The 57671-nt window shown below is 62.7% G+C and carries 52 protein-coding genes (2 of these 52 only partly in view); 33 read left to right on the top strand and 19 right to left on the bottom strand.

The features are described 5' to 3' along the window. On the top strand, positions 1 to 1019 hold the 3' portion of the coding sequence (serA, locus tag QF092_RS11345) for a phosphoglycerate dehydrogenase (RefSeq protein ID WP_281464010.1). 577 nt of this gene lie to the left of the window's left edge; the window shows 1019 of its 1596 coding nt (coding positions 578-1596); its start codon lies beyond the left edge, outside the window; its stop codon occupies positions 1017 to 1019. Between the two features lie 154 nt (positions 1020 to 1173). Continuing rightward, complete coding sequence (locus tag QF092_RS11340; protein ID WP_281464009.1) at positions 1174 to 1908, top strand: metallophosphoesterase; 735 nt, start codon at positions 1174 to 1176, stop codon at positions 1906 to 1908. On the opposite strand, the gene QF092_RS11335 is transcribed toward QF092_RS11340, so the two are convergent. Next, complete coding sequence (locus tag QF092_RS11335; protein WP_281464008.1) at positions 1899 to 2105, bottom strand: hypothetical protein; 207 nt, start codon at positions 2103 to 2105, stop codon at positions 1899 to 1901. The two genes, QF092_RS11340 and QF092_RS11335, sit on opposite strands and share 10 nt — an antisense overlap. Positions 2106 to 2151: 46 nt before the next feature. Then, positions 2152 to 3267 carry an MFS transporter gene (locus QF092_RS11330; RefSeq protein ID WP_281464007.1) on the bottom strand — a complete coding sequence of 372 codons (1116 nt, stop codon included), beginning with the start codon at positions 3265 to 3267 and terminating at the stop codon, positions 2152 to 2154. A 178-nt stretch (positions 3268 to 3445) separates the two neighbouring features. On the opposite strand from QF092_RS11330, the gene bktB reads away from it, so the two are divergent. Next, on the top strand, positions 3446 to 4606 hold the full coding sequence (gene bktB / locus QF092_RS11325) for a beta-ketothiolase BktB (protein WP_281464006.1): 1161 nt from the start codon (positions 3446 to 3448) through the stop codon (positions 4604 to 4606). 238 nt (positions 4607 to 4844) lie between these two features. Next, complete coding sequence (locus tag QF092_RS11320; protein WP_281464005.1) at positions 4845 to 5318, top strand: response regulator; 474 nt, start codon at positions 4845 to 4847, stop codon at positions 5316 to 5318. A 33-nt stretch (positions 5319 to 5351) separates the two neighbouring features. Here the strand turns inward: QF092_RS11320 and QF092_RS11315 are convergent, their stop codons facing one another. From QF092_RS11315 to QF092_RS11305, 3 genes are all read right to left on the bottom strand, one after another. Continuing rightward, on the bottom strand, positions 5352 to 6014 hold the full coding sequence (locus tag QF092_RS11315; protein WP_281464004.1) for a response regulator: 663 nt from the start codon (positions 6012 to 6014) through the stop codon (positions 5352 to 5354). Between the two features lie 238 nt (positions 6015 to 6252). After that, positions 6253 to 8295 carry a penicillin-binding protein 1C gene (pbpC, locus tag QF092_RS11310; RefSeq protein ID WP_281464003.1) on the bottom strand — a complete coding sequence of 681 codons (2043 nt, stop codon included), beginning with the start codon at positions 8293 to 8295 and terminating at the stop codon, positions 6253 to 6255. Continuing rightward, the gene (locus QF092_RS11305) at positions 8292 to 13697 is read right to left on the bottom strand and encodes an alpha-2-macroglobulin family protein (protein WP_281464002.1); all 5406 of its coding nucleotides are present in this window, start codon (positions 13695 to 13697) and stop codon (positions 8292 to 8294) included. The genes pbpC and QF092_RS11305 overlap by 4 nt, the downstream gene beginning before the upstream one ends. Positions 13698 to 13931: 234 nt before the next feature. Here QF092_RS11305 and QF092_RS11300 point away from each other — a divergent pair, with 234 nt between their 5' ends. Continuing rightward, a complete protein-coding gene (locus QF092_RS11300; RefSeq protein ID WP_474198320.1) occupies positions 13932 to 16397 on the top strand; it encodes a hybrid sensor histidine kinase/response regulator in 2466 nt (821 codons plus the stop codon). On the opposite strand, the gene yaaA is transcribed toward QF092_RS11300, so the two are convergent. From yaaA to QF092_RS11285, 3 genes are all read right to left on the bottom strand, one after another. Beyond that, positions 16394 to 17182, bottom strand: a complete 789-nt coding sequence (gene yaaA / locus QF092_RS11295; protein ID WP_281464000.1) for a peroxide stress protein YaaA — start codon at positions 17180 to 17182, stop codon at positions 16394 to 16396. The two genes, QF092_RS11300 and yaaA, sit on opposite strands and share 4 nt — an antisense overlap. Positions 17183 to 17214: 32 nt before the next feature. Next, complete coding sequence (recQ, locus tag QF092_RS11290) at positions 17215 to 19257, bottom strand: DNA helicase RecQ (RefSeq protein WP_281463999.1); 2043 nt, start codon at positions 19255 to 19257, stop codon at positions 17215 to 17217. A 71-nt stretch (positions 19258 to 19328) separates the two neighbouring features. Next, entirely contained in the window at positions 19329 to 19616 is a 288-nt protein-coding gene (locus QF092_RS11285; RefSeq protein ID WP_281463998.1) for a YggT family protein, read from the bottom strand. 171 nt (positions 19617 to 19787) lie between these two features. Here QF092_RS11285 and QF092_RS11280 point away from each other — a divergent pair, with 171 nt between their 5' ends. The 7 genes from QF092_RS11280 (at position 19788) to QF092_RS11250 (ending at position 25836) form a co-directional block, all read left to right on the top strand. Next, a complete protein-coding gene (locus QF092_RS11280; RefSeq protein ID WP_281463997.1) occupies positions 19788 to 20318 on the top strand; it encodes an acyl-CoA thioesterase in 531 nt (176 codons plus the stop codon). Between the two features lie 72 nt (positions 20319 to 20390). Then, positions 20391 to 21761 (top strand): MFS transporter, encoded by a 1371-nt coding sequence (locus tag QF092_RS11275; RefSeq protein ID WP_281463996.1) that lies wholly within the window; start codon positions 20391 to 20393, stop codon positions 21759 to 21761. After that, a complete protein-coding gene (mepA, locus tag QF092_RS11270) occupies positions 21761 to 22648 on the top strand; it encodes a penicillin-insensitive murein endopeptidase (protein WP_281463995.1) in 888 nt (295 codons plus the stop codon). Before QF092_RS11275 ends, mepA begins: the two co-directional genes overlap by 1 nt. Beyond that, a complete protein-coding gene (locus QF092_RS11265; RefSeq protein ID WP_281463994.1) occupies positions 22621 to 23529 on the top strand; it encodes an esterase-like activity of phytase family protein in 909 nt (302 codons plus the stop codon). Before mepA ends, QF092_RS11265 begins: the two co-directional genes overlap by 28 nt. A gap of 90 nt (positions 23530 to 23619) precedes the next feature. Continuing rightward, positions 23620 to 24243: a queuosine precursor transporter gene (locus tag QF092_RS11260; protein WP_281463993.1), complete on the top strand. Its 624-nt coding sequence runs from the start codon at positions 23620 to 23622 to the stop codon at positions 24241 to 24243. Between the two features lie 245 nt (positions 24244 to 24488). Next, a complete protein-coding gene (arfB, locus tag QF092_RS11255; RefSeq protein ID WP_281463992.1) occupies positions 24489 to 24914 on the top strand; it encodes an alternative ribosome rescue aminoacyl-tRNA hydrolase ArfB in 426 nt (141 codons plus the stop codon). Next, positions 24907 to 25836, top strand: coding sequence for a phosphotransferase enzyme family protein (locus QF092_RS11250; RefSeq protein WP_281463991.1), 930 nt, complete (start codon positions 24907 to 24909; stop codon positions 25834 to 25836). The genes arfB and QF092_RS11250 overlap by 8 nt, the downstream gene beginning before the upstream one ends. On the opposite strand, the gene pncB is transcribed toward QF092_RS11250, so the two are convergent. Beyond that, on the bottom strand, positions 25833 to 27122 hold the full coding sequence (gene pncB, locus QF092_RS11245; RefSeq protein WP_281463990.1) for a nicotinate phosphoribosyltransferase: 1290 nt from the start codon (positions 27120 to 27122) through the stop codon (positions 25833 to 25835). The two genes, QF092_RS11250 and pncB, sit on opposite strands and share 4 nt — an antisense overlap. Position 27123: 1 nt before the next feature. Beyond that, complete coding sequence (pncA, locus tag QF092_RS11240) at positions 27124 to 27732, bottom strand: bifunctional nicotinamidase/pyrazinamidase (RefSeq protein ID WP_281463989.1); 609 nt, start codon at positions 27730 to 27732, stop codon at positions 27124 to 27126. Positions 27733 to 27836: 104 nt separating this feature from the next. Here pncA and trhO point away from each other — a divergent pair, with 104 nt between their 5' ends. Continuing rightward, positions 27837 to 28739: an oxygen-dependent tRNA uridine(34) hydroxylase TrhO gene (gene trhO, locus QF092_RS11235; RefSeq protein WP_281463988.1), complete on the top strand. Its 903-nt coding sequence runs from the start codon at positions 27837 to 27839 to the stop codon at positions 28737 to 28739. A gap of 3 nt (positions 28740 to 28742) precedes the next feature. Here the strand turns inward: trhO and QF092_RS11230 are convergent, their stop codons facing one another. Further along, positions 28743 to 29798: an ABC transporter ATP-binding protein gene (locus tag QF092_RS11230; RefSeq protein ID WP_281463987.1), complete on the bottom strand. Its 1056-nt coding sequence runs from the start codon at positions 29796 to 29798 to the stop codon at positions 28743 to 28745. A 14-nt stretch (positions 29799 to 29812) separates the two neighbouring features. Continuing rightward, positions 29813 to 30595, bottom strand: a complete 783-nt coding sequence (locus QF092_RS11225) for an IclR family transcriptional regulator (RefSeq protein WP_281463986.1) — start codon at positions 30593 to 30595, stop codon at positions 29813 to 29815. A 102-nt stretch (positions 30596 to 30697) separates the two neighbouring features. Between QF092_RS11225 and QF092_RS11220 the strand changes: the two genes are divergently transcribed. The 8 genes from QF092_RS11220 (at position 30698) to QF092_RS11185 (ending at position 40145) form a co-directional block, all read left to right on the top strand. Beyond that, complete coding sequence (locus tag QF092_RS11220) at positions 30698 to 31942, top strand: ABC transporter substrate-binding protein (protein WP_281463985.1); 1245 nt, start codon at positions 30698 to 30700, stop codon at positions 31940 to 31942. 96 nt (positions 31943 to 32038) lie between these two features. Beyond that, on the top strand, positions 32039 to 32941 hold the full coding sequence (locus QF092_RS11215; protein ID WP_281463984.1) for a carbohydrate ABC transporter permease: 903 nt from the start codon (positions 32039 to 32041) through the stop codon (positions 32939 to 32941). A gap of 1 nt (position 32942) precedes the next feature. Continuing rightward, on the top strand, positions 32943 to 33788 hold the full coding sequence (locus QF092_RS11210; RefSeq protein WP_281463983.1) for a carbohydrate ABC transporter permease: 846 nt from the start codon (positions 32943 to 32945) through the stop codon (positions 33786 to 33788). Then, entirely contained in the window at positions 33785 to 35863 is a 2079-nt protein-coding gene (locus tag QF092_RS11205; protein WP_281463982.1) for an alpha-galactosidase, read from the top strand. The genes QF092_RS11210 and QF092_RS11205 overlap by 4 nt, the downstream gene beginning before the upstream one ends. A gap of 28 nt (positions 35864 to 35891) precedes the next feature. Further along, on the top strand, positions 35892 to 36788 hold the full coding sequence (locus tag QF092_RS11200; RefSeq protein ID WP_281463981.1) for a 2-dehydro-3-deoxygalactonokinase: 897 nt from the start codon (positions 35892 to 35894) through the stop codon (positions 36786 to 36788). Continuing rightward, positions 36785 to 37393 (top strand): 2-dehydro-3-deoxy-6-phosphogalactonate aldolase, encoded by a 609-nt coding sequence (locus QF092_RS11195; RefSeq protein ID WP_281463980.1) that lies wholly within the window; start codon positions 36785 to 36787, stop codon positions 37391 to 37393. Before QF092_RS11200 ends, QF092_RS11195 begins: the two co-directional genes overlap by 4 nt. Next, on the top strand, positions 37390 to 38247 hold the full coding sequence (locus tag QF092_RS11190; RefSeq protein ID WP_281463979.1) for an SMP-30/gluconolactonase/LRE family protein: 858 nt from the start codon (positions 37390 to 37392) through the stop codon (positions 38245 to 38247). Before QF092_RS11195 ends, QF092_RS11190 begins: the two co-directional genes overlap by 4 nt. After that, a complete protein-coding gene (locus QF092_RS11185; RefSeq protein WP_281463978.1) occupies positions 38244 to 40145 on the top strand; it encodes a beta-galactosidase in 1902 nt (633 codons plus the stop codon). Before QF092_RS11190 ends, QF092_RS11185 begins: the two co-directional genes overlap by 4 nt. On the opposite strand, the gene QF092_RS11180 is transcribed toward QF092_RS11185, so the two are convergent. Continuing rightward, positions 40142 to 41749: an alpha-glucosidase gene (locus QF092_RS11180; RefSeq protein ID WP_281463977.1), complete on the bottom strand. Its 1608-nt coding sequence runs from the start codon at positions 41747 to 41749 to the stop codon at positions 40142 to 40144. The two genes, QF092_RS11185 and QF092_RS11180, sit on opposite strands and share 4 nt — an antisense overlap. Positions 41750 to 42182: 433 nt before the next feature. Between QF092_RS11180 and QF092_RS11175 the strand changes: the two genes are divergently transcribed. The 4 genes from QF092_RS11175 to QF092_RS11160 all read left to right on the top strand — a co-directional run bounded on the left by QF092_RS11175 (position 42183) and on the right by QF092_RS11160 (position 45913). Then, a complete protein-coding gene (locus tag QF092_RS11175; RefSeq protein ID WP_281463976.1) occupies positions 42183 to 43424 on the top strand; it encodes an MFS transporter in 1242 nt (413 codons plus the stop codon). A 16-nt stretch (positions 43425 to 43440) separates the two neighbouring features. Further along, positions 43441 to 44613, top strand: coding sequence for an MFS transporter (locus QF092_RS11170; protein ID WP_281463975.1), 1173 nt, complete (start codon positions 43441 to 43443; stop codon positions 44611 to 44613). Positions 44614 to 44712: 99 nt separating this feature from the next. Beyond that, the gene (locus QF092_RS11165; protein WP_281469944.1) at positions 44713 to 45735 is read left to right on the top strand and encodes an aspartate-semialdehyde dehydrogenase; all 1023 of its coding nucleotides are present in this window, start codon (positions 44713 to 44715) and stop codon (positions 45733 to 45735) included. 31 nt (positions 45736 to 45766) lie between these two features. Further along, the gene (locus QF092_RS11160) at positions 45767 to 45913 is read left to right on the top strand and encodes a hypothetical protein (RefSeq protein ID WP_281463974.1); all 147 of its coding nucleotides are present in this window, start codon (positions 45767 to 45769) and stop codon (positions 45911 to 45913) included. A 180-nt stretch (positions 45914 to 46093) separates the two neighbouring features. Here the strand turns inward: QF092_RS11160 and QF092_RS11155 are convergent, their stop codons facing one another. Beyond that, positions 46094 to 46741 (bottom strand): carbonic anhydrase, encoded by a 648-nt coding sequence (locus tag QF092_RS11155; RefSeq protein WP_281463973.1) that lies wholly within the window; start codon positions 46739 to 46741, stop codon positions 46094 to 46096. A 145-nt stretch (positions 46742 to 46886) separates the two neighbouring features. On the opposite strand from QF092_RS11155, the gene QF092_RS11150 reads away from it, so the two are divergent. From QF092_RS11150 to QF092_RS11135, 4 genes are all read left to right on the top strand, one after another. After that, positions 46887 to 47246 carry a hypothetical protein gene (locus QF092_RS11150; protein ID WP_281463972.1) on the top strand — a complete coding sequence of 120 codons (360 nt, stop codon included), beginning with the start codon at positions 46887 to 46889 and terminating at the stop codon, positions 47244 to 47246. 90 nt (positions 47247 to 47336) lie between these two features. Beyond that, positions 47337 to 48719, top strand: coding sequence for a leucyl aminopeptidase family protein (locus QF092_RS11145; RefSeq protein ID WP_281469942.1), 1383 nt, complete (start codon positions 47337 to 47339; stop codon positions 48717 to 48719). Next, a complete protein-coding gene (locus tag QF092_RS11140; protein ID WP_281463971.1) occupies positions 48719 to 49537 on the top strand; it encodes a C40 family peptidase in 819 nt (272 codons plus the stop codon). The genes QF092_RS11145 and QF092_RS11140 overlap by 1 nt, the downstream gene beginning before the upstream one ends. A 50-nt stretch (positions 49538 to 49587) precedes the next feature. Beyond that, positions 49588 to 50202 carry a TetR/AcrR family transcriptional regulator gene (locus QF092_RS11135; RefSeq protein WP_281463970.1) on the top strand — a complete coding sequence of 205 codons (615 nt, stop codon included), beginning with the start codon at positions 49588 to 49590 and terminating at the stop codon, positions 50200 to 50202. 8 nt (positions 50203 to 50210) lie between these two features. Here QF092_RS11135 and QF092_RS11130 read toward each other — a convergent pair whose 3' ends face one another. The 5 genes from QF092_RS11130 to QF092_RS11110 all read right to left on the bottom strand — a co-directional run bounded on the left by QF092_RS11130 (position 50211) and on the right by QF092_RS11110 (position 54773). Continuing rightward, complete coding sequence (locus QF092_RS11130; RefSeq protein ID WP_281463969.1) at positions 50211 to 50879, bottom strand: NYN domain-containing protein; 669 nt, start codon at positions 50877 to 50879, stop codon at positions 50211 to 50213. 117 nt (positions 50880 to 50996) lie between these two features. Further along, positions 50997 to 52232 carry a bifunctional folylpolyglutamate synthase/dihydrofolate synthase gene (locus QF092_RS11125; RefSeq protein WP_420026540.1) on the bottom strand — a complete coding sequence of 412 codons (1236 nt, stop codon included), beginning with the start codon at positions 52230 to 52232 and terminating at the stop codon, positions 50997 to 50999. A 37-nt stretch (positions 52233 to 52269) separates the two neighbouring features. Beyond that, on the bottom strand, positions 52270 to 53163 hold the full coding sequence (gene accD / locus QF092_RS11120; protein WP_281463967.1) for an acetyl-CoA carboxylase, carboxyltransferase subunit beta: 894 nt from the start codon (positions 53161 to 53163) through the stop codon (positions 52270 to 52272). A 235-nt stretch (positions 53164 to 53398) separates the two neighbouring features. Beyond that, positions 53399 to 53848, bottom strand: coding sequence for a GNAT family N-acetyltransferase (locus QF092_RS11115; RefSeq protein ID WP_281463966.1), 450 nt, complete (start codon positions 53846 to 53848; stop codon positions 53399 to 53401). A 4-nt stretch (positions 53849 to 53852) separates the two neighbouring features. Then, entirely contained in the window at positions 53853 to 54773 is a 921-nt protein-coding gene (locus QF092_RS11110; RefSeq protein WP_281463965.1) for a peptidoglycan DD-metalloendopeptidase family protein, read from the bottom strand. A 153-nt stretch (positions 54774 to 54926) separates the two neighbouring features. On the opposite strand from QF092_RS11110, the gene QF092_RS11105 reads away from it, so the two are divergent. From QF092_RS11105 to QF092_RS11090, 4 genes are all read left to right on the top strand, one after another. Further along, on the top strand, positions 54927 to 55508 hold the full coding sequence (locus tag QF092_RS11105) for a cation transport ATPase (protein WP_281463964.1): 582 nt from the start codon (positions 54927 to 54929) through the stop codon (positions 55506 to 55508). A gap of 132 nt (positions 55509 to 55640) precedes the next feature. Continuing rightward, positions 55641 to 56414, top strand: coding sequence for a DUF6478 family protein (locus QF092_RS11100; protein WP_281469939.1), 774 nt, complete (start codon positions 55641 to 55643; stop codon positions 56412 to 56414). A gap of 25 nt (positions 56415 to 56439) precedes the next feature. Further along, positions 56440 to 56811: a hypothetical protein gene (locus tag QF092_RS11095; protein ID WP_281463963.1), complete on the top strand. Its 372-nt coding sequence runs from the start codon at positions 56440 to 56442 to the stop codon at positions 56809 to 56811. Between the two features lie 218 nt (positions 56812 to 57029). Then, positions 57030 to 57671, top strand: partial view of an oxidoreductase gene (locus tag QF092_RS11090; RefSeq protein ID WP_281463962.1) — the 5' portion only. It continues 1362 nt past the right edge of the window; the window shows 642 of its 2004 coding nt (coding positions 1-642); the start codon lies at positions 57030 to 57032; the stop codon falls past the right edge of the window.

The raw sequence follows: 57671 nt of genomic DNA, 5'->3' as shown, positions 1-57671 counted from the left end.
ACCTTCTTGCCCGCGCTGATTTCATCACCCTGCATGTTCCCCTTACCGACAAGACCCGCAACATCCTGTCGCGCGAGAACCTTGCCAAGACGAAGAAGGGCGTCCGCATCATCAACTGCGCCCGTGGTGGCCTGATCGACGAGGCGGCGCTGAAAGACGCGCTGGATGCAGGCCATGTTGCCGCCGCGGCGCTTGATGTGTTCGAGGTGGAACCCGCCACCGAAAACGTCCTTTTCAACCACCCCAACGTCGTGTGTACCCCCCATCTCGGCGCCTCCACGACCGAGGCGCAGGAGAATGTCGCCCTGCAAGTGGCCGAACAGATGTCCGACTACCTGCTGACGGGCGCGGTGCAGAACGCCCTCAACATGCCCAATGTCACGGCGGAAGAGGCCACCGTCATGGGCCCATGGGTAAAGCTTGCCCTGCATCTGGGGGCCTTCATCGGTCAGATGACGGACGAACCGATCAAGGCCATCAACATCCTCTATGATGGTGCCGTTGCCGACATGAACCTTGCCGCGCTGAACCAATCGGTGATCGCGGGGGTGCTCAAGGCCCATAACCCCGATGTGAACCTCGTCTCCGCCCCCGTGGTGGCCAAGGAACGTGGCATCCAAATCTCTACCACCCGGCAGGAAAAGACGGGTGTCTTCGATGCCTATATCAAGGTGACCATGGTCACTGATAAACGCGAACGGTCTGTTGCGGGCACCTGCTTCAGCGATGGCAAGCCGCGTTTCATCCAGATCAAGGGCATCAACATCGACGCCGAAATCGGCCGCCACATGCTTTATACCACGAACGAAGACGTGCCGGGCATCATCGGCCTTCTGGGCATGACCATGGGCAAGAACAACGTCAACATCGCGAACTTTACCTTGGGTCGGTCCGGCGTGGGTCAGGATGCCATTGCCATCCTGTATCTTGATCAGGCGATTGACCCCAAAGTTGTGGAAACGCTTGAATCCACCGGGATGTTCCAGCAGGTCAAGCCACTGGAATTCGAAGTGGCCTGAACCAAAGGACAGAAAATGCAGCGCAACGCCTTGCTTCATTTTCTGTCCGAAAATATCCCACAAGGGACGCCGATGGTCCGCCATCGGCGCTAGAAATTCCGGCTCCGGGGCGTGAAACCCTGGGGCTTTCCTCTTAAACCGACGGGCAGGAACGATGCGCAGCTACGCCATAGGCGATATTCACGGCCATCTTGACCTGCTCCTTCACGCCCATGACCTGATCGCTGAAGACCGCCGCCAGACCGGCGACCATGACGCGCCCGTCATCCATTTGGGCGACTATGTCGATCGCGGCCCGGAATGCCGCGGTGTGGTCGACCACCTTGCCACCGGCACAGCGCGAGGCGAAAACTGGATCACGCTCAAGGGAAACCATGACCGCATGTTCACCCGCTTTCTGCGCGACCCTTTCGAACCTGAGGAAGGCCTGCGCACAGAATTGTCATGGTTGCATCCTCGGATCGGTGGGGCGGCAACCCTTGCCTCTTATGGCGTAAGGAACGCCGCTGATCGCCCGCTGACCCCTGTCCATCAAGAGGCCATCGAGGCGGTGCCCCAATCCCACCGCGCCTTTCTGGACGCTCGTCCCACTTGGCACCAACGCGGCGATTGCGTCTTTGTCCATGCAGGCATCCGTCCCGGCATTCCCATGCAGGCCCAGCATGAAACCGATCTCGTCTGGATCCGCAGCGGTTTTCTTGAAGACATGCGCGATCACGGCTTCCTTGTCGTGCACGGCCATACCGCGCTCGACCGCGCGACGCATTACGGCAACCGCCTGAACATCGACAGCTCGGCTGCCTATGGTGGCCCCCTCACCGCTGTGGTGATCGAAGACCGTGATGTCTGGCTGCTGACTGACCGGGGCCGTGAACCGCTTCAGCCCTGATCGCGCCTCAGCAGCGCGCGCGCCGATAGCACTGCGGTTCCGACGAAGAACGCCGCAGCGATCCCCACCACCTCTACCAGCCCCGGCCCATTCGGCACGCCGCGCACGGCGAATAGCACGCCGATGCAGCCAAGGCCGAAGATCGAAAAGACAAGGCGGAACAGATGTTCGCCGCGCGTGGGTCCGTATTTGCTCATGCCCATCAAGATAGACCGCCGCCCCGCAAAGACGAGTTGGCAACGATTACCCTCGCGCCTCTGCGCTCACCCGTCGCAAGAGCAGCAGCGCGACCAGCGCCGTCAACACGGTCAGCCCGGCGATGATCTGGAAAAACCCGCGATCTCCCATCCCTTCCAGCAGCCAGCCAAGGACAACGGGCGAAGAAATCCCCCCCACAAGCCCCGCCGCGATGATCGTTGGCGTGACGCGCGGATCATCCCCCATCACGCGCGACGCCGTCACGAAAAAGCCCGGAAAGAACAGCCCCGCAAAGGCCCCCATGGTGATGAAAAAGGGCACCGCAGAAAACAGCGCCGCCCCGATAGCGCAGGCCGCTGCCCCCGTCATGGCGCCGGCATAGATGGCAAAGGGTGGCACCAGATGCGCCACAAAGACCAATGCCGTCCGCGCGATGAGGAAGGCCACGAAAAACCCCGAAAGCGCCCGCGCCGCCGCCTCCTCTGTCGCCCCCGTGGCGATTAGGGCCGTGGGGCCAAGCCCGATCAGGCAGGCCTCCACCCCGATGCAGACCACCCCGAAACACAGCAGGCCCGCACGGAACCGATAGGGTTTCGACGCTGACAAAGACGCGCTTTCCTCGGTCCGTCCCGACGTGCCCGCTGCCAGCCAGATCACCGCTGCAATCACCGATACGGCGGCAAAGGCCAGATGCGGGTTTGACCCGATGGCCACAAAAGCCAAAGGGGCGGCAATCGCCCCCACCGCGAACATCGCGTTCAAAAGGCTGACCATCGATGGCCCTTTCGCCCCAAAGGCCCGCAACACGCGCGGATTAAAGACCACCGTCGAAATCCCATATCCCGTGCCGAAGATCACCGATCCAGCCAGAGTGGTCCACCATCCGATCCCACTTGCGATAAGGGCCGATCCGATCACCATTACCGCCAGCGCATGGCGTGGCGTCACATCCCGCCCGCGAAAGAACATCAGCGCGACGCCTGCCGCCGACCCGATCCACAGCGCCGAAATCAGCCATCCGGCCTGCGCGACCGTCAGGTCAAATTCGCGCGCAAAGGCGGGAAGGGCAGGCCCATAAAGCGCCTGCCCGGCCCCCATCAGCGCAAATGTGAAAATTCCTGCAAAAAGCAGCGCAGCATGGGTGCGGATAAGGGAGGTCAAGACAATCTCGCAAGGAAATGACCGCGCAGATGTCCCTTGCCCCAGTGCATCTGTCAATCACGCCTGCGACATGGTCGCCACAACGCGACGTCATCGCTGCATTGGCGCGCAAGGCATGCCATGTTTGGCGTAGCATCGGACCACCACCGTTGCGGAATCCAAAGGGCAGGGGGCGCACATGACCGACATCTACATCCTTTCCGGCGCACGCACTGCCATCGGCACCTTTGGCGGATCGCTGGCAGGCGTGGCCCCCATCGACCTTGCCACCACCGCCGCCAAGGCCGCTATTGCCCGCGCCGGGATCGACCCCGCAACGATCGGCACCACGATCTTTGGTCATGTTATCAATACCGAACCGCGCGACATGTATCTGTCGCGCGTCGCGGCCATGCAGGCAGGTGTGCCCGAAGGCACGCCCGCCATGAACGTCAATCGCCTCTGCGGCTCGGGGCTTCAGGCCATCGTGTCGGGCGCGCAATCGCTCATGCTTGGTGATGCCGATCTTGCCCTCGTCGGCGGGGCTGAATGCATGTCCCGCTCGCCCCATACTCTGCCCGCTGCCCGCTTTGGCACCAAGATGGGCGATACCCGCGCCATCGACATGATGACAGGCGCGCTTACCTGCCCCTTCGGGACCGGGCATATGGGGGTGACGGCGGAAAATGTTGCCGCCCAACATGACATAAGCCGTTCCGATCAGGATGCCTTCGCTCTGGAAAGCCAGACCCGCGCCGCCCGCGCCCTCGCCGAGGGGCATTTCACCGCCGAAATCATCCCCGTCGAAATCGCCTCTCGCAAAGGCCTTGTTACCTTCGACCGCGACGAACATCCCAAGGCCACCTCGGCCGAGGCGCTCGCCGCCCTGAAACCCGTCTTCCAGAAAGATGGCAGCGTCACCGCAGGCAATGCCTCTGGCATCAATGACGGGGCCGCTGCTTTGATCCTGTCGAAAGGCAAACGCGACGGCGCGCGCGCGCGCATCATGGGCTATGCCATCGCCGGCGTTGACCCGCGCGTGATGGGCCTTGGCCCCATCCCTGCCACACAGGCGCTTTGTGCGAAACTCGGCATGCGCCCGCAGGATTTCGACCTTGTCGAAAGCAACGAAGCGTTTGCCGCACAGGCACTTGCCGTATCGCGCGCCCTTAACCTTGACCCCGCCAAGGTGAACCCATCCGGCGGGGCTATCGCGCTGGGCCACCCCGTCGGCGCAACCGGTGCAATCCTAGCCGTCAAGGCATTGCATGCGCTGGAACGCACCGGCAAAGGCACGGCCCTTTTGACCATGTGCATCGGCGGCGGGCAGGGAATCGCTGTGGGAATCGAAAGGGTCTGACGACCATTCGCCGCTTGTTCAAAGCCATCCTTGGCACTTGATCGGCGTTTTTCTAAAGGCTCCCACGCCAAGAGAACAGGAAACATTTCGGCAACTTCCTACGCTTTCGCGTAGGTGGGCAGATACCTTCCGGTGCTGCACCCCGCAAAGTTTTTTCCCTAGGCCATGAAGGCAGATGTGATCGCGCCGTTTTCTTGCCACATTCTCTGAACGTTTAATCAGAACTGGAGTTTGTATTATGGCCCGCACTGCCACGGACCCCCATTGCCAGTATTCTTTGTTGATTGCCGACGATCATTTCCTTGTCGCCGAGGCCTTTTCCCATCTTCTCGAAATGACAGGGGACTATCGCGTCAGCCTCGCCCGTGACGGGCTAGAGGCACGGGCTGCGATCCATGCCGAAGGCGGATTCGATATCGTCCTGCTTGACCTGAACATGCCGGGCATGGATAGCCCGACAGCCATTCAGGACATCGTCCGCGCCAATGCAAACGGTCGTGTTGTCATCCTGACGGGCGGCACTTCCAGCACGCGCCAATCCTCGATCTTCTGTTCCGGCGCAGTTGGCCTGATCCTGAAATCGCAGCCTGCTAAAGATATCCTCGCCGCGTTGAACAGCATCATGGAAGGCGAACTGTACTTCCCCCGCTCCGATGATCGAAGCCTGATCCGTGGAATTTCGGGTGCTGCTGTCCAGCCGCAGACAGTCTAATCTGGCGCGCCGCGACTTGGGCCTGATCCAGCTTTAGATCAGACCGAGGTCGCGGGCCAGGACGGTTGCGTGCAGGCGGTTCTTCGCCCCCAACTTCCGGCACAGTGACGAGACATGCATCTTCACCGTCGGCAGGGCCAGCCGCAGGTCGGCGCAAATTTCCTTGTTCCGCTTGCCCTTTGCAATCTCGCGCAGGATCAGCAATTCCTTGGGCGTCAGGTCATCCCCGGCATTCGCTTCGGGGTCGTTGCGGCGCACCAAAAGGTCGAACGGCAAATAACGTTCGCCCGATGCGATCATGTTCAAGGCATTCACCAAAGACCGCACGCCTGACGATTTCAGGATGATCCCTGCCACCCCGGCTGCCACGGCCTCGTCGACGATCTTTGGGCTGGGTTCCCCGGTGATGATCCCCACGGGGCGACCTTCGGACAATTGGATGGCCCGTTTCAAGCCGACGATCCCATGCATCCCCGGCATGTTCCAATCCAACAAGGTGATGTCGAATGGACCATCCTTTTGCATACGAGCGGCCGCTTCTTCAAAGGTCCGCGCTGTGACAACATCGAAACTGGATGCATTCGCAAGGAACATCGCAAAGACCTCGAGGATCATCTCATGGTCATCAGCAAGCAAAAGGCGCTGCTTGCTGCCCGTGACCTTAGGTGTCACGCTGCCGGTTGCGTCCATTTGCATTACGAATCTCCTTCTTTCGCAGGGCATACCCCGCCGTCGCGACGAAGGAATTCTTCCTTGGTCGCGAATACAGCCCTTCTCTTAATGATTTATCGCACAATGGTTGGGGTCAATTGATCCCAAGTCCACACTCGGTTCTCATTCGTACACCGCATAAAGACCTACGCCGGGAAAAATATCGAAGTGATCTTTTATGACATACCAATCGGAAATTTAACATACTTAAGATTAGTTAACGTTAACGCAGCCTCACGCGCGTGCGTGCCGAACGGCCTTCGGCATCAATCACTGACAAGGTCAGGAACCCTGCCGCGGTCAAAGGCAGAACAATCTCTCTCGCACGTTCTGCAGTCACCATCGGCGCCCCATCGGCCAACCATGTGAAGGGGGCCGTTCCACCCTCCACCCGTACCATGATGCCGTCCGGCAAGGGCTCTACCTCGGCCCCGTCAGGTGGAAAGGCGACACGCGGTACATCCGCCGCGACGGCAAGGGCAGCCGCCCGCGACCGAAACTTTTGCAAGGGCCGCGGCAGTTGTGCATTCGCGACAAGCAACGTTTCCGGTGGGGCCGGGGGCTGCGCATCCAATCGGGGTTTCAACCGGGCAAAGGCTTGAAACAAAACCGGCGCAGCAAGGTCTGCACCAAAGGCCCCCGGGACGGGCGTGCCATCCGCGCGCCCCAGCCAGATGCCAACGACATGCCCCCCATCAAACCCGATGGCCCAAGCATCGCGGTGACCATAGCTTGTCCCGGTCTTATAGGCCAAACGGTTCGCAGGTGCGCCGGGCGGTGGGGCCAATCCCGCCAGAATGTCGCCCACCTGCCACGCTGCCGATCTGGAAACGACCCGCGCGCCTTCCTCCGTTTCCCCATCCACGCGCCAGCGCAAAGGCAGCGCAACGCCCCCCCGCGCCAAGGCCGCGTAAAGCTGCACCATATCCTGCAAACTGACCCCTATCCCGCCAAGGGCAACGGCCAATCCCGGTTGGCCGTCGGGCAGCCGATACTCCATCCCAGCCTTGTCCATCGCCACCAACAGGCGTGCGGGCCCCATCGCCTCGGTCAAGGCTACGACAGGGATGTTCAGCGACATCTGCAAAGCCCCCCGCACCCGCACCGTCCCGCGATAAATTCGGTCGAAATTCTGCGGCGCATAAGTGCCAAACCGCACTGGGCGATCTTCGATCATCGTTTCGGGATGCGCCAAGCCATCGTCGAAGGCCAAGGCATAGACCAGGGGTTTCAACGTCGATCCCGGCGACCGTAGCGCCTGGGTCATATCGACGAAACCTTGCCGCGCATCGGCCCGAAACGCCGCCGACCCGACCGACGCAAGGATTTCCCCCGTGGCATGATCGGCAACCACCATGGCGACCTGCAACCTGTCGCCCTGATGCTGCACCGTCTCAGCTGCCAATTGTTCCAGCGCGACTTGCAGCCCCCGGTCGATGGTCAGCCTATGCACCTGCATCAGTGGCGCATCCCGCCGCGCCCGGTCCGCCAGATGCGGGGCAATGGCTGGCACCGCCCGACGCGCCACGGGCACAACCTCCCGCTCGGCTGCCTCGGCATGCTCTTCCGCAACGATCCCCTTCGCCACCGCCCGCGCCAGAACCCGCGCCCGCGCGTCCGCCGCTGCTGCCGGATGCCGATCCGGCCTTCGGCTCTCCGGGCTTTGCGGGATTGCCACCAGCAGCGCCGCTTCGGCGGGGGTCAACCGCCAAGGCTCTTTCCCGAAATAGGCCAAAGCCGCCGCCCTCACGCCTTCGATGTTCCCGCCATAAGGGGCCAAAAGTAGATAAAGCCCAAGGATTTCACCCTTCGTCAGCCGTCGCTCTAACGCCAGCGCCACCCGCATCTGCCGGATCTTGCCCTCGATCCGTCCAGTCCCGCTTTCCTCCAGCAGTCGCGCGACCTGCATCGTCAGGGTTGATCCGCCCGACACCACCCCGCCATTCCACACCGCCTGCGCCAATGCGCGCAGCAAGGCGATGGGGTCCACGCCGGAATGGTCACGGAACCGCCCATCCTCATAGGCGATCAACATTTCGGTGAACAAAGGATCCACCGCATCGGGTGACACGGCCAGTCGCCAACGCCCATCAGCCACCGTATAGGCGCGTAGAAGGTCGCCTTCGCGATCCTCGATAAGGACCGATGTTTCGGGAACAAGGGGCGGCAAGACCGTTGCCGCCACCCAGTCATCCACACCATCGCGCGCCATAGCGGCCAGCCACAACACGGTGGCAAGCGCAAAGATGGCGCGCGCGCGGATCACTCCGTCACGCTGACCCGGCCCGTTTCACCCACCGCGCGGAAATCCGGGCGATACATATCCTCGACCGATGCCGCCGGATGCCGGAACAAACCCGGTGAAACTGCCCGCACCACATAGGCAAGACGGAAAGGCGCATTGTCCATTCGGTCAACGGCGGCAAGGAAACGGTCCTGCCGATATTCAGCGTGGGTCACGAAATTCGTCAGCCCCAAGCCTTCCAGCGCGGGCACTGCACCCGCCGTCATCAGGTTCGGGTTGTCGATCTCGAACCCAGCGGGCAAAGGATCGGCCACCATCAGCCGCGCCTCGCCACGTGCAAAGGGCGTCACTTCCAGCACGGCGATCATCCGCGTGCCCACGGCCACCTGTGATGCATCCATCGGCGTGCCGTCCATCGTGAAATAGCTGCGCGAAATCGCATAGCCGTTGCCGGATGCCGCCTCGTCCCCCTCGGGCACGCCAAAGGTCGTCACGGTCAGTGTCGTATCCGCCGCGCTATTCGCCACCGCCACAGGCGCGGCCCCCAAGGCCCGCATCTGCACCAGGGGGCCATCCGCAGGCTGCCCGTTGATCGTCACCCCCGAAACTTCGGGTCGTTCGATCAAGGCATTCGCCGCCAAAAGGGCCCATGTGCTTTCCTGCGTGGACAAAACGCCCGAGGTGGCGATCCGGTCCGTCAACGCCTCGCGGTCCACGGCATTCGACCCCGCTTCAACCGCCAGCGTCAAAACCGCCGCCGCATCCCGGTAGGAGGTTCCGAAATCCGCGCGGAACAGTTGTTCGGTCTCCAAGGACGCAGCGTCCAGCGCCGCGCCCGCCCGCGCGAACATCGCATCCGCCCGCGTTTGTTCGCCATAGGCCGCCAGCGCCGCGCCAAGTTGCGCCATCGCTGTCGGCGTTGCAAAGGCATCGCCCTTCACATCGGCATAATAGCGCAGATCGCCAATCGCCGCCGCCCCTTCGCGCGCCAGCACCATCAAGGCATAGGCCAGCGCCTCGCCGCCATAATCGAAATCGGCGGCGAAATTCACCTGATTGCGCAGATTGTCCAGTGCCATGCGGAAGGCCGGGTCCGGCACGTCAAACCCGCGTGCCTTGGCCCGCGACAGGAAGTCGGTCACATAGGCATCCAGCCACAGATCGCCCGACCCCGGCCCCCAAAGGCCAAAGCCGCCTTCTGCCCCTTGATTGGTCAGGATCTCGGCCACTGCCTCTTGCACCCGGCCTTGCACATTCTCGGCCCAGGGCAGCGACATGGCCTGCGCCACCTCGTCGAAATAAAGCAGCGGCATCGCCTTAGACGTCATCTGTTCCGTGCAGCCATAGGGATACCGGTCCAGTGCCGCCAAAAGCCCTGGCGCATTCAGCCGCGCCAAAGGCCCGATGGCCAGCGTTGCCCGCGCGCCCGGCAGATATCCCGCCAGCACCGCATCGTCGAACTGGAAGGTCTGCCCCGAGGCAAGATCGAACCGCGACACCCGTACCACTTCCGGGTCATTCCGTAGGACAGGCAGGGAAAGCAGCTTTTCCAACACCTTCCCATCCGGTGTGGTCAGGATCACTGCCACCTCGTGCACGCCCTCGGATCCTGCCACCAGCGGCACGGCCACCACCTGCTTGCCCTTTTCGGCGAGATCGATGGTCGCAGGCACATCGCCCACCTCCACACCCCGCCCTTCGACCGAAAGGCCCATCGTTCCAAATGGCCCCGTCGCATGCACAATCTCCAGCAGAACCCGGGCCTCATCCCCCGGTGCCATGAAGCGCGGCAAGGAGGCCGTCACCACCACAGGATCGCGCACCAGCACGTCCGCACTCGCCTGCCCGACCCCAGTCTTGGACCAGGCGACCGCCATCACCTTCACCGTGCCGTTAAAGGCGGGCAACGTGAACTCCGCCCGCGCGTAGCCATCCGCGCCAACTTCAACCGGCCCAGTGAAATAGGCCACCAGCTCTTCTGTCGGGGGCGGTGCTTGCAACCGTGCCTGCGCACCCGCATCGCCGCCGGATCGCACCACGCCCTCGGCCCCGTTCAGCCCGTCGATCAGACGGCCATAGATATCGCGGATGCCAACGCCTAGCTTTCTTTGGCCAAAGTAATGCCCCTGTGGATCGGGGGCCTTATAAGCCGTCAGGTTCAAGATACCCTGATCCACCGCCACGATGGTGACATAGGCCGCCTCGCCCGCAGCCAACCCATCGACTTTCACCGCTACGGGCAACACCCCGCGCGGATCGGCCTCGGGCGCAACCTCCACCGTCGCGCGCAGGGCCCGTGCCCCCGGATCGACCCCAGCATGGGCCAGACCCAGCGCCCGCGCAGGGTTTCGTCCCGCCGCCACATCCATGGGCCGCAAAACCTGTGCCGTCACATAGACGCCCGTGCCCCATTCATCCGTCACGGGCAGGTCGATCACATTCTCGCCCTCGGCGACAGTCACAGCCTGCATGGCGACCAGACGGTTTGACAGGACCATCACCACCGCCTTGCCCGCGAAACGTGGCACCAGCCGCAGCTTGGCCACATCACCCGCCGCATAGGCCGCCTTGTCCAAAGACAGCTCCAGAGTATCCGGCGTTGATGCGGCATCCGCCGCCGCGAACCAGCCCGCGTTGAACGGAACAGAGGTCACCGCCGCGCCGCCTTCTTGCGTCACGGTCAGCACATATTCACCCCATGTAACAGGCGCGGCAATCTCGACCGGGTCAGATAGCGCCACCTCGCCCTCGGCGACCCGTTCCCGCCTCGTAACGGGCTGCCACATCCAATTGCCAAAGCTTTGATACCACTGATAGGTCGTCTCGATCCGCACCAACTCCCACCGGGTCGCCATCGGCGTGGCCGCCCCATCCGCGTCCACGCCCGCCAGCGTGAAGCGCGCCTCGGCATTCTCGGCCACAACCCCATCGAACATCGGCTTCACACCGATCATCGGCCCATTCGCCGCCAAGGGCACCGTCGTCACGCGCTCGACAGGACGGCCCGATCCCTCGGCTACCCGCACAGCCACCCGCGCCTCCAGCGGAACGCCCGGATCGCCCACATCGGGAAGGGCAACTGTCACACTGGCCAGTCCCGCCGCATCCGTCCGCGCAGGATCGAACCCCTGCATCACGGCACTAAAGGGCGTGTCATGCGGGCCAAAGCGATAGCCCTCCCATCCCGGCAAGCCCGTTGCCGCACGCAACAGCACCTCACCTTCAACTGCCAAATCTGCCCCCGGCGCTCCGAAAAGATAACGCGCCGTTACGCCCAGTTCTGCCACCTCGCCGGGGCGCAACCCTTCTGGCAGCATCACGTCGAAATCGATCCTCTCCGGCAGGAAATCCTCTACAAGAAAGGTTGTCGCCGTCAGGGGTGGGGCATCCGCCTCGGCAAGTATCTCCATTCGCCAAACGCCGCGCTGGGCAGAGGCAAGGATCGGCTGCGAAATCACGTAGCCGCCGCTCCAGTCATTCACCACCTGTCGCGCATGTTCCACCCCGTCAGGCCGTTTCACCACCACCGTCAGCGGCAGTCCCTCGATCGCTGCCGCCCCACTGTCGCGCGCCAAGGCCGTCGCAAAGACCGTCTCGCCCGCGCGATAGGCCCCCCGATCCGTCGCCAGGAACACATTTACTGGAGGTGCAGCCTCGCGCCCCTCCACGCCGCGATCCGACAGATCGAATTCCGGATCGGTCAGCGACAGGAAAGCCACATCCGCCTCCCCCTCGCGCGCCACCACCATCGCGGGCGCGGCCGCCCCCGTCCCCTTGGTCAGCCCTGCATCGAACCGGGCATAACCCTGCGCATCCGTCTGGGTGCGGCCCAGAACTTCATTCCCATTCGACAAAAGCTCGACAGCGATCCCTGCCTTCGCCTCGGCCGAACCCAAAGACCGAACAAAGACATGTAACCCATCCACGCCCGAAAGCGTTGTCAGCCCAAGGTCAGACACCGTGAACCACTGCCATCCCGCCGGAACCTGCCACGACGGTTTGCCGGGGACCGACGCACGCAGCGCATAGACCCCCGCCCCTTGCCCGGCCAAAGCCTCGGCCATCGGCAGCCGCGTGGTCACGTCACGGTTCACGTCCAAGCTAACTTCGGCGGTGCCGCGCCAGACCTCTGTCCCCGTCTGGGAAGTGAAGTCATATTCCTGCCACTCTGCCATCGGCGCAGACAGGTATCCGTTCTGGAAGGCCCTGATCAGGTTCCGATCCGTAACGCGATAGAGGATCAGTTCCAGCGCCTCCGTATTCACCGTCTCGACAGGCAGCGCAGGCTCGCCCGCTTTGGGCAGAACATAGGCCCGCCCCGGGAAGCGCACGCCGGGGCTACGGTCGCGGATATACTGCGTGATATCCACCGATCCCATCAGCACCTGCCCATCGGCAGCAGGCAGCCCTTCGCGAAAGGTCACGGTCGCGCGCTGGCCATGGACCAGCCCCTCAACGCAGATGTCGCGGAACTGAGCAGAAACCGTCAGGCCCGGTTCATCCAATTGCACGAAGGTTGCGTAATCCACACCCTTCGCCACCAGATCCTCGGAAAAGGTCGCACAGATACGGGGCCGTGCACTGTCACTCTCCACCCGGTTCTCCACGATGCGGAACCCGTATTGCCCCGCTGCCTGCGCCAGATAGGCCGCCGTGTCATCGCGGGTTTGCAGCGATTGCGCCAGACGGAGCGCCTTCACAGTATCCGATCCGCGCCCCAACCGCTCCAGCGCCATGCCCATGGTGACAAGGATGGTATGTCGCTCTGCCGCGCCTTCTGCCCGTAGATAGGCATTCACCGCCGCCTGATAGGACCGCTCGCGCAAAGCCTGCTGATCCGGCCCTTCCGCATCGCCCGCCGCCAGCAGCAATCGTGCATATTCCGCCCAATCCCCCGCCGCGTCCGTGATGTTGACTGCGGCCCCCATGCTCCGCGCAGCACCCGCGTAATCGCCTGCCATTTCGGCATTCTGCGCGGTCGCTATCCATTCCGACGCTGTCCAAGGCCCGGTCACGTGCTCGCGCCCCAGCGCAACCGCCTGCGCGGTCACCGCACCGAATTCCCAATCCTGCACAAAGCCGATTTCGCCCTGCCGTGTCCGCGCTCGCTCGGCACTGCCAGCCGCTGCCGCCCGCACCAGACCCGAAAACGCGCCGCCATAGGCCACACCTTCCCCCGGCCCGGCCTTCAGGAAACAGCTTCCATTCCGGCTATTGAAGGTAAAGGCCTCACAAGCTGCCCCCGCCAGACAGGCGCGTTCACAGGCCTCCAAAGTCGTGTCAAAGGCTGACCCGATATCCCCTCCCGGAAGGTCAATATCCTGCGAAAGGACGGCGCGCTTCTGCGGCACCAACTCCTGCGCTGATGCCGCGATCGGCACGAGCAGCAAGGCAAAGGCAAGGGAAACGGAAAGAAAGCGCATGATCTCACCACACAGTACGGAGGTTCTTGCCCAATGCTGGCACGGCTGCCCGCCTTGGCGCAATGAGTCGTCCAATTTGCATTTCCGGCGCAGGCGTTAACCCATGGTTCACCGAAAGGCGGCAAGGTGAAACCACGCTGCGCTGAGCTTGAGTCGGATTGTCATGACGCCTGCCCCCCCACCGCCGCTTCCCTCTCGCTTGCGGATCGCCTTGCCCGTGAACGGCGTGCGCGGCTGGCTGCGGAACGCACGCTAGAATGGAAGATGCGCGAATTGGCCGCCGCGCAGGAAAAACTCGCCCTTCAGGCGCGTGCTTTGTCCGAACAGATGGTCGAAGAACGCCAATCCGCTCACGCCGCCCGGTCCGAAGCGGCCCGGCTCAAGGGGCAGAACCAGCGTTATCTTGGGGATCTTGACCGCGCTCATACCGCTGCCGTCATGGCCGAACGCCGCCTGCGCACCTCTATCGACACAATCCGAGATGGCTTTGCTGTATTCGATACCGAAAACCGTCTCGTCATGGCCAATCGCGCCTTTCTGTTCCCTTTTGCGCCCTCCACCCTTCTTCCTGGGACGTCCTATCCGGACCTGCTTTCTGCCCTTGCCCCCCTCCTGCGGCTCGACCAGCCAGCCGAAGACTGGGTCACCGCCATGCAGGATCGTATCGCCACCGACCCGATCCCACCGGTAGAAATTGCCTTGCAATCCGGTACGTGGTTGCGCCTTGAAGATAGGCTCGCCCGCGACGGCGATCGGGTGTGCCTTGCCATCGACATCACCGCCGAAATGCGCCTGCGTGCCGCGATTGAGGCGATCCCCGACGGTTTCGTCATCTTTGACCGCGACGATCGCCTTGCTCTTTGCAACCAGACGTACCGTGATCTTTACGCGACCGAGACGCTTACCATCGAACCCGGCATCCGCTTCGAAGATATCCTCCGCACCAGCGTTGCTGCAGGCCGCTTCCCCGATGCTGTCGGGCGGGAAGAGGAATGGACGCAAGAACGCCTCGCCGATTTTCGTGCGGCCTCTGGCCATGTCGAAACGCACCTCGCCGATGGTCGCTGGCTGCGGGCACAGGACCGACCCACGCCAGACGGCGGTCGCGTGGGCCTGCGTCGCGACATCACGGCCGAGAGAGAGGTGGAACAGACCCTCCGCGCCGCCCGTCTTGCGGCGGAATCCGCCAGCGTCGCGAAATCCGCCTTCCTGGCCAATATGAGCCATGAGATACGCACCCCAATGAACGGCGTCGTGGGTATGGCCGAACTTCTCTGCGCAACCGATCTGACCGAAGATCAACGACTTTTTGCCGAAACCATCCGCTCATCGGGCGAGGCGCTTCTTGCCATCATCAACGACATTCTCGACTGGTCCAAGATCGAGGCGGGACGAATAGCCCTGCGCAACGCGCCCTTCGATCTGGAACGCCTCATCCACGAAACCGCAATCCTTTTGCAGCCACAGGCCCGCGCCAAGGGGATAGACCTTCTGGTCGACTATGACATGTTCCTTCCCACCCGCCTTGTCGGCGATGCCGGTCGCCTCAGACAGGTGCTGACGAATCTGATGGGCAACGCGGTGAAGTTCACCGAAACCGGTCATGTCCTTGTCCGCGTGGTGGGCAGCCTCGAAGGTGCAGACAGCGCCCGCCTTCACGTCACGGTCGAAGATACCGGGATCGGCATCGCGGCGGAACATGTCGATCACATCTTCGGCGAATTCAATCAGGTCGAAAGTGCCGAGGACAGGCGCTATCAGGGCACGGGTCTGGGCCTTGCCATCACGCGCCGCTTGATCGAACGGATGCAGGGCAATCTCTGGGTCGAATCCGAACCCGGCGAAGGGTCATGTTTCGGCTTCGCCCTTGCACTTCCGGTGGCCGAAGCGACGGCCCCCCCCTGCCTTCCAACCGCATTGCATCATGTACTTCTTGCGGAAGCGCATCCAGTGAACAGGGCAATCCTTGAACGGCAACTGCACCAACTGGGCATCGCCGTGCGTCACCACCGTCCGGGCTTTGGATCCCCGCCGGACGATGCATCCGATCTTCTTCTGATCGACGCCGATCCTGGGGCAGAGGATGGCCTATCCCTTCTGCGCGACCTGAGGGCACAGGGGCATGCAGCCCCGGCCCTTCTCATGGCCGCGCCCGATGCGATTGCAAGGGCCGAAGCGGCGGTGGAACAGGGCCTTGCACAGGCCGTGCTGGCCAAGCCCGTGCTGCGGGCCGATCTCTTTGCCGGATTGATGCGTATCTCTGGCATGTCCCTGCCGTCGCCCACAGCAGAACCCGCTCCGCCACGCCAGCTGCGCATCCTCGCCGCCGAAGACAACCGGACGAACCAGCTTGTTCTTGCAAAGATGCTGCGCGATCTGAACTTCGACCTGCGCTTTGCAGAAGATGGGCGTCAGGCGGTCGATATGTGGCGTAGCTTCCATCCAGATTTGATCTTCATGGATATCTCTATGCCGATAATGGACGGCTGCGCCGCCGCCCGCAGCATACGTGAGGCGGAGGCAGGTCGCGCCCATGTCCCCATCATCGCCTTGACCGCCCATGCGATGGAAGAAGACAGCCACCGCATCCGCGCTGCTGGCATGGACCACCATTTGACCAAACCGCTCCGCCGCTCGGCGATCCTTGACGTGCTTACCCGGTTTACTGCCTTCACCGAAGCGCGCGCCAGCGCGGCCTAAGCAACGGCCGCCACATCGCGGCGAAACACCAGCCTACCGTCGCCGCTTGCCCTTGAATCAAGGGCATATCCCCCGGTGTCAAAACTGCGCAGATCATCCGGGTTCCTCAACCGATGCTCCGCAATAAACCGCGCCATCGCCCCCCGGGCCTTCTTGGCGAAGAAGGACACAACCTTCGCTCCTTCGCCCGTCCCTTCGAGGAAGACCGGCGTGATGACCTGCAATTTCAAAGACTTAGCATCCACCGCCCCAAAGTATTCCTGCGATGCGCAGTTCACAAGGGTATCCGTCCCGACCTCTTCCGCCGTCTTGTTCAACGCCTTTGCGATCCGCCCGCCCCAAAAGGCGTAAAGGTCTGACCCCTTCGGATTGGTCAACCTGCTGCCCATCTCCAACCGATAGGGCTGGATAAGGTCCAAGGGCCGCAACAGCCCGTAAAGACCCGACAATATCCGCAACCGCCCTTGCGCCCAACGCAGTGCATCCTCGTCCAGCGTCTTTGCTTCCAGCCCCGCATAGGTATCGCCGTCAAAGCAGAATGCGGCGGGTTTCAGAACCTCTGCCGCCGGCTTCGCCTGAAAAGCCCGGAACCGTTCGGCGTTCAGCTTGGCCAAAGGCTCCGAAATTCCCATCAGCGCCCGCAACTCGCCCACCGAAAGTCCCCGCGCAATGCGCGCCAGTTTCGCCGCGTCAGAGGCGAACATGGGCTCTGTCGGCACAAGGTCACCGGGCAGATCTCGCCGCGTCTCATCGAGTCGTTTTGCAGGGGAAATAACGCACAGCATTGCAGTCTCCTTCACACCGGAAATAGGCTCCGTCACGCCTCGCGCAAGACCGTAAGGAAGGCTTCGCCGAACCGTTCCACCTTCTGTTCGCCCATCCCTTGGATCCGCTGCAATTCCGCCAGCGTTGATGGCCGCCGCTCCGCGATCTGCCGCAAGGTGGAATGCGTCACCGACAGATATTTCCCCGTCCCGTCCTCGCCCCGTGACAAAGCCACCTGCACATCGGCCAGCCGATCAAAGACCGGTCCCGCCTCGCGCCCCGCCAGCCGCATTCGTTGCGGATGAAGAACCTGTGCCGCGCCGCAGATCACCTCAAGAAACGCCGCGCCATAGCTTTCAAGCTTTTTCGCCCCCACACCTGTAATCCCCGCCATCGCATCCATCGTAGCGGGCCGCCGCTCGGCCATCTCGATGAGGGTCCGGTCGGCAAATATCACATATGCCGGAACCCCCGCCGCCTCGGCCAAAGCTCGCCGCTTGGCCTTCAGCGCTGACAACAGCGGTGCATCCTCATCCGATACCAGCGCCTTCACCGCCACCATCGGCCGCGCCGCATCGACCGTATCCTTCCGTAGGGTGATCGACGCCTCCCCCCGCAGGATTGGCCGCGCCGCATCCGTCATGCGCAAGGCACCATGCCGTTCCGGGTCGGGCCGCACAAGATCGCGGCCCATCATCTGGCGGAACACCGCCCCCCATGCAGCCCTGGTCAATTCGCGTCCCACGGCAAAGGTGGGCAGCTTGTCATGCCCCCGCTCGCGCACCTTCTCGGTCGCCTGCCCCGTCAGGATATCGATCAGATGCCCCGACCCGAACCATTCCCCCGTCCGCAGGATCGCCGACAGCGCCTTACGAACGGCCTCTGTCGCATCAAACACCACGGCTGGACGGTCGCAGATGTCGCAATTCCCGCATGGCCCCGCCGCCTCGCCAAAATATCCCAGCAAAACCTGCCGACGGCATCCCACCGCCTCGGCCAGCCCCAGCAGCGCATTCAGCCGCGCATGGTCCGCCGCTTTCCGATCTGGTGGCGCCAGTCCTTCGTCAATCTGTGATCGCCGCAACCGGATGTCGTCCGGACCGTAAAGCGTCATCGTTTCTGCCGCTGCTCCATCGCGGCCCGCGCGCCCGATCTCTTGATAATAGCCCTCGATCGACTTTGGCAGGTCGGCATGGGCCACCCAGCGGATATCCGGCTTGTCGATGCCCATCCCGAAGGCAATCGTCGCGACCACGATCAGCCCATCCTCGCGCTGAAACCGCGCTTCGACCTGTCGTCGCGCTTCAGGGTCCATCCCGCCGTGATAAAAACAGGCCAGATGCCCCGCCTCACCCAGGGCCTGCGCCAAAGTTTCGGTCTTTGCCCGCGTCGCGCAATAGACGATGCCCGACTGACCCTTCCGCGCGGCGGCAAAGCGAAGGACCTGCTGACGCGGATTGTCCTTAACCGCAAAGGCCAGATGGATGTTCGGCCGATCAAAGCCCCGCAGGAAGGTCGCAGGGGCCACCCCGTCAAACAGCCGCGTGACGATTTCGCCCCGCGTCTCTTCATCTGCCGTGGCGGTAAAGGCCGCCAGTGGCACCCCCAAGGCCCGTCGCACCTCGCCGATCCGCAAGTAATCTGGGCGGAAATCATGGCCCCATTGGCTAACGCAATGCGCCTCATCGACCGCAATCAGCCGCGTCCCGATCCGTCGCAGCATGGGCAGCGTCGCCGCCGATGCCAACCTTTCCGGCGCAATATACAAAAGCTTCAGCCTACCCTGATCCAGCGCCGTGAATACCTCTTCCGTCTCACCTTCCGTATTGCCAGAGGTAAGTGCCCCGGCCTCCACTCCCGCCGCGCGTAAAGCCCGGACCTGATCCCGCATCAGCGCGATAAGGGGCGAAATGACCACAGTCACGCCTTCCCGGCACAGCGCAGGAAGTTGAAAACAAAGTGATTTTCCGCCTCCCGTTGGCATGATGGCCAACGTGTTGCGCCCCTCTGTGACCGCCTCCACGATCTCGGCCTGTCCGGGTCGAAAGCCGGTAAAGCCGAAGACGGACCGCAAAAGCGTTTCGGGATCGGTCATGGATGGCAAAGGGCCTGAATCAGGGGCGGCGCAGGGCAAGCCTGCCGCAGCTTGGTTTAGGAAGGTTGAACTCAGTAGAAGGCCGCAGCGTTGTTGATCAGGATGATGCGCAAGGCATAGACCCCGATCAGCACAACCAAGGGCGCAAGGTCGATCCCGCCCAGATTGGGCAGCACCGAACGGACGCGGGAATAGATCGGCTCAAGGATGCGGTTCAACCCGTCCCAGATCTGCGCCACCAACTGCTGCCGCAGGTTCAGAACCTGAAAGTTGATCAGCCAGCTCATGATGATATGGGCAAGAATGATCCATTGCGCGATATCAAGGATCAACAGCAGAATTTGCAGGATCGAGGTCATCTTGAGGCCTCCACATACTATGGCTTGTGTCAGACCTAGCCGCAGACCGGGCATTTCGCAACGCCTTCTGCGCGCCAAGCTGCGCGAAATCATGCAAGTCCATGGTCGCAGCGTCACGCCTTGACCTTGCCACGGCTTCGGGGCAACCGGGGTTCCGATAGGAGAGTGCCGATGTATCCCTTCCTCCGCATGGCGAAAGAGTTGTGGAAGTTCCGCAACGCCCCCCCGCTTCCGATCCTTGGTACACATGTCAGTCGGCACATGTGCTGGCCGTGGGATCTTGATCCATGGGTGGAGCTGAACAATGGCCGGACGCTCACGCTCTATGATCTTGGCCGTATCCCGCTTGGTATTCGCACGGGGTTAAAGCGTGTTCTGATCGCCAACGGCTGGGGCCTTACCGTGGCAGGGAACAGCGTCCGCTATCGCCGCCGCGTCCGCGCCTTTGATCGGGTGACAATGCACAGCCGCTGCATCGGCTGGGATCACCGCTTCCTTTATCTTGAACAGTCCATGTGGCGGGGCGACGATTGCACCAGCCATCAGATTATCCGTTCTGCGGTCACCTCAAAGGACGGTATCGTCGCGCCGGAACGGGTTCTGATTGCACTAGGCCAGCCGACCCAAAGCCCGCCCTTGCCAGATTTCGTTCAGGCTTGGATCGCCGCCGAAGATCGCCGCCCTTGGCCGCCCGCCCGGTGAAACGCCGCGCTTGCGCGACGGGTGGATTCGCGATTCAATCACGCGAAAAGGCCTATGGGGCAGGGGGCAGTCATGGCAGACACGGTCAGCGCGAAAAAGCGCATCTGGGGCTGGTGGTTCTTCGATTGGGCCAGCCAGCCCTATAATACCCTGCTTTTGACCTTTATTTTCGGCCCCTATTTCGCGGAAATCGCCCGCGGCTATTACATGGCCGAAGGCCTGGATGCCGATGCTGCCGGGGCCGCCGCGCAGGCCTATTGGGGGGCGGGGCTTGCCATTTCCTCTGTCCTGATCGCCATCCTCGCGCCCTTCCTTGGGGCCATCGCAGATAGCACGGGTCGGCGCCTGATCTGGGTGTGGTTCTTCTCGGCCTTCTACATCATTGGCTCTTTTGCGCTTTGGTATATCGCACCGGGCGGGGATAACCTGTTCTGGGCCGTTGCCTTTTTCGGGCTTGGCTTCATCGGGATGGAATTCGCCACCATCTTCACCAACGCCCTGATGCCAAGCCTGTCCGATCGCGATGATATGGGCGCAATCTCCGGTTCGGGCTTTGCCTTCGGCTATCTTGGTGGCGTCTTGTCTCTGGCCATCATGCTGCTTCTCTTCGCCGAAAACAGCGCGACGGGGAAAACGCTGATTGGCCTTGACCCCCTTTTCGGCCTTGATCCAGAGGCGCGCGAAGGTACCCGCGCCGTCGGCCCCTTCACCGCGATCTGGTATGCGGTCTTCATGATCCCCTTCTTCCTTTGGGTTCGCGAACCCCGAACGGAACGCCGCCCGCTGCATCTGGGCCGCGCCTTCGCCAGCCTGCGTGACCTTCTCGCCTCGCTCCGCTATCGCGGCAGCCTGTCGGCCTACCTCGCTTCCTCGCTTTTCTATCGCGACGCGCTGAATGCCCTTTATGGCTTTGGCGGCGTCTACGCCTCCGGCGTTCTGGGGTGGGAGATCGTGCAAATCGGTGTCTTTGGCGTGGTGGGGGCCCTCACCGCGATGGTCGCTAGCTGGATTGGCGGCAAGGCCGACCGCCGTTTCGGACCAAAGCCCGTGATCGCCTTCTGCATCGTGGTGCTGATCTTTGTCTGCATCATCATTGTCGGCATGACGCGTGAACAGGTCTGGGGCATCCCGCTTGACCCTGCCTCGTCGATTTCGGACGACATCTTCTTTGCCTGCGGTGCGCTGATCGGCGCGGCGGGCGGCGCGCTTCAGGCCGCCTCGCGCACCATGATGGTCCGCCACACCACCCCTGACCGCGCGACCGAAGCCTTCGGCCTTTTCGCGCTTTCGGGCAAGGTCGCCTCCTTCATCTCACCCGCCCTCATCGCGCTGGCCACCACGATCAGCGGATCGCAGCGCATCGGCATCTCTCCGCTGATCGTGATGTTCCTGATCGGCCTTGTTCTGCTATTCTTCGTCCGGGCAAAGGGCGAGCAGGCGTGATGTTCAGACGATTGGCAGTATGTTTCCTCGTGGCGGCCCTTGCGCTTCCCGCACAGGCCGAAACCAAGGCGAACCAGTTGTTCGGTGCCGCCGACCTGCCCACGTCCAACCGCCCCATGCCCTATGGCAGCTATGCCAAGGGCTGCGCGGATGGCCTTGTCCAACTGCCTGAATCCGGCCCCACATGGCAGGCCATGCGCCTCTCGCGCAACCGCAACTGGGGCCACCCGGTGATGATCGATGTCCTCGTCGATCTTAGCCGCGCCGCCACGCAGGTCGGCTGGGCTGGCCTCTATATCGGCGATATCAGCCAACCCCGCGGCGGCCCGATGACCAGCGGCCACGCCTCGCACCAGATTGGTCTGGATGCCGATGTCTGGATGCTGCCCCCGCGCCGCCTTAACCTGTCACGGCAAGAGCGTGAGGATATCTCCTCCATTCCCGTCCGCTCTGCCGACCAGCGCAGCGTCACCGACAACTGGACGCCGTCGCACCACGCGCTTTTGCGCGCCGCCGCCTCGGACAACCGCGTTGATCGCATCTTCGTCGCTGCCGCCGTGAAGATCGAGATGTGCAAGACCGCCACGCGCGCTGATCGTGACTGGTTGCAAAAGATCCGCCCCGTCGCAGGCCATGACACCCATTTCCACCTCCGCTTGAAATGCCCCCGAGGCGCACGCCATTGCGAAACCCAAACGCCCAGCGTCAAGGAATTGTCCAATGGCGGCGACGGTTGCGACGAAACCTTAATGTGGTGGGTGTCTGACGCCTATCTGAACCCCAAACCGGACCCCAACGCGAAGCCCGCGCCCCGCCCGCGCGGCCCGCGCGACTACACCCTTGCCGACCTGCCCAAGCAATGCCGAAACGTCCTGTCTTCGCCCTGACGGCGGGGCTGTTTCTGGTCCTTGGCCTTCAAGGCAGCGCCAGCCAACCCTATCCCGAAGGCTTTGTTTCTGCCATTCCGTGGCGGATTGAGGTTGCCGAATTCGGTGGCTTTTCCGGCATCGAACTGTCTGATGATGGTCAATCCTTCTGGGCTATCACTGACAAGGGCTGGTGGACTCAAGGCACCATCCTCCGCGACGACGAAGGCCGCATCACCGCGATGAACGCGCAACCAATGCGCTTTCTCCGTGGCCGGTTCGAGGCGGCGCTTGCCCGTGGCCGCGGGGATGCCGAAGGTCTGGCACGGGCACCGGATGGCAGCTTCTACATCTCTTTCGAACAAATCCCCCGCGTCCTGCATTACGACACACTCGACGGTCCTGCCCGAAACCTGGTCACCCCGCGTGAATTCGCCCGGATGCAGCGCAACTCGGCACTTGAAGCTTTGGCCATTGGCGCGGATGGCACCATCTATACCTTGCCAGAGCGGTCCGGCGAACTGACCCGCCCCTTCCCGATCTGGCGTTACCGCGACGGCAAATGGGATCAGCCTTTTGCCCTGCGTCGCGACGGCGGATTTCTGGCCGTCGGTGCCGATATTGGCCCGGATGGGCGCTTCTACCTGTTAGAGCGCGAATTTCACGGGGTGACCGGGTTTGCCTCGCGGGTGCGCAGCTTTGCCCTTTCGGACTCCGGCCTGTCCGACGAACGCACCGAAATGCAAAGCAGCGTAGGCCAGCATGACAATCTGGAAAGCATCTCGGTCTGGCGCGCGCCGGATGGTGATTTGCGCCTGACAATGATCTCGGACGACAATTTCTATTTCTTCCAGACGACCGAGATTGTCGAATACCGCATCCCATCCCATTCCGCCGATTGACAGACCTTTCTGCCAGGCGTAACGCAGCCACCGTCCTTCGATGCCCGGGGGGCCAAGTCTCCGCGACCTTGTCAAAACGGAAAACCTGACATGACCCGCATCTCGCTTTTCGGCGTTCTCGCCATGACCGTCGTTGTCGTGGCCTCCAACATCCTCGTGCAATACCCCATTGGCACCTGGCTCACCTGGGGGGCCTTTACCTATCCTTTGGCCTTCCTCGTCTCTGATATCGTCAATCGCCTGGAAGGTGCCGCCGCCGCCCGCCGCGTCGTCTATGCGGGCTTTGCCACGGGCCTTGCCTGTTCGGCGATTGGCACCCAGATCATCGGCGAATTCGGTCCGCTTGTGACCATGCGCGTCGCGCTTGGTTCGGGCATCGCATTCCTGACCGCTCAGCTGATCGATGTGCTCATCTTCGACCGCCTGCGCCATCGCGCATGGTGGCAGGCCCCCTTCATCTCGACCTTTGTGGGGTCTTCCGTCGATACGGCGATCTTCTTCTCCATCGCCTTTTCGACCATGCTTACCGTGCTGGAACCCAGTAACGACGTGTCTTGGGCGGCAGAGCCGATGGCCCTTTTGGGCTTCGGGCCACAGGTGCCGTTCTGGGTATCTTTGGGCTTTGCGGACTGGTTGGTAAAGATCGCCGTAGATCTGATCGCATTGTTGCCGTTTCGCCTTGCGATCTACCGTTTTGCAGCAAGGGTTGCGTAAAATCTGTTGACGAACACAAAATCTGTGTCACCCTCCCCCTATCTGAAACCCATTGAAAGGAGGTGATCCAGTGTCTAGAGCTACATTGGAGAGAGGTGTCGGGACAGTCAGGAGGATCGTTTTCTGAGGGCAGCCCCTCAGTCGACAGTCTACCTGATTGGGCTTGAAACCTAACTGGCCCATCTCCTTGGATCTCGGAAAGGGTCGCCGTTCAGGCGACCCTTTCTCTTATCACCGGGCTGCCCATGTTGCGCATCACCGACACCATCGCCCTCGCGGATTGGGAGTTGACGGAACAGTTCATCCGTTCCTCCGGCCCCGGCGGGCAGAACGTGAACAAGGTCTCAACCGCCGTCGAACTGCGGTTCGAGGCAGAGCGTTCCCCCCATCTCCCCGCCCCGGTGAAGGCACGTCTCAAACGGCTGGCCGGGCGGCGTTGGACGACCGAGGGCGCCATTGTCCTTCAGGTCGACGAAACCCGCAGTCAGGCCCGCAACCGCGAGATTGCGCGTGAAAGGTTGGCCGACCTGATCCGCCAGGCGCTTGTTGCCCCGAAACGCCGTATCGCCACCAAGCCAACGCTGGGAAGCCAGCGCCGCCGCCTTGCCGCCAAAACCCAGCGGGGCGAGGTAAAGTCGTTGCGTGGCAAGGTCGAGGGCGAGGATGATTGATCCTCTCCCCACTGCGGCAGCTGCGCTCTGGCAAGGCAATGTCACCCGCCTGATCGGCGCGCGCGAAAACGCCGTCTACGAAATGGCGCTGCCCGAAGGGGGCCGCGCTGCCCTGCGCCTGCACCGCGCGGGGTATCAGGACGCCGTGGCGATCCGGTCCGAGCTCTGGTGGTGCGACGCGCTCTCGGCCCGCGGACTGCCCGCCCCGGCACCGCTTCCCCTGCCTTCCGGCGATCTTCTGGCCACACTCCCCGATGGCCGTCACGCCTCTGCCATCCGATGGCTTGAAGGGGCACCGATTGGCAAGGCAGGCCAGCCGTTACCTCAGCCCGTAACCGAACAGATCGACCTTCATTTTCAGATCGGTCGCCTGCTCAGGCAACTGCACGATAGCAGCGATCGATTGACCCTGCCGGACGACTTTTCCCGCCCCTCATGGGATCTAGACGGTCTGATGGGCGAGGCTCCGCTGTGGGGGCGTTTCTGGGAACACCCACGCGCATCGTATGCACAAATGTCTGCACAGTTTGCTGCACGAAAAACGGCACAAACGATGATAGCCCGGCACGCCGCTGACAGCGGTGGTTTCGGATTGATCCACGCCGATGTCTTGCGTGAAAATGTGTTTGTTTTTCAAGGGGATGTGGCGCTGATCGATTTCGACGACAGCGGTTTCGGCTTCCGCCTTTATGATCTGGGCACAGTCCTGTCGCAAAACCAATACGAACCCGCCCGCGACGATCTCCGCGATGCCCTGATGGCCGGGTATGGCACAGAAGATGTTGAAATGGTGGAGATTTTCACGATGGCGCGCATCCTTGCCTCGGTCGGCTGGACGATCCCTCGACTGTCCCCCGACGACCCGATCCACCAAAGCCACCTTGCCCGCGCCGACCTCATCATCCGCCGCCTCCTCGGCTAAACCACCACCTCCACCGCCTTCTGTTCCCCCACACCGAAAACGCGCTTGTAGCGCGCGATTTCCGCAGGCGGTCCCATCGCCTTGTTGGGGTTGTCCGACAGTTTCACCGTAGGCCGCCCATTGGCCGAAACCGCCTTGCAAACAAGGCTAAAGGGCGCCAGCCGATCCCCTGCTAAACCCCGGAAATCATTCGTCAGCATGGTGCCCCAACCGAAGGACACCTTCACCCGTCCATGAAATTGCCGATGCAGTTCTTCGATCTTCTCAACATCCAACCCGTCCGAAAAGATCACCAGTTTCTGCGTCGGATCCTCACCCCTTGCCTTCCACCAGCGGATGGCAGTCTCGGCCCCTTGTGCTGGATCGCCGGAATCAATTCGAATACCCGTCCAGGTCGTTAACCAATCCGGCGCATTCCGCAGGAAACCTTCTGTTCCATATGTATCAGGCAGGATGATCCGAAGATTGCCATCGTGCTCTTCATGCCAATCGGCCAGCACCTGATATGGGGCCTGTGCCAGTTCCGCATCGCTTTCCGCCAAGGCCGAATAGACCATCGGCAATTCATGCGCATTGGTGCCGATCGCCTCGATATCCCGCTTCATCGCAATCCGGCAGTTTGATGTGCCGATGAAGGTCTGTCCCAGCCCCTCCTGCATCGCCTGAACGCACCAATCCTGCCACAGGAACGAATGCCGCCGCCGCGTCCCGAAATCCGCGATCTTCAGTGTCTCTAGGCCCTTCAAGCGTTCAATCTTTTCCCATAGCCGGGTCATCGCCCGGGCGTAGAGGACCTGCAACTCAAACTTGCCCATCCCTTTCAGAACTGCGCGCGATCTTAATTCCATTAGCACGGCCAAAGCGGGAATCTCCCACAGCATGACCTCAGGCCACGATCCTTCAAAAGTCAGTTCATATTGGCCATCCCGCTTTTCCAAATGGTAGGGCGGCAGTCTAAGTGCCTCGAACCATTCCATGAAATCGGGGCGGAACATCTGGCGTTTGCCATAGAACATGTTCCCGCGCAGCCATGTGCTTTCCCCACGCGAAAGCGACAAGGATCGCACATGATCCAACTGTTCGCGCAACTCTCCCTCATCAATCAGATCGGCCAGCCGCACCGAAGTGCTGCGATTGATAAGCGAGAAGGTGACGGTCGTCTCCGGTTTATTGCGAAAGACGGATTGGCACATCAGCAATTTGTAAAAATCGGTGTCGATCAGCGATCGGACGATCGGGTCGATCTTCCAATTGTGGTTGTGCACCCGTGTGGCGATATCGACCAAGTCACTCCTCCAGCGCGACGCCGGCTGCGCGCATCTCTTCCGTCATCCTTGCCAGTGATCCGCCAAGGTCGATACCCCGGCAAGCGCCCAGCAGAACACGCGCGCGCAGGCCAAGCCGCGCCGCGTCCAGCGCCGAATAAGCCACGCAGTAATCTGTCGCCAAACCGACAAAGGTGACCGCTCTGATCCCCCGTTCGCTCAGGTAACCATTCAGGCCCGTTGTCGTGCTACGGTCATTCTCGAAAAAGGCGGAATAGCTGTCGATCGCGGTGCGAAATCCTTTCCGGATGATCAAATTGGCTGGATCGGTCCGCAGATCGGGATGGAATTCTGCGCCAGTTGTGCCTTGCACACAATGGTCGGGCCAGAGCGTCTGCGCACCATAAGGCATTGTTAGGGTTTCGAACGGGCCATGACCCGGATGATTGGACGCAAAGGAAGAATGGTCGGCAGGATGCCAGTCCTGCGTCAGGACGACCGTATGATAGTCATCCATCAACCCGTTCACGCGATCGATGATTTTATTGCCTTCCGTCACTGCCAGCGCGCCGCCGGGGCAAAAATCGTTCTGGATGTCGATAACGATCAAGGCTTCGTCGTCGGGGCGCATTTTGGACCTCGCGGCAATGACAATTCCCCTTGCCTAGGAAACGCCCGCCCCTGCGTCAATGGGAACGGCTTGAATCGCAAAAGAAACGGGTGCATCCCCAGATCATGCTAACGGTCGCCGCTCTATATCATTTCACCCGTTTCCCCGATCCGGCCGCGTTGCGTGTGCCGCTTATGGACCTTTGCGTGACCGAGGGCGTGAAAGGATCGCTGCTTCTTGCCGGCGAAGGGATCAACGGCACGATCGCAGGATCACGGGCAGGGATTGACACCGTCCTCGATTATATCCGCACCCTTCCGGGCTGTGCTGAACTTGATTGGAAGGAAAGCCACGCCTCCACAATGCCCTTCGGCAAGATGAAGGTGAAGGTAAAGCGTGAAATCGTCACCATGGGCCTACCCGATATTGATCCGAAGGCGCGTGTCGGCAACTATGTCTCGCCCGCCGAATGGAATGCCTTGATCAAGGCTCCGGATGTCGCCGTCATCGATACCCGAAATGATTACGAGGTCGCCATTGGCACTTTCGATGGTGCCATAGATCCCGGCACACGCAGCTTCAGCCAGTTCCCCGCATGGTGGGAGGCGAACAAAGACCGCTTTCACAACAAGCGAATCGCGATGTTTTGTACGGGTGGAATTCGGTGTGAAAAATCGACGAATTTCCTTTTAAAACAAGGAATTGAAGAAGTTTACCACCTGAAGGGTGGCATTCTGAAATATCTTGAAGATGTGCCGCGCGATCAATCCCTCTGGCAGGGCGAATGCTTCGTTTTCGATCAGCGCGTCTCAGTTGGCCACGGATTGGTTCCCGGCTGCCTTACTTCTTGTGGGGCATGCCGTCGTCCCGTCACGCCCGAAGGCCGTGCCGACCCGAATTATGAGGAAGGTGTTTGCTGCCCCGCGTGCAAGGACGAATACTCGGCCGACGATCGTGCCCGTTTCCGTGAACGCCAACGCCAGATGAAACTGGCCGAGGCGCGTGGCGAACCGCACCTCGGGGCGTGACGGTTAACGCAGGCGCAACCCTGCCTCGCTGAAGAAAAGGGCGTCAGCGGCATCAAACCCAATCCCAACCTGCGTACCAATCTTCGGGATTACATCGCCTTTCGCCTCGATTACCAGTTTTTCCCCCGTTGAGGCGGCCACATGGATATAGCTGACGCCGCCCAAGGCCTCGGTCATCTCGACACGATGTGTGCTGCCATCCTCGACCCGAAGATGCTGTGGCCGAAGCCCGACCTCAACCTTTGCGCCTGCCCCCGGAAGGGCGACCTCTGCCGAAACGGCTGTGCCCAGTCCGGCCGCCGCTACTCGACCTGCTGTCTCAACACTGCCTGCCACAAAGTTCATGGCAGGGCTGCCAATGAAGCCAGCGACAAAGCGATTGTCGGGATTATGATACAGTTCCAATGGTTTGCCGACCTGTTCCACCTTGCCCTTGCGCAGGACGACGATCTTGTCGGCCAGTGTCATCGCTTCCACCTGATCATGGGTAACATAGATCATGGTGGCACCGATCTCGCGGTGAAGCCGGGCAATTTCGACCCGCATCTCGACCCGCAATTCGGCATCTAGGTTCGACAGCGGTTCATCGAAAAGAAAGACCTCCGGCCCCCGAACGATGGCGCGTCCGATCGCGACGCGCTGTCGCTGACCGCCCGAAAGGGCCTTTGGTTTACGGGACAGAAGTTCGTCAAGCTTTAGGATACGGGCAGCCTCCGCCACCTTCCTGTCGATCTCGGCCTTAGGATGGCCGGTCATCTTCAGGCCGAAACCCATGTTTTCGGCAACTGTCATATGGGGATAAAGCGCGTAAGTCTGAAACACCATCGCCACGCCCCGCTCTGACGGGTCAGCCTTGGTCACATCGCGGTTGCCAATCCGAATGGTGCCCTCAGAGGTTTCTTCCAGCCCTGCCACCATGCGCAGAAGCGTGGATTTCCCGCAGCCAGAGGGGCCGACGAAGACACAGAATTCGCCGTCCTCGATGGTTAGATCGACCCCATGGATGACCTGCGCCTCGCCAAATCGTTTTACAACCTTTTGCAGCGTGACCCCAGACATGCGTCCCTCCCTGATTATCCCTGTTCCGGAAAGCGCCAGCTTTCCGCCTCGGCCGCAATCCGGGCCGCCGTGTCCTTGATGCGTCCAGCCCCTGCCTCCAGTTCAGCAAGCGACGTTCGCGCCGTTGTGGAGGTGACGGAAAGGGCCCCGATCACCCTGCCTGTGCGCGTCAGAATTGGGACAGCGCAGCAAATGATTCCCGGTTCATGTTCTTCCCGGTCGAAGGCGTGGCCGCGCAGGCGAATCGCTTCAAGCTCTGCCTTAAGGGCTGCGGGTTGGTCCAGCGTATGCGGGGTAAAGCGATGGAAACTTTGGCGTTGCAGCGCACGCTCCAAAGCTTCATCGGGCAGGAAGGCCAGCATGGCCTTGCCTACCCCTGTGCAATAGGCGGGGCCCACCTTGCCCGCCTGCGCAAACATCTCGACGGGCTTTGCCGCGTTGCGTTTGTCAACGTAAAGCACCTGCCCATTATCCAGTTGTGCAAGGTGAACTGTTTCCCCAGTTTCCGCAGCCAAATCATCAAGATAGGGGCGGGCAATGGGGGCAAGCGATGAGGTTGCCCACGCCGCATGGGCCAGCCTTACAAGCCGCACGCCAAGGGCATAGGTTTGGCGATCCGGATCATAGGACAGCATGCTTTGATGCGTCAGTGTCTGGATCAATCGGTAGAGCGTGGCCTTGGGATAGGCTGAGGTTGCAAGCAGTTCGGTAAAGCGCACGGGGCGACCTGCGGCTGCGACCATGTCGAGCACGTCGAGCGCTTTGCCAACTGTTCCATCGCCCTGCTCTGCCGACATGATCGCCTATCCATCCCTGTTGACAGCATAGAGGATAGGCCGCATAGTTTTCAATATTCAAGACTAAGTTTCACATAATGGAACCACACAGGGAGGAAACCGATGGTCCGTTACGCGAAGGGCGCTGTGGCGCTGACGGCGGCATTGCTGCTGTCTACGGCGGCAGTTGCACAGGACAAGCGCGTCCTGAAATACAACGCCGACTATGACCCGATCCCGCTTGCCGCGATGGAAGCGCTGATCGCGGATTTCGAGGCGGCGAACCCGGATATTGATGTTGAGCTGAACAACTTCGATCACGAAGGGTATAAGACGGCGATCCGCAACTTCCTGACTGCCGATGCGCCGGACTTGGCGAACTGGTATGCCGGGAACCGGATGGCCCCCTTTGTCGCCGCGGGGCAGTTCATGGACGTGACCGACGTCTGGGAGGCCAACAACCTTGGCGAACAGCTGGGTTCTGCCAAAGCGTCGATGACCATCGATGGCAAGCAGTGGGGCATTCCCTACACTTACTATCAGTGGGGCATCTACTATAACCGCGACGCCTACAAGGCTGCGGGTCTTGAAGCGCCCGATGGCGGCGTGACTTGGGAGCAGTTCCTTGCCAACTGCGAAGCGCTGAAAGGGGCTGGGATCGACTGCATCACCACCGGGACAAAGGCGCTTTGGCCCGGAGCGGGTATCTTTGACTATCTGTCGCTGCGGACCAATGGCTATGAATGGCATATGGATCTGACCGCCGGAAAGATCGCATGGACCGATGAGTCGGTGCGCAAGGTCTTTGCCGAATTCGCCAAGATCCAGCCCTACATCACCGCCAACCATGCGGCGATCGATTGGCAGGATGCGGCAGCGCTGCTGGTGCAAGGCAAGGCTGCGAACTACGTGATGGGCAATTTCGCCGTGGGCGTCTTCAAGGAAGGCGGCATGACGAATGACAACCTCGGCTTCATGGTGTTCCCGGAAATCACCCCCGGCATCCCGCGCGCCGAAGAGGCCCCGACGGATACGATCCATATTCCGGCGGGTGCGCAGAACGTAGACGATGCGAAGAAGTTCCTTGCCTTCGTTGCTTCGGCGGATGCGCAGACCAAGCTGAATGCGGCCATCGGCCAGCTGCCCACCAACAAGAATTCGACGGTGGCGGCGGACGATCCCTTCATCTCGGCCGGGTTTGAGTCGCTGTCCTCGGCCTATGCTTTGGCGCAGTTCTTCGACCGTGACGCGCCGGCGGAAATGGCGAAGGCGGGCATGGAAGGGTTCCAGGAGTTCATGGTGAAGCCCGAGAACCTTGACGCGATCCTTGAGCGGCTCGAGTCCGTGCGTCAGCGCGTCTATCAATAAACCTCCCAGCGGGCGCGGAACGTTTCGCGCCCGTTCCAACTTGCCCCAGAGGTTCGCCTCTGGGGCATTTCGCCCCGCACATCGCCAGAGGTCGCCATGTCCGAACGGACCTTTACCCAGCGCAACCTTGCGCCATGGCTGTTCCTTGCCCCCGGCCTGTTCATGTTCCTTGTCTATGTGATCTGGCCGATCGGTGAGAGCCTGCTTCTTTCGCTGTATGATTGGGACGGACTTTATAATCGCGAGGGTGAGTTCACCGGGCGGTTCATCGGGTTTGGGAATTTTCAGGAACTTTGGACCGACCCGGCCTTTATCACTTCGTTAAAGAACAACGTGATCTGGCTTGTCCTTTATCTTTTGGCGGTTCCCGCAGGCCTTTTGGTGGCGATCTTCCTCAACCAGAGTGTTCGCGGAATAAGACTGTATAAGTCTTTGTTTTTCTTTCCTTTTGTAATATCTCAGGTCGTTGTGGGCTTGATTTTTTCGTGGTTCTACGCGCCGAATTTCGGCCTGTTCTATATTATTATCGAAAAGTTAACGGGCACCGGAATCGCGATTCTGGCGGAAGAGGATTTCGTGACCTACGGCATCATTGCCGCCGGTCTGTGGCCGCAGATCGCCTATGTGATGATTCTTTATCTGACAGGCCTGAACAACGTCGCCCCCGATCAGGTAGAGGCCGCGCGTCTGGATGGCGCAAAGGGCTGGCGGATGTTGTGGTATGTGATCCTGCCGCAGTTGCGCCCGGCGACGTTTATCGCGGTGGTGGTGACGGTAATCGGGGCGCTGCGGTCCTTTGACCTTGTGTCGATCATGACAACGGGCGGGCCCTTTGGATCGTCGCGCGTGCTGTCCTTTTACATGTATGAGCAGGCCCTTTCGGAATATGGGTATCGCATGGGGTATGGCGCGGCCATCGCGGTTGTTCTGTTCGCGATCATGATGGTCTTCATTTCGGGCTTCATCTGGAAGATGTGGCGCGACGAGACGGAGCGCTGAGATGTTCCCCAGACCGATCGAACAAACCGCCCCCGCCGTCCAGTGGATGTACAAGATCGCTTTGCCTGCGGCGCTGGTTCTGTGGTTGCTGCCCCTGATCGGGGTGGCGGCGACATCCGTGCGTCCGGCATCCGACCTTGCGCAGGGAAACTATTTCGGCATGCCCTCTTACCTTGCGTTTGAGAATTATGCGGATGTGTTCCGCAACACGCCGATGGGGAAATATATCCTGAACAGCTTTATCGTCACGATCCCGACGGTGATCGGGGCTGTGGCGCTGTCTCTCATGACCGGGTTTGCGCTGGCGGTCTATCGCTTTCGCGGCAACCTGATCCTGTTCTTCATGTTCGTGGCAGGGAACTTCGTGCCGTTCCAGATCTTGATGGTGCCAGTGCGCGATCTGACGCTGAGTTTGGGGATGTATAACAGCTATCACGGGTTGGCCTTGTTCCACATCGCGTTCCAGACGGGGTTCTGCACGCTGTTCATGCGGAACTTTATCAAGGCACTTCCTTACGAACTTATTGAAGCGGCGCGCGTCGAAGGCGTGGCCGAGTGGCGTATCTTCTGGTTCATCGTGCTGCCCCTGATGCGGCCTGCCATCGCGGCGCTTTCGGTTTTGGTCTTCACCTTCATCTGGAATGACTTCTTCTGGGCCACGGTGCTTACCTCTAGCCCTGAGGCGCAACCGATCACGGCGGGTCTTTCTTCGTTGAACGGCCAATGGGTGGCGGCGTGGCATCTGGTATCGGCCGGGTCGATCCTTGCAGCCCTGCCGCCGGTTCTGATGTTCTTCCTGATGCAGAAGCATTTCATCGCGGGCCTGACATTGGGGGCGGTGAAGTGACGGAGTTCAGGCTGGATGCCGGTTCAGGCGATCAGGCCCAGACCATCGCCCTGACGACTTCGGGCGGCATCCCCGAGGTGATCTGGTGGGGCGCGCGCCTGCCAGAGGACGAGGATCTTGTGGCGCTTGCTTCCGCTGCGCGTCACGATCTGACAGGCGGAATGCTGGATGCGTTGCCGGCGCTTTCCCTTTGCCCTGAGGCGGGGCGAGCCTTCCAGGGGCAGCCGGGGCTGGTTCTGGCGGCCGCGGATGGCACGCCGCTTTCGCCGCAGTTCACTTTTGAGCGGGTGGAAGAAGAGTCTGGCCATCTGCGCCTTGTCAGCGTGGCGGAAGGGTTGCGTCTGACGCATGAGTTGCGGGCCTATCCAACGGGTGTGATCGGCCTGAGGACGCTGCTTGATGCCAAACAGCCGGTGCGCCTGCATTGGATGGCGGCCCCTGTCCTGCCTGCGCCGCAGGAGGGGGACATCATTGATGTCCATGGCAAATGGACGCGCGAGTTTCATCTGAACCGCGTGGCATGGACCCCCGGCATCCGCCTGCGCGAGGCGCGGACGGGGCGGTCGGGGCATGAACATCCGCCTTATGCGATTTTTGCCGGGGCTGGGGCGACGAATATGCAGGGAGCGGCTTGGGCCCTGCACTATGGTTGGTCGGGCGGGCATCGGATGGTGGCCGAGGAATTGCCGGATGGTCGGCGGCAGGTGCAGTTCGGCCATGCTTGGGGGGCCGAAACGCAGCCGGGGCAGCATTTCCAGACGGCAGAGCTTTTGGCGCTTTGGTCAGGGGCGGGGTTGAACGGGATTGGCGCGACCTTCCAGCGCGATATCCGCGACCGGGTGGTGACGTGGCCCGATCCGCGGCGCCCGCGCCCGGTGCATTACAACTGCTGGGAAGCGATCTATTTCGGCCACAACCTTGCTGACCTTTCCGCCATCGCCGACCGCGCCGCCGAAATGGGGGCCGAGCGTTTTGTGCTGGATGACGGATGGTTCGGGCTGCGGGATGACGACACCACGTCTCTGGGTGATTGGACGGTGGACCGCCGGAAATGGCCTGATGGTCTGCACCCGCTGATTGCCCATGTGCATCGGCTGGGCATGACTTTCGGCCTGTGGTTCGAGCCGGAGATGGTGAACCCCGACAGCGAACTGATGCGCGCCCATCCTGACTGGATGCTTGGTCCTGCTGATCAGGTGGCGGGGCGGAACCAGATGGTGCTTGACCTGTCAAAGGCCGAGGTGCGGGAATATCTGTTCAACGCGGTGTCGGACATTCTGGCCACATATCCCGTTGATTACATCAAATGGGACCATAACCGCCTGTTGCCCGTCGTGGATGCGGCGCAGACGCGGGGGATTTATGAGCTGCTGTCGGCCCTGCGCAAATCGCATCCCGAGGTGGAGATCGAAAGCTGTGCAAGCGGCGGTGGGCGTATTGATGCGGGCATCCTTGCCCATACGCAGCGTGTCTGGTTGTCGGACAGTATCGACGGGATCGAACGCTTGCGGATGCAGAACGACGCGGCGCTGTTTCTGCCTGCGGCGGTGACGGGCAGCCATGTCGGCGCGCGGCGCAGCCATACGGCGGGTCGGGTGCTGCCGATGTCGTTTCGCGCTTGGATCGCGGCGCAGCGGCATTTCGGGTTCGAAATGGATTTGCGGACACTGACGGCGGAAGAGGCGGCCACCCTGAAATCCGTGACGGCATGGTGGAAGGCCAATCGCGATTGGATGATGGCGGGGACAATCCATCGGCTGGACAGCGACGATCCTGCCGTTATCGCCGAAATGCAGATTGCGGAGGATGGTGGGCGCTTTGTCCTGTTCGCGGGGCAGGAGGGGACGAGTGTCCAGATTTTGCCGCGTCCCCTTCGGCTGACCGGGTTGGATCCGAAGGCGCTGTATCGGGTGCGTCTGGTCAACCCAGAGGATGCGCCGCCGCAATCGCGGGGGCCGAATGCGATAAAGTCCGGGCCCTTGACCCTGTCGGGGCAAGCGTTGATGCAGCGCGGGCTGCTGTTGCCTGTGGCTTGGCCTGCGACGATCTGGGTTGTGGAAGGCGAACGGCTTTGACGAGGTCGGCCTTAGGGAAGGCGGAACGATGACGGTGGAATGGATCGCGGTCGACTGGGGCACCACCAATCTGCGCGCCTTTGCGATGGGGCGCGACGGCATCGTCGCGCAATCCACATCGGATGACGGGATGGGGCGGCTGGATCGGGACGGGTTCGAACCGGCCTTGTTGCACTTGATTGACCCTTGGCTGACGGAAGGGCGTGTGACCGAGGTGATTGCCTGCGGGATGGTGGGCAGCCGTCAAGGTTGGCACGAAGCGCCCTATCGCGCCGTTCCTTGCACGCCGCTGGACCCCGCAACGCTGGTGACGGCACCCACGCGGGATGGGCGCATCCGTGTGCGGCTGGTGCCCGGCCTGAAACAGGTGCAGCCCGCCGATGTGATGCGGGGGGAAGAGACGCAAATCGCAGGGGTGCTGGCCCTTCGCCAGGGGTTCGATGGGGTTGTCTGCCTGCCCGGCACCCATTCCAAATGGGCCCATCTGAGCGCGGGCGAGGTGGTGAGTTTCCAGACCTTTCTGACGGGCGAGATGTTCGCGCTACTGTCGCAGGCATCGGTCCTGCGGCATGGCTTGCAGGGAGATGGCTGGGACGAGGCGGCCTTTGATGCGGCGGTGTCGGATGCGTTGTCGCGGCCGGAACGGATCGGGGCGCGGCTGTTCTCAATTCGTGCCGAGGGACTGATTGCCGGGCTTGCGGCGGCTTCGGCGCGGGCGCGGTTGTCGGGCCTTTTGATCGGGATGGAACTGGCGGCGGCGCGGCCATATTGGTTGGGTCAGGCGGTGGTGATCGTCGGGTCGGAAGCCATTTCAGCTTCTTACGCGCGTGCTTTGAAGGGGTTGGGTGTAGAGGCCCGGGTGGTGAAGGGCGGCGATGCCGTTCTGGCGGGGTTGCTCATGACACGGGCAAAGGTGAACGCATGACGGAACGGAAGATCATCGCCATCCTGCGCGGGATCACCCCGGAAGAGGCCGTGCCCATGGCGGAGGCCTTGGTAAAGGCGGGGATCACCTCGATTGAGGTTCCGCTGAACAGCCCGCATCCCGTCACCTCAATCGCGGCGATGGTAAAGGCGCTGGGCACCCATGCCATCATCGGGGCAGGCACGGTGCTGATGGTTGCTGACGTTGGCGAAGTGGCAGATGCGGGCGGACGGCTGATCGTGTCGCCGAATTGCGATGCTGAAGTCATCCGGGCGACCAAGGCGCGGGGGTTGCAGAGCTGGCCAGGGGTGATGACGCCGACGGAATGTTTTGCCGCGCTGAAGGCTGGGGCGGACGGGTTGAAGATTTTCCCTGCCAGCTTGATCGGGCCGGATGGGGTAAAGGCGATGCGCGCCGTGCTGCCAAAGGGCTGTCAGGTCTATGCCGTGGGTGGGGCGGGGGCCGATAATTTCGCCCAGTGGATCAAGGCCGGGGTGGATGGGTTCGGGATCGGAACCGCGCTTTTTCAGCCGGGGCTTTCGGTCGCCGAGGTGGCCGCGCGTGCCGCGCGGATCGTGGCAGCCTATGACGAGGCCGTGGGATGATCTTTGATGCGCGGGTCTGCGAGCTGGGCGAGGGAGCCTTTTGGCATCCATTGCGGCGGCAGTTCTTCTGGTTCGATATCCTTGGGAAAAAGCTGCATTCCATCGAGGATGGCGCGGCACGGACCTGGTCTTTTGTCGAGATGGTTTCTGCGGCGGGTTGGGTGAGCCGGGATGTGCTTTTGATCGCAGGGGAACGGGACTTGTTCCTGTTTGACCTGGAGACAGAAGAAATCGAGACGGTTGCCGACCTTGAGGCCGACGATCCCGGAACGCGATCGAATGATGGGCGGGCGGATCGGCAAGGCGGGTTCTGGATCGGGACGATGGGCAAGCGGGGTGGAAATGACCCCGGACGCGGATCGATCTGGCGCTGGTATCGCGGCGAGATGCGGCGGATGTTTCCGGGCCTTACAATCCCGAATTCGATCTGTTTCAGCCCCGACGGGAGATTTGCGCATTTCTCGGACACTCTGACCCACCGCATTCAGCGGGTGGCGCTGGATGCCGATGGCTGGCCCGTTGGTAACCCGGAAACCTTTGTCGACCTGAGTGCCGAGGGCATTCTGCCCGATGGTGCGGTGGTGGATGCGGAAGGCAATCTTTGGAACGCGCAATGGGGGGCAGGGCGGGTGGCCAGTTATGCCCCCGACGGGCGGTTCCTGACGGCGGTGTCGATGGGGGCAACGCAGACCTCTTGCCCGGCCTTTGGGGGAGAGGGATTGGCGACATTGTTCTGCACAACGGCCCGTGAGGGGATGGATGCGGCGGCGCTTGCCGCCGATCCAGAGGCCGGAAAGACCTTTGCGGTTCAAGGCATTGGCCGGGGACTGCCCGAACCACAGGTGATCTTGTGAAACGCACGCTTGGCGTCTGCTACTATCCCGAACATTGGCCGGAAGAGAAATGGGCCGAGGATGCCGCCCGAATGGCGGATCTGGGCCTGACCTGGGTCCGGATTGGTGAATTCGCGTGGAGCCGGATGGAACCGGAACCGGGACGGTTTGAGTGGGACTGGCTGGATCGGGCGATCGACACATTGGGCAAGGCGGGGCTGAAGGTGGTGCTGGGCACGCCCACGGCGACGCCGCCGCGCTGGATGCTCGACCGGCATCCCGACATGCTGGCGGTGGATGCAGAGGGGCGACCAAGGGGGTTCGGGTCGCGCCGGCATTACTGCTTTTCCCATCGCGGCTATCGCGCGGAATCGGCGCGGATCGTGACGGAACTGGCGCGGCGCTATGGGCGGAACCCGCATGTGGCGGCGTGGCAGACCGATAATGAATATGGTTGCCATGACACGGTGCTGAGCTATTCCGACGCGGCCAAGCAGGCGTTCCGCGAATGGTTGGCGCAGCGGTATCAGAGTCCGCAGGCGCTTAACCGCGCTTGGGGTAATGTGTTCTGGTCGATGGAATATTCCTCTTTCGACGAGATTGGCCTGCCCAATCTGACAGTTACCGAGGCGAACCCGTCGCATGTGATGGCCTTCCGGCGCTTCGCGAGCGATGAGGTGGCGGCTTTCAATCGGGTGCAGACCGAGATCATCCGCAAACTCTCGGCCGCGCCGATTGCCCATAATTATATGGGTCGCATCACGGAATTCGACCATTTCGCCGTTGGGGCGGATTTGGATATCGCGTCTTGGGATGCCTATCCGCTGGGGTTCCTGTCTGATCGGTTGGAGGTGACGGCAGAGCATAAGCGGCGCTTTGTGCGGCAGGGGGACCCGGATTTTCAGGCCTTCCACCACGACCTGTATCGCGCCGTGGGGCGGGGACGGTGGTGGATCATGGAACAGCAGCCGGGGCCAGTAAACTGGGCCCCGTGGAATGCCGACCCGCTGCCGGGGATGGCGCGGCTTTGGGCATGGGAGGCCTTTGCCCATGGGGCGGAGGCGGTGTGCTACTTCCGCTGGCGGCAGGCTCCTTTCGCGCAAGAGCAGATGCATGCGGGGCTGCTGCGCCCCGATAGCGCGCCTGCGCAGGCCTTTGAAGAGGCGGGGGAAGTGGCGCGGGAACTGGCTGCTATGCCAGAGGTCAGCACGGCGCGGGCGGATGTGGCTGTGGTGTTTGACTATGCCAGCGCATGGGCGTGGCAGACGCAGCCGCAGGGGCGAGATTTCGATTATTTCCGGCTGGTCTTTGCCTTTTACCGGGGCCTGAGGCGGTTGGGGTTGAACGTGGATATCCTGCCGCCAGATGTGGCGGACTTGTCGGGATACAAGCTGGTGCTGGCCCCCGGTGTGGCGACTTTGTCCGACGCCTTCCTTGCCGCGCTGGAGCGGTTCAAGGGCGCTGCACTGATTGGGCCACGCAGCAATGCCAAGACGGCGGAATTCGCCACGCCCGTGCCGCTGCCGCCCAATTTGCCGGGGCTGGAGGCGGTGGTCGCGCGGGTGGAAAGCTTGCCGCCGGATGTGCCCGTGCCACTGGAGGGCGGGGGTAACCTGTTGCATTGGCGTGAGAAAATCGAAGGCAGCGCCGAGGTTGTGGAGCGCGCTGCCGATGGTTGGCCTGCGCTGATCCGGGCGGGTGGCTTGCACTATCTGGGCGGCTGGCCGGAGGATGGCGTGCTGGATCGTATTTTGGCGGGGCTGTGCGCGTCGCAGGGGATTTCGGTCGAGGCTTTGCCCGAAGGGTTGCGGCGGCGCGATAGCGAAAGCCATCGCTTCTGGTTCAACTACAACCCCGTTCCGGTGGAATGGGGGGGCGTGGTGATCCCGCCCGCCGGGGTGCATTGGGAGGCGCTTTAGGGCGCCTCTATCGGATTCGTGACCGTGGCGAAGGCCACGCCATTGGGACCAAGGGTCAGGCTTTCGCCATGGATCGTTGCGGCGCGGGTTGGGCCGATAAGCGCGGCCAAGTCTTTGACCCTGACGGTTACCTCGGTCGGTGACAGGTTGAAGATGCAGGCCAGATCATCGCCGCGCAGGAAGCCCAGCACAGGATCGGGAAGGTCGAGAAAACGGGTGCGACCGGTCTTGAGCGCCGGCGTTTCGCGCCGGAAACGCAGCATGGCCTTGTAGAAATTCAGAACGCTTTCAGCATCTTGCACCTGTGCTGCGACGTTGCGGGCCAGTTGCGGGGGGTTCACGGGCAGCCAAGGCTTGCCCGTGGTGAAGCCGCCATTTGCCGTCCCGTCCCAGACCATGGGGGTGCGGGTGTTGTCGCGCCCCACAGGTTCGGGCCAGAAGGCGATGCCTTGCGGATCGGTCAGTTCGTGGAAGGCAAGGTCGGTATCGGTCTGACCCAATTCCTCGCCCTGCCAGAGGCAGATCGAGCCTTCGAAGGACAGGATCAGCGCGGCGGCCTGCTTGGCCAGCACATCCTGTGAGGCACCATGTCGCGACCAGCGGGTGACATGGCGGGGAACGTCATGGTTCGAGAAGGCCCACATCGGCCAACCATTCGGGGCGCCATCAAAGAAATTACTGATTTTGCTTTGAAAAACGGCGGGGGCGTAATCGGGCCCCATCATTTCAAAGCTGTAGCATTGATGCAGTCGGGATGGCCCCGTGTATTCGCCCATCAGGCGAATGGCGTGGTGGCTGTCGCCCACTTCGCCCACCGAGGCGCGGGCTTCGTAGCTGTTTAGCAGGGTGCGGATGCGTTCCATCCAGCCAGTTGTTTCGGGGCGGTTCTTGTCGAAGAGATGATATTGCATCTCATACGGGTTGCCGTCAGGCCTTGATTTTTCACGGAAATCGGCAGGATTGTCACGCAGTTGCGGGTCGTGGAAGAAATAGTTGGCGGTGTCAAAGCGGAAGCCGTCCACGCCGCGGTCCAGCCAGAAGCGCATATTGGCAAGGTGCCAGTCCTGCACTGCCGGGTTGTGGAAGTTGAAGTCGGGCTGTTCGGAGAGGAAGTTGTGCAGGTAGTATTGCTTGCGCCGCGCGTCCCATGTCCATGCACTGCCGCCGAAGACGGAGAGCCAGTTGGTGGGGGCGGTGCCATCCTTCTTGGGATCGGCCCAGACGAACCAGTCGGCGCGGGGATTGTCCCGGCTGGCGCGGCTTTCGGTGAAGAAGGGATGTTGATCTGAGCAATGGCTAAGAACCTGATCAATAATGATTTTCAGGCCAAGATCATGGGCGCGGGCGATCAGCGTATCGAAGTCCTGAAGGGTGCCGAAGGTGGGGTCGATTTCGGTGTAATCGCTGACATCATAGCCCATGTCGCGCATGGGTGAGGTGAAGATCGGTGAAAGCCAGATGGCATCGACGCCAAGGTCGGCGATATGGGGAAGGCGGGCGGTGATGCCGGGAAGATCGCCTATTCCGTCGCCATTGCTATCCTGAAACGAGCGGGGATAGACCTGATAGGTGACGGCCCCTTTCCACCAATCTTGCCCTGCCATGCGCCCCCCTAGTGGATAAATCCCTGCCCTCAGCGATAGCGGCTTGGGGGGGCTTTGGACAGGGGAAAGGGCGACATCGACTGTGCCCTGTTTTGTGCCGCCTTTTGTGCAGCATTCTGTGGGCACGCAAAGGGCGCAGAAGTGAGGAAGAATTAAGCAATCCTTGAACGGGGCGGGGTGAGAAGGCCCGCACGTCCTGTGCCCTGTTTTGTGCCGTCTTTTGTGCCGCAAACTGTGGCCACGGAGCGCGCGGTGGGGGAAGGGTTTCTTCAGTCCAGCGTGGCGCGGGTGGAAAGGTCTTTTTGAGTATTTGGACCAAGATGAAGGGGCAGGCGTGGTGCTTGGCACGGCTGGATTGTCTGCATCACAAATCTGCATTTGACCTTCTGACCTGTCGGGCCGAGAAGGTGGGGGTCTGACAGAGGTTCCGTCCATGACGCGCAGCGCCCCCCTTATCACGCCCGTCTTGATTGCGGGTTGCGTGATCCTGATGCTGGGTTTCGCCATCCGGGCGAGTTTCGGGGTGTTCCAGATCCCCATCGCGGAAGAGTTCGGCTGGGCGCGGGCGGAGTTTTCGCTGGCGATTGCGGTGCAGAACTTGGCCTGGGGGATTGGGCAGCCGCTGTTTGGCGCAGTGGCGGAGCGGTTTGGGGATCGCAAGGCCATCGTGGCCGGGGCCTTGATGTATGCGGCGGGGCTGGTGCTTTCGGCTTGGGCGATCACGCCGGGGCAGATGCAGCTTTTGGAAATCCTTGTGGGCTTTGGCATCGCAGGGACGGGGTTTGGCGTGGTGCTGGCCATTGTGGGGCGGGCGGCGAGCGCGGAGAACCGGTCCATGGCGCTGGGCATTGCCACGGCGGCGGGGTCGGCGGGGCAAGTGATCGGCGCGCCGGTGGCGGAGTTCCTGCTGCAATCCTATAGCTGGCAGGAGGTGTTCCTGATCTTTGCCGTGGTGATCTTGGCATCGCTCTTTGCGCTGCCCTTCATCCGGTCGCCCAAGGTGGCGAGCAAGGCGGAGTTGGAGGAAAGCATGGGGGTCGTGCTGAAGCGGGCCTTCAAGGACCCGTCCTATACGCTGATCTTCCTTGGCTTTTTCTCCTGCGGCTATCAGCTGGCCTTCATCACGGCGCATTTCCCGGCCTTTGTGACGGAGTTGTGCGGGCCGATTGATCCGGGCGGCATGATCGCGGGGATGGGGATCACGACGACATCGGCGCTGGGCGCGGTGTCGATTGCGACCATCGGGCTGTTCAATATCGCGGGCACCATCCTCGCCGGGTGGTTGGGGAAGAGATATACGAAGAAATACCTGCTGGCAGGCATCTATACGGGGCGAACGATTGCGGCGGCGGTGTTCATCCTGTTGCCGATCACGCCTGAGTCCGTGCTGGTGTTTTCTGCCGTGATGGGGGCCCTTTGGCTGGCCACGGTGCCGCTGACGAGCGGGTTGGTCGCGCATCTTTACGGGTTGCGCTATATGGGCACGCTCTATGGCGTGGTCTTCCTCAGCCATCAGATCGGCGGGTTCCTTGGCGTCTGGCTGGGCGGCATGATGTATGACATCACAGGGGGCTATACGCTGGTCTGGTGGATCGGCGTGGGGGTAGGAGCGTTTTCGGCCATCGTCCATCTGCCGGTGCGCGAGACCCGAGGGCCGGTGACGGCGGCGGCGTGAGCAGGGATTCATCGGAATGATTGCGGGTATCGTCGCACTGGTGGCGGCCTATGTGCTGTCGCAGTTCTACAGGGCGTTTCTGGCGGTGCTTGCACCGGCGCTGGGGGTTGAGATCGGGGCAGGGCCAGAGGATCTGGCGCGGGCGTCGGGGGTTTGGTTTCTGGTCTTTGCGGCGATGCAGATCCCGGTGGGGTCGGCGCTGGACCGGGTGGGGCCGCGGTTGACGGCGGCGGTGCTGCTGGGTGTGGGGGGCGCGGGTGGGGCCGCGGTCTTTGCGATGGCGCAGGGGCCGGGGGCGGTGACGCTGGCCATGGCCTTGATCGGGGTGGGCTGTGCGCCTGTGCTGATGGCGGCCTATTACATCTTTGCCCGGACCTATGCGCCAGCGGTGTTCGGCACGCTGGCAGGCGTGATGATCGGCGTGGGGTCGATGGGGAATATCGCATCGAGCCTGCCCTTGGCGGCGGCGGTAGAGGCTTTTGGCTGGCGGGCCACGCTGTGGGGGCTGGCGGGGGTGACGCTGGCGGTGGCGCTGGCACTGGGCCTGTTGGTGCGCGATCCGCCAAAGGTGGCGGGGCGCGCGCGCGGGTCATTGTTGGACCTGCTGCGGATGCCCGCGCTTTGGCCCGTACTGATCATGATGGCCGCCTGCTATGCGCCTGCGGCGGGGCTGCGGGGGCTGTGGGTGGGGCCATATTTTGCCGATGTTTTTGGGGCGGAGGCGGCGGCGATCGGGGTGGCCACGCTGGTGATGGGCGGGGCGATGGTGGCGGGCAATTTCGCCTATGGGCCCTTGGACAGGGTGCTGGGCACGCGGAAATGGCTGATCTTCGGGGGGAACCTTGGGGTGTTGCTGTGCCTTTTGGGTCTCTGGGCGATGCCTGCGGCGGGGGGCTGGGTGACGCTGGCCTTGCTGGCGGGGGTTGGGTTTTTCGGCGCGTCCTTCCCGATGGTGATGGCGCATGGCCGGGCCTTTGTGCCGCCGCATCTTATGGGGCGGGGGGTGACGCTGCTCAATCTATTCGGGATCGGGGCGGTGGGTATGGCGCAGGGGGTGACGGGGCGGATCCATGCGGGGCTGGAGGGCGGCGCGGCGGTGGCACCCTATCAGGGGATATTCCTGTTCTTTGCGGTGGTGCTGGCGGCGGGGATGGCGGTCTATCTGTTTTCGCAAGATCGCACCGATTGACGGATTGGCGCTGCGCTGCGGAATCCGCTTTTCCGGCTGCGCGGCTTGGGGTATGCGGCCCCGTCCCTGTTGGATTGGGACGGAAAAAGGAGATCGATGATGGGCTACAAGGTCGTAGTCGTCGGTGCCACGGGTAACGTTGGCAAGGAAATGCTGAACATCCTCGCGGAACGCGAGTTTCCCGTCGATGAAATCGCGGCGCTGGCGTCGCGCAAATCGCTGGGTACGGAAGTCAGCTTCGGCGACCGAACTTTGAAGACGCAGGATCTGGACACCTTCGATTTCACCGGCTGGGATATCGCGCTGTTCGCCATCGGGTCGGACGCGACGAAGGTCTATGCGCCAAAGGCGGCGGCATCGGGCTGTGTGGTGATCGATAACTCGTCGCTCTATCGCTATGACCCGGAGATCCCGCTGATCGTGCCGGAAGTGAACGCCGATGACGTGGTCCGCTACAAGAACAAGAACATCATTGCGAACCCGAATTGTTCGACCGCGCAGATGGTGGTGGCGTTGAAGCCGCTGCATGACCGGGCGCGGATCAAGCGGGTGGTGGTGGCCACCTATCAATCCGTGTCGGGCACCGGCAAGGAGGCGATGGACGAGCTTTGGAACCAGACCAAGGGCATTTTCGTGCCTGGTCAGGAAGTGGAGCCGAAGGTCTATCCCAAGCAGATTGCCTTTAACGTGATCCCGCATATCGACGTGTTCCTGGACTCGGGTGAGACCAAGGAAGAGTGGAAGATGGTGGCGGAGACGAAGAAGATCCTTGATCCCAAGATCAAGGTGACGGCGACCTGCGTGCGGGTGCCGGTTTTCGTGGGCCATTCGGAGGCGATCAATATCGAGTTCGAGGATTTCCTCGACTGGGAAGAGGCGACCGACATTCTGCGCGAGGCGCCCGGTGTGCTGGTTGTCGATAAGCGCGAGGCAGGTGGCTATATCACCCCGATCGAATGCGTGGGCGAATATGCGACCTATATCAGCCGCATCCGGCAGGACAGCACGATCGAGAACGGGCTGAACCTGTGGTGCGTGTCTGACAACCTGCGCAAAGGGGCCGCGCTGAATGCGGTGCAGATCGCGGAAGTTCTGGGAAGTCGCTGCCTGAAAAAGGGCTGAGCGGTTCGGATTATGGAGGGAAGGCCCCGCTTTGGCGGGGCCTTTTCTTTTGGCCTGTCTTGCGAAGTGGCTTGAGGCGCGAATCGCGGGGGCGGTGGCGGTCGACGACAGCCAGATCAACCTGTTCGCGGCGGGCTTTGTGGCGAGGTGGCAGGGGATCTTGGGTCAGTCGACATGACCCGCCCTGTCGACGGAGGGCGGGCTGGATCATCGGCTTTTGTATTGGTGTCATCCGCCTTGGCAGGCGGAGCGGCGTGCCGCGGCTTCTTGGGGTGACGGGGCGCTTCGCCCCCTCTGCCCGCGCGGCCATCCACCCGCCGAGAGTATTTGCCGCCAAGATGAAGGGGGCTGTCGGTTTTCAGACAGGCACGAAGCCGCCCCGCGCGGGGTCGAACTGTTCCAGCCCGCCTTCGCCCGTATCCGTCCAGAGGCCGTGGAGGGTAAGGCGGTCATCTTCGACGGCGGCGCGGACGAAGGGGAAGGTCATCAGGTTTTCAAGGCTGACAAGGACGGCTTCTTTTTCCAGCGCGCGGAGCGGGTTTTCGGCGTTCGTGCTGCGCACGCGGTCATAGCCGGGGCGAAGGATATCCATCCAGCGGCCGACGAAGGAGGATTTTTCTTCAAGCGCGGGGGCATGGCCCGAACACATATCATGGCAGCCTTTGACGCCGCCGCAATTGGAATGGCCCAAGACCACGATATGGGCAACGCCGAGCGAGGTGACGGCATATTCCACAGCCGCCGAGGTGCCGTGATATTCGCCATCGGGATTATAGGGCGGCACGAGGTTGGCGATGTTGCGGTGGATGAAAAATTCACCCTCATCCGCGCCGAAAATGGAGGTCACATGGACCCGGCTGTCGCAGCAGGAGATGACCATGGCGCGCGGATGCTGCCCGCTTTCGGCGAGGCGGCGATACCAGGCCTTGTTGTCCTGATAGGTGGTGGCGCGCCAGCCGTGAAAGCGGCTGATAAGATAGGCGGGAAGGGGGCGGGACTGATGCATGGCAGCATTCCTTCTACAGGATATTGGCCCTGTGCCTAGGCCGAGGATGATGAAAATTCGAATGTTTATTGCGCCGCGCAGCAACCTTTCGTTCAGCGGCACGATTCATGCTTTCACCGGGTGTGACAGGTTCCCTGGGGGTGGAATGTCCGAGAGTGTGGTGCAACTGCACCTGCGCGAGCGGGTGGATGAAAACGAGGCGGCGATCCTTGCGATCTTCGACCGGCTTGGGCCGGATCCGGGGGCAAAGCTGGTGACCCGCGCGGTGGGCGAGTTGGCCATCGCGGTCACGGTGATGGCGGCGCAGGTGGATCGGCATGAGCTGGGATCCCTGCCGCGCAGCCTGAAGCGGATGGAGGCGTTGGCCGCGGGGGTGGGCATGGTGAGCCTTGCCCTTGTGGCGTCGGACGCGCGCGAGGTTTTGCTGCGCGGGGATGCGACGGCCTTTTCGGCGGTCTGGGCGCGGCTCATGCGGGTGGCAGAGCAATCCTTGGTCCGGGCCTGAAGGGGGGTTGCGGGGCGCGGGGCGGGGTGTAGGGTCGCGGGGATGCGATCCGAAGGAACCTGCCCCATGGCCGAAGCCGACTATCCCCTGTTGACCCCCGCCTTTGCCGATGCAGGCGCAGAGGCGCTGCCTTTGCACATCGTGTCGCCGGAGGGGCTGGCCGATCTTGGCGGGCGTTTGGGTGCGGGGGCGGCGGCATGGCTGGCGGCGACGGGCTTCAAGGGCGATCTGGGAGAGTTGCGGCTTTTGCCGGGGCCGGAAGGGGCGGTTCTGGGCGCAGTGGCGGGCTTTGGCACCGCCAGCGCGCGGCGGCGGCGGCGGTTCGGCGTGGTGAAGGCGCTGGCGGGTTTGCCTGCGGGAGCGTGGCGGATCGAGGGAGAACTGACGCCAGCGGAACGGACGGAGGTAGCGCTGGGCTGGCTGCTGGCGGGCTATCGGTTCGGGCGCTATCGCAAGGCGAAGGGGCCGGAGGCGCGGCTGGTTTGCCCTGATGGGGTGGATGCGGAGCGTATGATCGCCATGGCGCGGGGTGAGTTTTTGACGCGCGATCTGATCAACACCCCGGCACAGGACATGGGGCCAGGCGAGTTGGAGGCGGAATTTGTCGCGCTGGCCGGACGGCATGGCGCGGCGGTGGCTGTGGTGCGGGGGGATGACTTGCTGGAGCAGGGGTTTCCCATGGTGCATGCGGTCGGGCGGGCCAGCCCCCGCGCCCCACGGATCATGGAGATGCGGTGGGGTTCGGAGGGGCCGGCTTTGACGCTGGTGGGCAAGGGGGTGTGTTTCGACACCGGGGGCCTGAACCTGAAACCGTCAAGCGGCATGAACCTGATGAAGAAGGACATGGGCGGGGCGGCCACCGTGATGGGGCTGGCGCAGATGATCATGGAGTTGGGCCTGCCTGTGCGGCTGCGGGTGATCGTTCCGGCGGTGGAGAATGTGGTTTCCGGAAATGCGTTGAAGCCGAAGGATATTCTGACAAGCCGCAAGGGATTGACGGTAGAGGTGAATGACACCGATGCCGAGGGGCGGTTGATCCTTGGCGATGCGCTGGCTTGGGCGGCGGAGGAGCCGAGTGACCTTTTGGTGTCGATGGCGACGCTGACCGGGGCGGCGCGGGTGGCGGTGGGGCCGGACCTTGCGCCCTATTATTGCGACGATGCCGGGGTGGTGGCGGCGTTGGAGGCGGGGGCGGCAGAGGGCTGCGATCCGGTCTGGCGGCTGCCTTTCCATGACGCCTATGAAAGCGTGATTGAGCCGGGGATTGCGGACCTCGACAATGCGCCCGGCTTTGGCTTTGCCGGGTCGATCACGGCGGCGCTGTTTCTGCGGCGGTTCGCGGATCATCCGCGCTATGTGCATTTCGACATCTATGGCCATACGCCGACCGAGGCGCCTGCACGGCCCAAGGGGGGTGTCGGGCAGGGGGCGCGGGCGATGCTTTGCGGGTTGCCGGGGATGCTGGGGCTGTGATGGATCGGCGGCTGACCCCGTTTTCGGGCCGCGTGGCGCTGGAGGCGCTGCGGGGGCGCGTGGCGGCGGAGGTCTTTGTCGCGGGTGAGGTGGGGACGGTGGCGGTGCCGCTGGCCGATCTTTGCGCCACGCCGGGGGGGGCGCGGGATCGGCAGGTTGTCCTTGGTGAACCGCTGGTCGTGGTGGAGCGGCATGGGGGCCATGCCTTTGTGCAGATGGGGAAGGATGGCTATTGCGGATGGCTGGCCGAGGCGCAGGTCGGGCCTGAGGTGATGGCGACGCATTGGGTGGCGGTGCGCGGGACGCATCTTTACCCCGAGCCGCGGGTTCAGGCGCGGGAGCGCGCGGCGCTGCCCTTTGGGGCGCGGTTGGCGGTGACGGGGGGCGATGCGAAATGGGCCGAGGTGGCGGGGGGCTTTGTTCCGGCCATGCATCTGCGCCGGATCGGGGACCATTTTCACGACCCCGTGGCGGTGGCAGAGCTTTTTCTGGGGGCACCTTACCTTTGGGGCGGCAATAGCGCGGCGGGGATCGATTGTTCGGGGCTGGTGCAGGGGGCGTTTCTTGCCTGTGGGCGGGCCTTTCCGGGGGATAGCGACATGCAGGCTGCCATGGGGGCGGAGGTCGCCCCGGGCGTGGCGCTGCGGCGGGGGGATCTGGTGTTCTGGAAGGGGCATGTGGCGCTGATGGTGGATGAGGCGCGGATCATCCATGCCAACGGGCAGAGCATGGATGTGCGGATCGAAGGGCTGGAGGCGGCCATGGCGCGGATTGCGGCGCAGGGTGGTGGGGATGTGACGGCGCGGCGGCGGGTTTGACGCTGTTTGCGGCGGCGGTCTATGGTCGCGGTCCTTGAAGGGGTGGATGGATGGGCGAGGAAGGCCAGACGATCCGGCGCGGTCGCAAGTTCGATCAGGTGCTGGCCGGGGCGCGGGACATCTTTTTGCGCGACGGGTTCGAAGGCGCATCGGTCGATGACATCGCCCGTGCGGCGGGGGTAAGCAAGGCCACGCTTTACAGCTATTTCCCCGACAAGCGGCTTTTGTTCATGGAGGTGGCCAAGGCCGAATGCCGCCGCGCGGCGGATGAGGCCGAGGCGCTGATCGGGGAGGATATCCCGGTGGCGCAGGCCTTGCGGATGGCGGGCGAGCGGATCGTGGCCTTTGCCCAATCGGATTTCGGGCAGCGAATGTTCCGGATGTGCGTGGCGGAAAGCGACCGTTTCCCGGCGCTGGGCGCGGCGTTCTATGAGAGCGGGCCAGAGCTGGTGCGGGCGCGGCTGATGCGGTTTCTGGAAAAGGCTGTGGCGCGGGGCGAGGTGCGGATCGATGATCTGGACTTGGCGGCGGACCAGTTCGCGCAGCTGTGCAAGGCTGGGCTGCATGACAAGGCGATCTTCGGCATCTCTGAGGCCGCCCCAAGCGATGTGGCGCGGGTGGTAGATGGCGCGGTGGCAATGTTCATGGCGCGGTATGGGGTGTGAGGGGGCCTTCAGGCCTTGAGGCGGACCTTGGCCTGAGGGCCTTTGGGATCGCATATGAAATGCGCGGGCCTTGCGCGTAGCCATGCGCGCCAATTCTTTTCCGGTTCTTTCGAAATGCTGACGCCTTGACGATGAAGCAGTGGATTGAGGGCACCTAGGGTTATGCCATCGGCCCCACCGTGTTCCTTGATCGCGGTTCGGACCATGTCCAGAAGTGGCTTGCTTGCGGGTTTCTTCGGCGCGGTAGAGGCTGCCGTGGTTGGCTTGGGTTCGGCAGGCTGGACTGTAGGCGGCGGAGCTGGGCTTTTGATCTGGCTGGCAGTGAAGCCCATCCGGTGCAGGTGCCGGATCAGTGGTTCGAAATCCCGGTCATTCGAGGCGACCAGAAAAGCGCTGGCCAGACCGCGATAGGCGAGGTCGAGAGCGGCGATGCAAAGCGACATGTCGGCACTGTTCTTGCCGGGGCGGCCCTTGCAATGGGTGACGTCGATCCCGGTTTCCGTGGCCCAGTCTGGCCGTAGCGAGAGATCGCAGAAAAGCTGTAGTGAGACCGGGTCACCGAGTTTGGCGGCTTCGACCGCGATGGTTCCGCGATAGGACGGGGGAATGTGGTCGCCGTCGATGAAAACGGCCACGCGGGCCTTGGTCTGGCTAGCGACGGGAGAAAAGGCTGTCATGCAAATGGAACCGTAACAAGCTGTGCCCTAAGAACATGGCCTTGATTGCGGCACCAGTTGGGCGACTGCGGCGCATAGGGTAAATTATTTCCGGCGAGGGTGGTGCTTTGCTGGCGGTCAGCCATTTTCCCGCAGGATCGCGCCTGCGAGGTAGAGGGAGCCGCAGATGAGGATGCGCGCTTCGGGGTTTTCAGCCGCGATTGTGGCGACGGCTTCGGCCACGCTGGGCGCGGTGGTGGCGTGCATCCCGGTGCTTTGCGCTGCGTCACGTGTTGCTTCGGCAGGGAGGGTGTTCTTTTCGCCGGGGATCGAGACGGCATAGAGGCGCGCGACATGGGGGGCGAGGGGGCGCATGTAGCCCGTCACGTCCTTTGTGTTCAGCATGCCGCATATCAGATGCGTTTCGCGTTCGGGCATGCGGCCGAGCGTTGCGGCGACGGCTTCGCCCCCGGCGGGGTTATGGCCGCCGTCGAGCCAAAGTTCGGCCTTGGGCGCGGCGTCGATCAGGGGGCCGTGGCGCAGGCGCTGCATCCGGGCGGGCCATTCGGCGCGGGTGACGGCGGCCTCGCATGCCGCCTCGTCATGGCCCAAGAAACGGAGCGCGGTGAGGGCGGCACCGGCGTTCTGGATCTGATGCGGGCCAGGGAGGTTGGGAAGCGGCAGGTCGAGAAGGCCGTTCTCATCCTGATAGATCAGGCGTCCGCGTTCCTCCCACACCTGCCAGTGCTGGCCATGGGCGAGGATCGGCGCGCCGAGCCGGGCGGCGGTGGTTTCCATCACCTGGAGACCTTCCTCCGTCTGGGGGCCGAGGATGACGGGGATGCCACGCTTGATGATGCCTGCCTTTTCGCCCGCGATCTTGGCCAGCGTGTCGCCGAGGAAGGATTCATGGTCCATTGAGACGGGGGTGATGATCGATAGGCGGGGCGTGATGACGTTGGTGGCATCCAGCCTGCCGCCAAGGCCAACTTCGAGCAGCGTCCAGTCGGCGGGCGTGCGGGCGAAGGCGAGGAAGGCGGCGCAGGTGGTGATTTCGAAGAAGGTGATCTCATCCGGGCCGTTCTTGGCCACGCATTCATCAAGGAGCGCGGCGAGGGCGGGTTCTTCGATCAGGCGGCCCGCAAGGCGGATGCGTTCATGGAAGCGCGCAAGGTGCGGCGATGTATAGGCGTGGACCCTTTTCCCTGCCTGTTCAAGGCCGGCGCGGATCATGGCCTGCGTGCTGCCCTTGCCATTGGTCCCGGCGATATGGATCGCGGGAGGGATCGCGCGTTCGGGGTTGCCCAAGAGGCCGAGCAGGCGATGGACACGGTCGAGCGTGAGGTCGATGACCTTGGGGTGCAGGGTCATCATCCGGTCGAGGATGGCGTCAGAGCGAAGCGTGGTCACGTCAGGCTTCGGCGGGCTGGACAGTCAGTTCGCCCTTGATCGCCGGGGGCTGGTTCGTGAGCATCCGGAGGATCGTGACCAATTCTTCACGCAGCGCCTTGCGATGGGTGACACGGTCGAGCATGCCGTGATCGAGCAGGTATTCAGCGCGCTGGAAGCCTTCGGGCAGCTTTTCGCGGATCGTCTGTTCGATGACACGGGGGCCTGCAAAGCAGATGAGTGCGTTGGGTTCGGCGATTTGCACATCGCCCAGCATGGCATAGGAGGCCGTCACGCCGCCCGTAGTGGGATGGGTGAGGACGACGATATAGGGAAGGCGGGCCTCTTTCAGCATCTGCACGGCCACGGTGGTGCGGGGCATCTGCATGAGCGAGAGAATCCCCTCTTGCATCCGTGCGCCACCGGCGGCGGAGAAGAGGACGAGGGGGCGTTTGGTTTTCACCGCGCGGTCAGCTGCGGCGAGGATGGCATTGCCGACATACATCCCCATGGAACCCGCCATGAAGGAGAAATCCTGTGCGACGGCGACGATGGAGGTCTTGGCGATTTCGCCTTCGGCGACGAGCATCGCCTCTTTCTCGCCCGTCGTCTTTTGCGCGGTCTTGAGCCGTTCGGGGTATTTCTTCTGATCGCGGAAATGGAGCGGGTCGGTGACGGGTTCGGGGACCTTCACCTCGGTGAAGATGCCGCCGTCGAAGAGGGCGGTGAAGCGGTCGCGCGGGCTAATCGCCATGTGATGGTCGCAGGAGGTGCAGACGTTCAGATTGGCGGCGAGTTCGCGGTGGAAGAGCATGGTCCCGCATTCGGGGCACTTCGTCCAAAGATTTTCCGGCACTTCGCGGCGCGAAAAGAGCGAGTTGATCTTGGGGCGGACGTAGTTGGAGATCCAGTTCATGCGGGCTTGGCCTTTATGCGCGGGTCCGTCGGTTGGGTGGCAGAGATAAGCCGGGGGGGTGGGAATTGCAATCGGCGCTTGGAGTGTCGGGCGGTGATCTGGCGGAGCGGCGTGCCGCCGCACGACTTTCCCTTGGGCTGCGCGCGTGCCGCGCTTCGCCTTTGCGTCAGGGGGCGTTCCGCCCCCTCGGCCTTCGGCCTCACCCCCTGAGAGTATTTGGGGCCAAGATGAAGGGTCAGGTGGTGGGGATGGAATAGAGGATGAAGGGGGTGCGGGGGGCGTAGGTATCATAGAGTTGGCGGGCGGTTGCGTTGTCTTCGGCGGTGAGCCAGCGGACGTTCGGCAGGCCCTTTTCGCGGGCGAAGGCGCGGACATGGTCGATCAGGGCGCGGCCGATGCCCTGGCCCCGGGCGTCGGGCGTGGTGAAGAGGTCGGAGAGGTAGCAGACCATGGAGCCGCCTAAGGAGCGGTGCATCAGCTGATATTGCGCAAGACCAAGCGGGCGGCCATCCGGCCCGAAGGCCAGCGCGCACCAGAAGGGGTTTTCGGGATCGTGAATCCAGTCCCAGACCGTGGCGGCGGTCTGGGGGGTGAGGGGCGTTTTGTAGAAGGCGGCATAGCCTTCGAACAAAGGCAGCCAGAGGGCGTGGTCTTCGGGTGTGGCGAGGCGGATCGTGGCGGGCATGGGGTCAGACCGAGAAGCTATGGGTGGGAAGGCGCAGGAGGAGATTGGCATCGGGGCTGATCTCGGACCAGATGTCCATCAGGCTGGCATGGCCGACGCCGAAGAAATTGCCATTCGTGGCGAGAAGGTCGGTGATGATCTGGACATGGAGATGTGGCGCCCAGCCGCCGTTTTCGGGCCAATTGCCCAGATGGGCGATGATCTGGCCGGCGGCGACTTTTCCCGTGGGGTGAAGGCTGGGAAGGGTGGCGGCGAGATGCCCGTAGAGGGTGAAAAAGCGGGTGCCGCCGAGATCGTGTTCGAGGATCAGGGTATGGCCGTAATCCAACGGGTCGGCATTGTAGGTGAGCAGTTTCACCCTGCCCGGCAGGGGAGCATGCACCGGGGTTCCCGCAGGGGCGAAGACATCGATGCCGAGATGGATGGTGCGGCGTTCAGGGCTTGCGGCATCGGCGAATTGGGCCGAGGCGTAGACGGTGCGATTTTCCGAATAAAGGCCAAGGCCGTAGCGGATGCCGTTGGATTGATGGTCGCTGAACCAAGGGTCGAAGGCGGGATCCGAGAAGGCGGGCATGTCGGGCCTTTCCCCTGTCGTGGGGAGCGCCATGGTTGCGCCCTTGGCCGGATCGGGAAGGAAGAGCGGGTGCGGACTGAGGGCGGCGAGTGTGGCCCGGACTTGCGCGGCATGGGGAATGGCGGTTCCGGTGGCGGCCTTGCGGGCGATGGCGGCGAGAAGGCCTGCATCCACGGCGGCAAGGCGGGTGGCGGTGGCCGGATCGCAGGCGGCAATCAGGTCGGGAATGGGCGGGGCTGTGCCTTGCGCGGCGACGGCGCGGCGCAGGGCGGTGTAGAGGTCGGTTTGGCCTGCGAGGGCTATGGCGACCGCGTGGAGCGGTGCATCCGGGGATGAGGGGGGAGGGGTCATGGAATCCTGTGATCTGCTGGCGTGAGTGAAGCGCGTTGACCGTTCCGATGCAATGGGCGGGCAGAGGTGGTGGACGGAGGGCGGGACGGGCGTTATCCAAGCGCGTGTTTGTGAACGGGGGCGGGCGAGTTGGCAATGTGGAGAGGAAACCGGGTGCAGGATCGTTGGGGGCGCAGCGTGGCGGGGCTGGCAGGCCTGCTGTTGTTGGCGGCTTGTGTCACCAACGGTGCGGGGCCACGGTCGGCGGCCTTGCTGGATGGCGCTATCGTAGCGGCGGCACCCGCGGGATATTGTCTGGCCCCGGGCGTGGGACGGCGCAGCGACGATTCCGCCGTGGTCCTTATGGGGCGCTGCACGGCCACGAGCGGAGCAGATCCTGCGGTTCTGACCCTGTCGGTCGGGCCTGCGGGGTCAGCCGGGGCGATGGCGGCGGGGGGCGCGGGTTTGGCGGCCTATTTCACCTCGGCCGAAGGGCGCGCGGCGCTGAGCCGTCGAGGACGAGCGGGCGATATATCGGTCTTGTCGGCTGTGGGAGAAGGGGATGCCTTTCTTTTGCATGTGCGCGACGCTGCGGTCGGGGATTATTGGCGCGCGGTCACCGGCATAAGGGGACGGTTGGTGACGGTGTCGGCCTCTGGCCCGGAAGGACAGGCCTTGCCCGAGGGGAAAGGGCGCGCTTTGGTCGAGGCGGCAGTCGGGGCTTTGCGGCGGGCCAATCAGGGGCCGGCGGGTTGAAAACCGATTGGCGGGGGAACTGTCGTATTTGACGCGAAATAGAGTGGCGCGGCGCGGCCATTCACGCAATAGATAGGGGTGTCGCGTCGGTATGGCGCGGCGTGGTGTGGTACGGTTCGGTTCGGGACGGATATGGGTGGGAAACTGGACGGAGTTCTGGACAGTCTGTTGCAGCGCCGTGTGCTGCGGCGGTGGGAAGAGCTTGCCGAGGCGGCACCTGCCGCCGGTCTGGAGGATTTGCGCGGCTGGCGCGGGCAGGCGCGGGCCATGCGGCGGCATCTGGATCGGGTGATCCATCAGGCAGAGCATCGGCTTGCCCTGCCGGTGATCGGGTCCAACGCCTTTCGCAAGCCCTTGGGCACGGATTGGGCGTGGCGCCCCGATCTGTGGCGGGGGCCGATGCCTGTGCCGGGGCAGGCGGCGGTGCCCAACAGGATGCTGTTTTGCGATGGCGCGACGGTTTTTCACGATTGCCGTTTGAGCGAGCTGACCGTGCGGCAGATCCGCAATACGCGGGAAAGCGACGTGGCACCCTTTGGGTTCCGGATGGACGTGTTCCGGTTTGACGGGTCTTTCCTGTCGCTGGTCGTTGATCTGCCAGAGGATGCTGCGCGAGGGTTGAAGCTGCGCCATCTGATCCGGCTGGATGTGATCGTGGAGTTGGAAAAGCCGCTGGAAATCTTTGCCCGGTTGAATGTGAAGCACGGCCCCAATGTGGAGCAGATGGTGCTGGAACTGCCGCTTGGCGCGGAAGAGGTGATGGTGGAATTTGATCTGACCTATACCAAGATCAACGAGAAGCGGATCGAGAAGCTGTGGATCGACCTGATCTTCGAAGGGCCGGAGATGAACCAGATCATCCTGCGGGATGTGACGGTGAGCCGTCGACCCAGAGCTGATCTTTGAGGGGCCGAGTTGTGAGGGCGTGGTGATGGATGGGGCAAGGCTGACGCGGACACGGATAAGGGCGGGCGTCTGGGAAGGGGTTCTGTCAGGCAGCGCCAGCCCAGCGCTTGAGGTGCGCCATCAGGAGGCCGAGGTGGCGGGCGTGCAGGTCACGCCGATCCCGGACCGGCCCGGCGAGTGGGCTGTACGGGTGCCGGTGCCGGTGGAGACGCTTTCGGAAGGAGTGCAGACCTTTCTGATCCGCGACAAGGCGACGGGTGAGACTTTGCAACATTTCACCATCATCACCGGGGTGGCGATGGAGGATGACCTGCGGGCGGAGATCGATCTTCTGCGGGCGGAGTTGGACATGCTGAAGCGGGCCTTCCGGCGGCATTGCGTGGAGACATTGGGGTAGGCGCCGCGCCTGCGGCTGGCGTCGGACCGGGCGCGCTTTGCCCCCTTCGGACCCTCAGAGGATATTTGAAGACAGAAAATGCAGGGTTTCTTCGGTCGTCGCGTGACGGAGTTGCGCTGCGTCTTCTTTGGATGGGACAGCTTTCCGCCCATGACGTTGCGTCTGTCGTGACAGGGACGCGGGGCTGCGGCAGTGTCGCGGGCCGGAGGACCTGAGCCATGACCGATTATCCGAACCTGCTTTCGCCGCTGGACCTTGGGTCTGTGGTGCTGCCGAACCGTGTGCTGATGGGATCGATGCATACCGGGCTGGAGGAGCGCGGGGATTGGAACCGCGTGGCTGAGTTCTATGCCGCGCGGGCGCGGGGGGGGGTGGGCCTGATGGTAACGGGGGGCATGGCCCCCAACGCCGAGGGCGGGGTTTTTCCCGGCGCGGCGGGCCTTTATTCGGCGCAGGATATTGCCAATCATCGGGTGGTGACGGACCGGGTGCATGAGGCGGGCGGGCGGATCGCGATGCAGATCCTGCATGCGGGACGCTATGCCTATGGCAAGGATTGCGTGGCGCCTTCGGCCATCCGGTCGCCCATTTCCCCCTTTGCCCCGCGCGAATTGGATGCGGCGGGGATCGAGAAGCAGATCGCCGATATCGTGACGGCGGCCGTTCGTGCACGCGACGCGGGCTATGACGGCGTCGAGGTGATGGGGAGCGAGGGCTATTTCCTGAACCAGTTCCTTGTCGCCCATACCAACCGCCGAACCGATGAATGGGGCGGAAGTTACGCAAACCGGATGCGTTTGCCGGTGGACGTGGTGCGGCGGGTGCGGGCGGCGGTGGGGGAAGACTTCATCCTGATCTAC

The organism is Fuscovulum ytuae, from assembly GCF_029953595.1.
Taxonomy (GTDB): Bacteria; Pseudomonadota; Alphaproteobacteria; order Rhodobacterales; family Rhodobacteraceae; genus Paragemmobacter; species Paragemmobacter ytuae.
Note: the sequence above shows the minus strand (reverse complement) of the source record. Positions and strands in the feature narration are given on the sequence as shown.

Bases quoted from the DNA above. Each gene is read 5' to 3' on its own strand.
- QF092_RS11230 (WP_281463987.1), bottom strand. From the start codon at position 29,798: ATGTCTGGGGTCACGCTGCAAAAGGTTGTAAAACGATTTGGCGAGGCG.
- QF092_RS11095 (WP_281463963.1), top strand. From the start codon at position 56,440: ATGGATGGGGCAAGGCTGACGCGGACACGGATAAGGGCGGGCGTCTGG.
- QF092_RS11170 (WP_281463975.1), top strand. From the start codon at position 43,441: ATGATTGCGGGTATCGTCGCACTGGTGGCGGCCTATGTGCTGTCGCAG.
- QF092_RS11210 (WP_281463983.1), top strand. From the start codon at position 32,943: ATGTTCCCCAGACCGATCGAACAAACCGCCCCCGCCGTCCAGTGGATG.
- QF092_RS11335 (WP_281464008.1), bottom strand. From the start codon at position 2,105: ATGAGCAAATACGGACCCACGCGCGGCGAACATCTGTTCCGCCTTGTC.
- yaaA (WP_281464000.1), bottom strand. From the start codon at position 17,182: ATGCTGTGCGTTATTTCCCCTGCAAAACGACTCGATGAGACGCGGCGA.
- accD (WP_281463967.1), bottom strand. From the start codon at position 53,163: ATGAACTGGATCTCCAACTACGTCCGCCCCAAGATCAACTCGCTCTTT.
- QF092_RS11140 (WP_281463971.1), top strand. From the start codon at position 48,719: ATGGATCGGCGGCTGACCCCGTTTTCGGGCCGCGTGGCGCTGGAGGCG.
- QF092_RS11125 (WP_420026540.1), bottom strand. From the start codon at position 52,232: ATGATGACCCTGCACCCCAAGGTCATCGACCTCACGCTCGACCGTGTC.
- recQ (WP_281463999.1), bottom strand. From the start codon at position 19,257: ATGACCGATCCCGAAACGCTTTTGCGGTCCGTCTTCGGCTTTACCGGC.
- QF092_RS11200 (WP_281463981.1), top strand. From the start codon at position 35,892: ATGACGGTGGAATGGATCGCGGTCGACTGGGGCACCACCAATCTGCGC.
- QF092_RS11315 (WP_281464004.1), bottom strand. From the start codon at position 6,014: ATGCAAATGGACGCAACCGGCAGCGTGACACCTAAGGTCACGGGCAGC.
- QF092_RS11340 (WP_281464009.1), top strand. From the start codon at position 1,174: ATGCGCAGCTACGCCATAGGCGATATTCACGGCCATCTTGACCTGCTC.
- QF092_RS11150 (WP_281463972.1), top strand. From the start codon at position 46,887: ATGTCCGAGAGTGTGGTGCAACTGCACCTGCGCGAGCGGGTGGATGAA.
- QF092_RS11320 (WP_281464005.1), top strand. From the start codon at position 4,845: ATGGCCCGCACTGCCACGGACCCCCATTGCCAGTATTCTTTGTTGATT.
- QF092_RS11280 (WP_281463997.1), top strand. From the start codon at position 19,788: ATGTATCCCTTCCTCCGCATGGCGAAAGAGTTGTGGAAGTTCCGCAAC.
- QF092_RS11135 (WP_281463970.1), top strand. From the start codon at position 49,588: ATGGGCGAGGAAGGCCAGACGATCCGGCGCGGTCGCAAGTTCGATCAG.
- mepA (WP_281463995.1), top strand. From the start codon at position 21,761: ATGTTCAGACGATTGGCAGTATGTTTCCTCGTGGCGGCCCTTGCGCTT.
- QF092_RS11260 (WP_281463993.1), top strand. From the start codon at position 23,620: ATGACCCGCATCTCGCTTTTCGGCGTTCTCGCCATGACCGTCGTTGTC.
- QF092_RS11285 (WP_281463998.1), bottom strand. From the start codon at position 19,616: ATGACCTCGATCCTGCAAATTCTGCTGTTGATCCTTGATATCGCGCAA.
- QF092_RS11165 (WP_281469944.1), top strand. From the start codon at position 44,713: ATGGGCTACAAGGTCGTAGTCGTCGGTGCCACGGGTAACGTTGGCAAG.
- QF092_RS11275 (WP_281463996.1), top strand. From the start codon at position 20,391: ATGGCAGACACGGTCAGCGCGAAAAAGCGCATCTGGGGCTGGTGGTTC.
- QF092_RS11110 (WP_281463965.1), bottom strand. From the start codon at position 54,773: ATGACCCCTCCCCCCTCATCCCCGGATGCACCGCTCCACGCGGTCGCC.
- bktB (WP_281464006.1), top strand. From the start codon at position 3,446: ATGACCGACATCTACATCCTTTCCGGCGCACGCACTGCCATCGGCACC.
- QF092_RS11180 (WP_281463977.1), bottom strand. From the start codon at position 41,749: ATGGCAGGGCAAGATTGGTGGAAAGGGGCCGTCACCTATCAGGTCTAT.
- QF092_RS11220 (WP_281463985.1), top strand. From the start codon at position 30,698: ATGGTCCGTTACGCGAAGGGCGCTGTGGCGCTGACGGCGGCATTGCTG.
- QF092_RS11115 (WP_281463966.1), bottom strand. From the start codon at position 53,848: ATGCCCGCCACGATCCGCCTCGCCACACCCGAAGACCACGCCCTCTGG.
- QF092_RS11215 (WP_281463984.1), top strand. From the start codon at position 32,039: ATGTCCGAACGGACCTTTACCCAGCGCAACCTTGCGCCATGGCTGTTC.
- arfB (WP_281463992.1), top strand. From the start codon at position 24,489: ATGTTGCGCATCACCGACACCATCGCCCTCGCGGATTGGGAGTTGACG.
- QF092_RS11305 (WP_281464002.1), bottom strand. From the start codon at position 13,697: ATGCGCTTTCTTTCCGTTTCCCTTGCCTTTGCCTTGCTGCTCGTGCCG.
- pncA (WP_281463989.1), bottom strand. From the start codon at position 27,732: ATGCGCCCCGACGACGAAGCCTTGATCGTTATCGACATCCAGAACGAT.
- QF092_RS11265 (WP_281463994.1), top strand. From the start codon at position 22,621: ATGCCGAAACGTCCTGTCTTCGCCCTGACGGCGGGGCTGTTTCTGGTC.
- trhO (WP_281463988.1), top strand. From the start codon at position 27,837: ATGCTAACGGTCGCCGCTCTATATCATTTCACCCGTTTCCCCGATCCG.
- QF092_RS11225 (WP_281463986.1), bottom strand. From the start codon at position 30,595: ATGTCGGCAGAGCAGGGCGATGGAACAGTTGGCAAAGCGCTCGACGTG.
- QF092_RS11190 (WP_281463979.1), top strand. From the start codon at position 37,390: ATGATCTTTGATGCGCGGGTCTGCGAGCTGGGCGAGGGAGCCTTTTGG.
- QF092_RS11195 (WP_281463980.1), top strand. From the start codon at position 36,785: ATGACGGAACGGAAGATCATCGCCATCCTGCGCGGGATCACCCCGGAA.
- QF092_RS11250 (WP_281463991.1), top strand. From the start codon at position 24,907: ATGATTGATCCTCTCCCCACTGCGGCAGCTGCGCTCTGGCAAGGCAAT.
- QF092_RS11155 (WP_281463973.1), bottom strand. From the start codon at position 46,741: ATGCATCAGTCCCGCCCCCTTCCCGCCTATCTTATCAGCCGCTTTCAC.
- QF092_RS11100 (WP_281469939.1), top strand. From the start codon at position 55,641: ATGGGTGGGAAACTGGACGGAGTTCTGGACAGTCTGTTGCAGCGCCGT.
- QF092_RS11175 (WP_281463976.1), top strand. From the start codon at position 42,183: ATGACGCGCAGCGCCCCCCTTATCACGCCCGTCTTGATTGCGGGTTGC.
- QF092_RS11130 (WP_281463969.1), bottom strand. From the start codon at position 50,879: ATGACAGCCTTTTCTCCCGTCGCTAGCCAGACCAAGGCCCGCGTGGCC.